Source organism: Streptomyces sp. NBC_01224 (genome assembly GCF_036002945.1).
GTDB lineage: Bacteria > Actinomycetota > Actinomycetes > Streptomycetales > Streptomycetaceae > Streptomyces.
Genome location: NZ_CP108529.1, coordinates 3277920 through 3335590, shown reverse-complemented (window position 1 = coordinate 3335590; position 57671 = coordinate 3277920). Strand labels below are relative to the sequence as shown.

The window sequence follows — 57671 nt, the reverse complement described above, 5'->3', positions numbered from 1 at the left end:
GCTTGCGAAGCCGACCCCCACGGCCACGCCGCCTGGATGATGCGCGCCCTCGCCCACCAAGCCCTGAGCCTCAAGCAGCCCCACCACTGCGTCGACCTCGTCGAAGGCGCCCTCCGCACAGGTCTCGGCCACGTCGACGGCCAGACCGAAGCGCTCCTCCACATCACGCACGCCCGCGCCTACGCCGCGGTCAACGAGAACCCCTTGGCCGCGCGCGCCCTACTCGCCGCCGAGGACGCCCTCCTCCGGGACGACGGCCCCCAACCCAGCTACTCCCGCGTAAGCGGCCCCGCCGCCGGCACCGTAGCCAGCCACACCGCCCGCACCCTGACCGACCTCGCAGACCACATTGGCACCGAGCAGCAGCACCGGGACGCCCTCACCCGCTGGGACCCTGTGAAGTACAAGCGCGTCCACGCCCTCACCCACGCCGACCTCGGCGACAGCCTCGCCGCCCAGGCCCGCGCCGATGAGGCCGTCGCCGCCTGGACCAAGGCCCTCGTCCTCATGGAGGGCATGACCTCCGACCGGACGCGCAAGGCGATCACCTCGATCCGTTCCACCCTGGCGATCTACCAGAGGCGCAAGGTACCCGGCGCCGCCGATCTTGCTCGCCGCGCCCGCGAGGCCCTCGCCTAACATGCCCAACAACCCGCCCGACGAAGGGAACACCGTGACCCAGCAGACCGACGACCAGCCCAAGGCCCTGAAGCCGGCGCTCGAATCCATGACCCTGCTGGTCGCCGCCGTCATCGTCCACGACAAGGCCGCCAACCGCGTCGTCCTCCTCCAGCGCAGCGAAAACGCCAAGTTCGCCCAGGGCCTGTGGGACCTCCCCGTCGGCAAGAGCGAGCCGGGCGAACCCATCACGGAGACTGCAGTCCGCGAGCTCTACGAGGAGACGGGTCTCACGGTGAAGCCCGAGTCCCTCAAGGTCGCCCACATCATCCACGGCGCCTGGGGCGTCGAAGCCCCCAACGGCTTCCTTACCGTCGTCTTCGCCGCCCACGACTGGACCGGCGAACCCGAAAACCGCGAACCTCGCAAGCACTCCCAGGTCCGCTGGGTCGATGCCAACGCCATCCCCGACGCCTTTGTCGACACAACTGCCAGTGCTCTCCATCAGTACCTGCACGGCAGTTCTCAGGTGTCACTTGACGGGTGGCGTTAGTTGCGCACCCTGAGTTTGGGCGCAGGGCCTTCCGTCGACTCCGGCTTGACGGCGACGGGCTGTTTCGGCTATTCGCCCGGGAACATCGTGGCTGGAAAGTAGCAGCTTCCGGTCTCATTTGTGTGACGCTTCTTGCGTCGCAAAAGTTCGTCGAGCGTGAGGCGCCCGTCGAGAACGTAGAAGAAATCGAGCCCCTCCATCGTCAGGAACGGCGTACTCTCTCTGTACGCTTCTCGGGCTCCGCTAGTGAATCCATTTACGCTGATAAAGATTCCAAGCGAATTTTTCCCCTTCCGCCTCACCTTTTCATTGAAGCTGTAGAGGTGGTGGGGCTGGATCGCCTCCTGCCACCACTTGGCTTCAACGATGTAGTCGTCCGTGTCGAAGGTGAGCGAGCCGTCGATTTGCTCGTACTCCAGGCTGTATGACAGGCGCGGTTCCATGTCGAACAGCCTGAAGACGTCATTCAGGAATGGCTCGAAGAGCCTGCCTGCCTTCTGGCGATTATCCATGCGCTCCAGTTCGAGGAAGCGTTCTTTAAGAGCGGCAAGCTTAGCTTCAAAGCCATGCTGGGCCTCCACTACAGCGCGGTACGTGAGAAGCTCATCATCGAACTGCGACTGTTGCTCGTGGGCAACGCGCTGGCGGTCCACCAGCCCCCTGAGATGGTCGACTGCTTCCCTTGCTTCGGCGATCAGTGATTCGGCGCTCTCGTGCCGTTTCAGTGCAGGGAAGCTCGTCAGTTGAGAAACCTCCGCCATCATCCGAAGTGAAAGATCGCGGTATTGGCGCTCATTTGCCATCAACCGGTCCACGAACTCATCTGCGGTGGCCCATTTGTAACCGCTGAAGTCCATGTGGGCCAGCAGTGAAGGGTGGTCCGTGGCCCACAAGCGGATGAATCGTTCGAGGTCACGCTTGTACCAGAAGATCGACTTAAGCGCGCCGGCCAGGGCTCCGTAGGCGGCTGGGCTGATCGGCTGCGCTGGTTTCGGCGTGCTCGTCATCCCTCGTCCGACCTCCCAGTCTCTGTGTGGGCTGCTAACACCTGGTCAGATGATGCTACAGAGGGGAGTCGGGTGCTCACCTGCCTTCGCGTCGGATTGCTGCGTCCTGCGCGGCAGTGAGTCGGATGTCGTACTGCAGCTCACCGGCTACCTCTTCATGTGCCGCACTTGCGGCCGGTACATGGCGTGCGCGGACTTCACGTAGCGGCAGTCAGGCAGCTGCGGCTACGTCCGGGTCCAGCCGTTGGCGAAGTCGCATTGGAGGTCCGTCCAGCGGCGAAGCTCGGCGGGGGTGTAGCTGGGGTAGCCGAGGCGTCCCACGCCCATGACCCACTCGTCCCAGATGCCGTCGGGCTCCGTTAAGCGGTCGGTGTGGTGGGTACCGAGGAGGGCGTCGAGGCGGAGGAGGGCGCCCAGGGCGGCGGGCTGGTCGTAGTGGAGGTCGGTGCGGGGGAGGTAGTGGTCGAGGTAGGCGGTGAGGATCTCGGCGTCGGCGTGGGTGCCGAAGCGGGCCAGGGCGAAGCAGTAGGCGCTGCCGGAGTAGCAGACCTCGCTGGCCAGTAGCAGGTCGCCGACGCGTGCCCGGAACCGTTCGCGGCGGTCGAGGCCGATCAGCCAGGCGGCGGTGAGGCGCGAGCGCCATTCGTACCCGAGGAGGGCTTCCAGTTCCTCGTCGGTGATCGCGGCGGCGTCATTGAGCAGGTGTCGGGTGAAGCGGGTGGTGTGCCACCACCGGGGGCTCAGGAAGCGCCCGCCGTTCAGTACGAGGTAGCGCGGGAGGCCCGAGTACGTCCTCGTCACGTAGCTCTCGATCACATGGCCGTAGCCGATTTCCTCGGGGTGCTGGGACGGCATCGGTCACCTCTCCGGGTACAGGTCGGTACGGTCGATCCAGGTGGGGGCGACGAAGATGTTGTCGCCGGCGGGGGCCTCGGAGGCTTCAAGCAGGGACCAGGTGCGGGACTCTTCGACCAGGTGCTCCCAGGGTGCGGTCCAGTCGAGTTCCCAGTCCAGGCCGGTGTCGGAGACGCCGTACGTGTGGCTGGCATCCACTCGCCAGAACTGGGAGTAGAGGATCACCTGGGCGTGGTCGGCCAGGTTGTTGATGATCTCGGTGAAGTGGGCCGAGGGCCAGCCGGGGGCGTCATCCGCCGCGGTGGCTCGTAGGTGAGCGGTGAGCGGTGGGACGACGGGGGTGCGTGCGCCGAGTTCGGTCAGGGCCCAGCGGATGCCGCCCGGCTCGGTCCAGTCGGGCGGGGTCGCTCGTTCCAGGCATGCGCGGTAGGCGCGGCGCAGGGGCTCGGCCGCACCGTCGATATCCAGGTTCGCCAGCGCCATGGCTGCCCATTCGCGGACGGTCGGGTTGTCGCTGTCCAGCAGTCCGATGAGGGCGGGGCCGCAGCGGGGGTCTCCCACCTTCTCGAAAACCTCGATGGCGGTCAGCTGTCCGAAGCCGCCCAGAGAGGACAGCCCTCGACGATGGTGGGGATGGCGTCGGAGCCGATCCAGATCAGCTCCGCACGGGTGTCGTAGGACTCGCTGGCTTCTCCATCGAGCTGCTGGACGAGGCTTTTGATTCGGGAGGTCATGACGCCGACTGGTCGCGGAGCCAGAAGGTGGGCAGCCACCAGCAGAGCACCGAGCGGTCATCGGGCCACGGGGCGCGGTCCTCGGCTTCCCAGTCCTCGAAGGAGTCGCGCGTCAGGTTGATGGGGCGCCAGGCAGGGTCGAGCGGCTCGTCCTCGGCCGGAGGGCTGACGTACCGCCGGCTGTGCTGGTTGCAGGCACCGAAGTCCTGGTAGTTGCGCTGAGCCTCGATCAGGGAGATCTTGTTCGCTCCGCCGTCCATGGTCGGCCAGCGGAACTGGACCCCGTCGTCCTCCCAGAAACAGACCGGGCAGGTCTCGAAGGAGCCGGGCATGTCGTCGAGCACGCGGTGCCCGCAGCAGGGGCAGGGGTAGCGGTGGGTCACCTGCGCAGTCTTGTTTACGGTCCGGCCGGAGTGCCATGGAATTCCGTGGCTCGGCACATTCGGCCAGTCCGCAGCCAGTCCGCGGAATACCCGTATGCGGCCGTCGGGAGCCCTCGCATGCCAACGAGGAAATCCCAGGTCAGGATCGGGCTTCAGACATTCCGCTTCAACGTGTAGCGGGCGCGATACGGTACGTGGTACGTCACTGATCTGGCAAAAAAGCAGGTCAGAAGGGGCCCGGCTCTTCTGAGTCGGGCCCCTGGGTTTTCCCCCGTTCGATCCATCAGGTCACGAGGTGGGTGAAGTAAGATTCAATCTACGTAAGAATCTATCTACGTTAATTGTTTTCAGGGGTGCGTCGTGGAGTTTCAAGGTCGGGCCGGAGATCTTGAGCTGCTGGCTGAGCAGTACCGGACAGTGGCAGAGGCGGTTGGAGCCACTCGGGGGCGGGCTGTGATCATGACGGGCCGGCGCCGAGTAGGGAAGTCGCGACTGGTCCAGGAGTTCTGCGACCGCTCGGGAGCGCCGTACGTGGTGTTTCAGGCCACCCGTGGGCGCAACCCTGTGACGGAGCGCGCCGACTTTGCCGCGACGCTCGCGCAGTCGCTACTGCCTGGGGCGGAGCTGGTCGCCGGCCTCCAGGCGCAGGACTGGAACCAGGCCCTGCGCTCTCTGGCGCTCGCGGTACCCGATGACTCGCCCAGCATCGCGGTGATCGACGAGGTGCCCTGGCTGGTCGAGCAGGATCAGGAATTCGAGGGCGCACTCCAGACTGTCTGGGACCGTCACTTGTCCTCCAAGCCCGTGCTTCTGCTGCTGGTCGGCAGCGATACATCGGTGATGGAGGCACTGCAGTCGTACGGACGCCCGTTCTTCGGTCGGGCAGCGAAAATGACCGTCCACCCCCTGAACCTGGCCGACGTACAGGCCATGACCGAACTCGACGCCGCAGGGGCCGTCGACGCCCAGTTGATCACTGGCGGATTCCCCGAGATCGTGCAGTCGTGGCGGCCGGGAATGGGGCGTACAGCCTTCTTGCAGGCGTCGGTCGCCAATCCTCTCTCGCCCCTGCTGGTGGCCGGCGAGCTGTCCCTGCTGGGCGAATTCCCCGAGGCTTCGCACTCACGGGCCGTGCTGGAAGCGGTTGGCAGCGGTGAGCGCACGTTCAGTGCAATCGCAGCCCAGGCCGGCGGCGCCAGCGCTCTGCCGTCCGGCACGCTCTCCCCGCTGCTGGCCATGCTGCAGGCCAAGCGAGTCCTGGCTGCTGATCTCCCCCTGTCGGTCAAGCCGGACAGCAAGAACAAGCGCTACCGGATCGCCGACCCGTATCTGCGGTTCTGGCTGGCGTTCCTGGCACGCGCGATCCCACTCATCGAGCGAGGCCGCGGTGACTTGGCACTGGAACGCATCGAGCGGTCATGGACCAGTTGGCGCGGGCGAGCGGTCGAGCCACTGATCCGCGAGTCCTTGCTGCGTCTGATGCCCAATGATGAGTGGCCCGAGACCGAGGCCATCGGCGGTTGGTGGAACCGTCAGAACAACCCCGAGATCGACCTCATCGGTGCAGACCGCGAGCCGGTGGCCCGGCAGGTGTCCTTCGTCGGGTCGGTCAAGTGGCTGGAGACCCAGCCCTTCGGCCGTCATGAGTACGACGCCTTGGTGCGCGACATGCTCGCCGTCCCCGGTACCGCCCCGGATACTCCACTGGTCGCGGTCTCCCGCTGTGGGGTGACCGGTGATCTGCCGCTCACCGCGCACTGGGGGCCGGAGGACCTCGTACGGGCGTGGCAGCCCCGATAGCCGCGAAGTCCGGGATCTCTCACGTCGTGAATGATCCGGCGGAGCCCCGCACAGGAGCATCGTCAGCAATGCGCTCCGACTCGCACCTTGCGAGATGAGCGCAGCGACGAGGTCTACCTCGGCCGGATCGGCCCCACTGCCTCAACACCCGTATCTTGAGGACCGTCGGCACCAGAACGCGCCCTCTATGCGCTCTGGTCACGGCCGGGATCTGAGGTACGGACCCAGGTCTGCCTCCCGCGCCCCCGGTCCCGTGGAAGCGGAGACCGGACGCCCGCAACTCGCGCGCAGTCAGTTCCTCGTCGCCATGACCCGTGCCCGCGGCCTCCTTCCTGGGGAGTGTGGGCCTGCCCGGGAGGGGGCACACTCGGTGTCGATCCGTCGGCAGGCCGTGGCGTGGCGGGGCGATGCCCGCGGCAGTCCCGGCCGTGGTGGTGGCTACGGCGCGGGGATGATGCCTCCGTCCAGCGCGCCGTGGCGGATGCGCCGTGTCAGGGCGAGCTGTTCGCGCAGCAGGCGCTCGTGTTCGTCCAGCTGTGTCATCGTGTCGGCGATCGCCTGCTGGGTTTCTGACGTGCCGTCACCTGCGGGCTGAACAGGTCATGCGCAGGTTCAAGGCCCTGGACCTGGAGATCTCGCCCGAGAGCCCGAACACGAAGAAGAACGCGAAGGTTTGGGAACAGCGCAACGTCGGCCACGAGGGGGCCACCTACCGTTGCGAGTGGCACGGAGAGCGACTGCGGGACCGCGGCCGGGTGCACTTCTCCCTGCCGATCCCCGGGCACGACGACCGGATCCTGGTCGGGATCCTTGTGGGGCATCTGGCCACCTGAAAGGGGACGGTGACCTCTCTCCGTCGTCGGACACGCGGGTGGTGCGTCGGTCCGTGGTGCTCCGCATGGTAGGGGCGGGGTGCGGTGCTGAGATGGCGCCCCGTGCCGGGATGGCGCTGGGAAATCTGATCCCTCGTCACCCGTCATCACCCCTGCTCACCTCCACCGTGCCGGGTTGGCGGGGATGCGGCGGTGCATCACACGGCGCCCAGGGCGCCGCAGCGGAAGATACGGCGGTCCACGGGATTGCCCCGCAGGATCGCCTCGCGCAGATCCTGCAGCTCGCGGCTCAGATCCAACCCCAGCCGCGCGGTCATTTGTGCTCGCGCCGAGGACAGCACCCGCAGCGCATCCGCGCGACGGCCGCACTCGTAGAGCGTGGCCGCGCGGAAGGCCAAGAGCATCTCGTGTTCCGGATAGTCCTCGGTGAGCCGCGCGAGCTCCGCGGCGAGCGACCAGTAGTTACGCAGCTTGAACTCCGCCGCGACACGCAGCAGTTGCGCCGAGATCAGCAGTTCGCCGAAAGCGGTGCCGACACCTCGGCGTGTCCGCTCGGATGCGACGTCCTCCAGCACCGCCCCCCGCCACTCGGCCAGGGCTAACGAGGCGAGTCGTGAAACCTCCTGCGGCTCGGTGCCCCGCTGAGCCCGGTTGACCAGCTGAGTGAAGCGGTGCAGATCCACCAGCTGCGGATCGCCGGTCAGGGTGTACGTCGAACCGCTCCGCACCAGCCGCACCGACCCGTCGCATCCGCCCTGGCGAAGGCTCGCCCGCAGCCGGCAGACATTCACATACAGATCGGCCCGGGACCGCGGTCGTTCGTCCTCGTCCGACAGCAGCTCGATCAGCCGGTCCATCGGGAGTGGCCGGCCCATCTCCAGCAGGAGCAAACCCAGCAGCAGACGCTCGCGGCGGCGACCGATGGCTCTGGGGTGTCCGTCGACGGTCCACTCAACTCTGCCCAGCACTCGAAAATGCGACCCCGTGGCAAGCATGGCGGCAATGATGCTCAGCTCGTCATGTTCCTGGCAAGGTCTTGGCATCCTCCCGACAGGCCTCATCTATCACACTGCTCCCCCGTGCAACCGCGCCAGGGGGTCGAAACTTGCCTTACGTCATTGCCGGTCTGGTGCTCGTCGGAGCCGTCGCCCTGCTCAACCTCGTCCTGCTCATGGTCATCCTGCGCCGCTGGCAGGAGCTCGAAGTCGTACGCCGACGCGCCGACTTCGCGGCCCAGGGGCCGCAACCCGGTGACGGATTCCCGGACTTCACCGCCATCGCGCTCAGCGGCCGGACCCTGACCCAGGACGACTTCCGCTCCGGGGAACTGCTGCTGGGTGTCTTCTCCCACGACTGCCCGTCCTGCACCGACAGCCTCCCCGACTTCGCCGAACGGGCCGACCGGGCCCGGGCAGCAGGCGGCCGGGTCCTGGCCCTGGTGATCGGCGCCGAAGCCGGCGAGAGCAGCCTGACCGCCCAACTCGTGGGGCCGGCGGACGAAGTGGTGCCGGGGCCCGAGGCGTCACCACTGTTCGGCGCCCTGCGCGTCCCTGCCTTCCCCACGATCCTCAGCTACCAGGACGGCGTTGTCGCCGCTCCCTCCGCCGCCGGCCGCGAACCGGTATCGGCGGCCTCCTGAACCCCGGTGCGACCGCGGACCGCGGTCGCACCGCGGAGTACGCACATCCCATCCACACAGGAAGAGGAGAACCATGCGCACACTCAAGGCCGGTGCGGGCCGCCTGATCGAGCGGATTCTGCCCAAGGCCGAAGCCGAGGCCGGCTGCCCGCCGGACTGCTGGACCGAGTGGAGCACCAGCGCCCAGCGGTGCCGCCGCTGCTGCTACACGGGCGCGTGCGGGGTCAGCTGCGGCAGCTGGGACTACTGCTGAACAACCACGGGGCGGGCCGCGTGCGGCTCGCCCCGTGCCCGCCGGCCCAGGACCCATTCTTTCGGAGTCACCCTTGTCCGACCTGCTGCTCGTCTGCCGCCTGACCCTGATCTGCGTGCTGGCCGTGGCCGGCCTCGCCAAGCTGCGCGACCGCCGCCGATTCGCCACGGCACTGGGCGACCTCACCTACCTGCCGGCCGCCGCCCGGCCGGCTCTCGCCCTCCTGGTGCCCGCGGCCGAGCTCATCGCCGCCGTGCTCCTCGCCCTGCCCCGGACGCTCACCGCGGGCCTGGCCGTCGCCGTCGCCCTGTGCGCGGCATTCAGCGCCGTCGCCGTCACCACCATGCGGCGCGGCAGCTCCGCCGGCTGCCCCTGCTTCGGCAGCAGGACCACTGTGCCCATGGGCCCCTGGCATGTCGCCCGCAACGCCACACTCACTGTGCTCGCCCTCCTCGGCGGCGCCATCGCCCTCACCCACGGCACCACCTCCCCCCTCAACGCCCCTGCACTCGCGCTCGCCGTCGCCGTGGCCGTCTATCTCACCGCGTTCGCCGTCTTCACCGACGACCTCGCCTTCTTCTTCTCCGCCCGCACCGGCCAACGCTGAAAGGACGATCACAGAGTGAGCTACGCCATCACCGGCCTCGCCCTTCTCGCCGCGGTCACCCTCGTCAACGCCCTCCTCACCTTTGCGGTCATCAAACGCTGGCGCGCCACGGTGGCCGCCCCCGCCCCGGCCGCCCCCGCCCCGGCCGCCGCGGCCTCGGGGCCGCCGGCCCTTGCCGTACACGAAGGTGACCGCACCCCCGCTTTCACCTTGCACACCCCCCGAGGCGAAGTCAGCGAATCCACCCTGGCCGGGCACCCCGTCCTCATCTGTTTCCTTCGCCCCGACTGCGGGCCCACCAGGGAAAGCCTTCCCGAGATCCATCGGTGGGCCGAGGCGAACACCCCGTCAGGCGCGCATCTCGTCGCCGTCATCAGCGGACGGCCCCCCGAAGCCGGGCCCCTGCTCGAAGCAGTCGGCCCGCTCACCGAACTCACCGCCACCGAACCCCCGAACGGTCCCGTAGCCGGCGCCTTCGGCGTACGCCACCACCCCACCTTCGTCCTCCTCGACGCCGACGGGACCATCGCAGAGACAGGCATCGGCCAAGGTTCCCTGCCCGCGCTCAACCTCCTCACCGCATGAGCGGGCAGTCCACCTCCCGCACGGCCGAATTCCTGCGGGGCCTCACCGCCGTACTCGCCCTCACGCTGCGGTCCTGCCCCGGGGCCCTCGCCGTCCGCATCGCCACCGTCGTCATCGCGGGTACAGCCCCCGTAGCCGCCTCCTGGCTGCTCAAGTACGTGGTCGACAGCCTCACCGCGGATGAATTCCGCGCCTCGGACCTCAACTGGGCCGCGGCCGGTATCGGCCTGCTCACCGTCCTCCTGGCCGCCGCCTCAGCCATCTCCTCCTACGCCGACGGCCGCATCCGCCGCGCCACCTCCACCCGGGCCCAGAGCGACCTGCTCACGGCTGTCAACCGGCTCAGCGGTCTGTCCAAGCTCGAACAGCCCGCCTTCCACGACCGCGTCCAACTCGCCATCCAAAGCGCGCAGGGGGCCGAGCGACTCGTCGGTGCAGCACTCCAGGGCGCCCAGGGAGTCCTCACCCTGGCGGGCTTCCTGGGAAGTCTCCTGCTCATCAGCCCCACCCTGGCCGCCGTCCTCATCGCCGCGGCCGTTCCGGCCCTCTTCGCCCACCTGGCCAACAGCCGGCATCGCGCGGACATGTTCTGGCGCACCAGCAACCTCGCCCGCCGCCAGATCTTCTACCGAGGGCTCCTCACCGACACTCAAGCGGCGAAAGAGATCCGCCTCTACGGCCTCGGCGGCTACTTCGCGCAGCGCATGCGTACCGATCTCGACAGCATCAACCGGCAGGAGGAACGCCTCGACCGCCGCCTCGTCACCTACGAGACGGCCCTCGCTGTCCTCGGAGCCGGCGTCTCCACCGGCGCACTCGTCTGGGGCGTGCACCAGGCCGCCGCCCACGCCCTCACCGCCGGTGACGTGTCCCTCCTCGTCGCCGCCCTCGCCGGCATGCAGACGGCACTCATCGGCCTGGTGGGGTGCATCGCCCAAAGCCACCAGACGGCCCTGCTGTTCAGCCACTACCTTCATGTCACCCAGGTCCGGGACGACCTCCCGGCCCCGGCCGCCCCGATCGCCCCACCGCCCCTGAGCCACGGCCTCGAACTCCGGGACGTCTGGTTCCGCTACTCCGACGACGGACCGTGGATCCTCCGCGGAATCAGCCTGACCATCCCGCACGGCACCAGCCTGGCCATCGTCGGTCTCAACGGGGCCGGCAAGAGCACCCTCGTCAAACTGCTGTGCCGCCTCTACGACCCGCAGCGGGGCAGCATCCACTGGGACGGCATCGACCTCAAGGACTTCCCTGCGGACCAGCTGCGCCGGCGAGTCAGCGTTGTCTTCCAGGACCCGATGGAGTACGACCTCACCGCCGGGGAGAACATCGGCCTCGGTGACCTCGGCTCTCTCCACGACCACGGGCGCATCCACGCCGCCGCCGCCGACGCGGACATCCACACCGCCCTCGCCTGCCTCCCTCAGGGGTACCACACCATGCTCAGCCGGATGTTCTTCCCCGACGACACCGAAGACACCAGCCCCGGCGTCCAGCTGTCGGGCGGCCAGTGGCAGCGCCTCGCGCTCGCCCGGGCCCTGATGCGTTCCGAACGGGATCTCATGATCCTCGACGAACCCAGCACCGGCCTCGACGCGGTCGCCGAACGCCACGTCCACGACCGGCTCACCTCACTGCGCCAGGGCGCGACGAGCATCCTCGTCTCCCACCGCCTCAACACCGTCCGAGCCGCAGATGCCATCGTCGTCATCGCCGACGGAACCGTGCAGGAGGCAGGCACCCACGAACAGCTCATGACCGCCCACGGCACCTATGCCGAGCTCTTCACCACGCAAGCCGAAGGCTACGAGGAGACCGTCCGGTGACCGCCGCAGCCCCGGTGCTCCTCGCCCTCTCAGGACTCCTCGTCCTCGTCGCAGCCCTGTTGCTGGCGCGTGGGCGGCTGGTGGCCGTGACCGTCCGCGGACACAGCATGTCGCCGACCCTCATGCCCGGCGACCGGATCCTCATGCTCCGCGGCAGACGCCGTGCCGCCACGGGCCGGGTGGCCGTCGTCGTCGCACCCCACCCCGAGCACGGCTGGCACTCTCCCACGGGCACCACGCCCGACTCGTGGTACGTCAAACGCATCGTCGCCGTCGCCGGAGAGCCCGTACCGCACTGGGCCGGCCGATGCCCCGGTACCCACGTGCCGCCGGGCATGCTCGTCCTCCTGGGCGAGAAGCCGGGCTCGATGGACTCCAAACAGTGGGGCTACTGCCCCGAGGACAAGCTCATCGGAACTGTCCTGTTCCGCCTGCGGGCCGCTGCGGCTTCCGGTGCACCTTCTTCGCTTCCTTCTTGAGGCCGGGACGTACCGTACTGGGACGGTGCTGGGACGGCCCGCGTCAGAACGACATCGGTGCAGGTGGCAGTTGTGTGCTCGGCACGTCTTTCACGGCACCGTGACTGTTGCTGCCGTACGTCTCCGGCTCCGCTCCTGACTCGCCGGACGGTCCCCAGGAGGCGAGGTTCAGCGGCACAGGGCCCTGTCCACGACACTGTCGACACGCTCCCTGGCTGCCTCGTCGGTCAGCTGAACGGTCACCGCGACGTTGGCGGCGCGGCCGTCGTCGGTGGCCCCGCCCCGGGTTTCGTATCCCGGGAAGCTACCGCCGTGGCCCCAGTAGACGCCGCCGCACGGCAGCGGCATGCTCACGATCCCCAGTCCGTAGCGGGCGCCGGGACCAAAGGTGCTTTCAGCGGGGACGGTGGTGCGCATCTGGGCGAGCTGGGCCGCCGGGAGGAGGCGGCCGGCCAGGAGCGCGGTGAAGAACCGGTTGAGGTCGGAGCCGGTGGAGATCATCTGACCTGCCGCCCAGCCCCAGGAGGGGTCCATTTCCGTGACGTCGCGCAGAGGCGCGCCGACCGAATCCCTGTAGTAGGCCTTGGGATGGGGTTCTCGGATGGTCACGTCACCGGGGGCGGGAAAGTAGGTGTGGCGCAGCCCGATGCGTTTGATGACGCGCTGGTCCATCTCCTCGGCGAGCGGCCGGCCGGTGACCTTCTGGACGATCAGGCCGGCCAGTATGTAGTTCGTGTTGCTGTATTCCCATTTCGTCCCGGGGGCGAAGTCGGCCTTGTGCTGGAGAGCGATGTCGAGGAGCTCGCGGGGTTCGAAGTACCGGACGTCGTCCCCGAGGTAGTTGGTGTAGTTGGGAAGTCCGCTGGTTTGCTGCAGGAGCTGACGGACGGTGATGCGGCGTCCGTCGATCCCCTTTCCGCGTACGAGGCCCGGCAGATAGGTGTCGACCGTGGCGTCGAGGCGGATCTTCCCCTTATCGACCAGTTGCAGCACGACCACCGCGGTGAACACCTTGGTGTTGCTGCCGATCCGCACCTGACCGTCCTTGGGTACTACCGAGCCGGTGGCCAGGTCGCCCACCCCTGCGGTGTAGGTACGGGTGCGGCCCTCACGGTCCTTGACGCTCGCCAGCCCGGCGGGCAGGCCATCGGTGTGCACCAGCGCGCTCAGGCCCTGCTGGACGGTGTCCGGCCTGGCGGCAGCGGACGCCGCGGGCGGCGCCAGGACACCCATCGTCATGACGCCCACGGCCACCGCGGCCGCGGCCGGCACGGCTCTGCGCCGACCGCCCCACCGCCCGGAGGAACGAAACCTCTGCCACGCCTGCTCACGCACGAGCCAACTCCTACGGAATCATTGGGAAACCAGCGGTATATGCCGGGCCCAGCATGTCCGGATGCGACCGCCCGGGGCGATCCTGCTACCCGCCCAGCTCCGGGTGGGGCTAGCCCCCCGGTGCGCTCAGCCGATGGAGAACGGGGGGATGAATACCCTGGCCGCGGTGGCGGCGTCAGGGCTTTCAGCTGCTTCGGGCCATCAGCGAGGCGGCCGTGCTCGTCCTCACCAGCCTGACAACGCACGTTCGTCCCGTCCGACCGGTCAGGAGGGCGCGCCGGCCAGGACTTCCACCTTGCCGGTGTCGAGCGAGTAGTAGGCGCCGACCACGGCAAGGGCGCCCCTTCCCACGAGTGGGGCCAGGTCCTGGTTGGAGCGCAGGTCGGCCGCGGTCAGCTTGACCTGGGCGCGGGCCATGGTCTCGACCGGATCGGCACCGCCTTCCCGGACTGCCTGGTCGTACGCCGGCCGCAGAGCCTTGGCGATCGCCTCCAGGTTGCCGGGCAGCGGATTGCCGTCACGGATGGAGTTGTACGCCGCCTCGACGGCACCGCACCGCTGATGCCCGAGGACCACGACGAGCGGAGTGCCACTCGTCATGGGCCCGTACTCCACGGAACCTGTGACCACCGGGCCGACCGCCTCCCCGCCCGTGCGCATCACGTAAAGGTCACCCAGCCCCGTATCGAAGAGGAGTTCAGGCGGCACCCGGGAGTCGATGCACGAAAGGATCGCCCCGAAAGGCTCCTGCTTCTGGGCTACGAACTGGCGCCGGTTCGGATCCCGGTCGGGATGTCGGAGGTCTCCGCTCACCCAGCGCTTGTTGCCGTCCATCAGTCTCGTGAATGCCGCGGCGGGCGTGGTCGGCCGCGCTTCCGGCGAAGTGCTGGTCGCCAATGGGGTGGCGCTCGTCGATGAGCACCCCGCAAGCGCGACCGAGGCGACCACGAGTCCGCCGGCGAGCAGAGCTCTGCGATCCGGATGTCCCGCTCTGTCCATCGGTCGTTCCCCTCAGTCTGCTGAGATGCGTCCGTACGTCCTGACCCGGGTGATTGTTCAGCGCGGTGGGGGAGCCCGACGGCAGGCGCAAGCGGGCGTGGGCTGCTTTGCCACCGACGGCCCAGAGAACCGGCTCGGGCGGCGGCATGAGCGCCTGATTCGCGAGGCGGGCCTGCAAAGTGTGAGCCGACTCCGGCCCCGGCAAATCCGGCGGGGGCAGAGCCATCGCCGCCCCAGCCCGGGGCGGCGGGGCGTGGCCAGGATGCGGACGGCAATGTCTCGCGAGTTTTCCGAGGCTCGGCCTGAGCCCCTTGCCTGCTTTCGCGCCGGCTTTTACGGCACTGCGGTGTGTGTGCTCATTGCCGGGAACCGGTCAGTCGCGTGGTGGTTCCCGGGGGGCGCGTGGTGGGAGAGGCGGCGGATTCGAATCCCCCCGGCGGGCCGATCGATCCGCCCCTGTGCGCTCGTCCGTTCAGGTGGCTATCCGGCAGGATGCTTGTGTCATATTTCATTCGTATGGGTCACTTGGGTGACCGAACCGGTGGGCCGCCCATCCCTCTCCGGGGGAGCGCGGAACCGTTCTGTTCGCCGACCGTCCCTGTGTGACGGGCCTCGGCATCGTTTGCTCCGGACGGCCGCGATGGGCGCCCCTGTGGAGGACTTGGATCCGACCAGTCGCCCCTGCCAGGTAGCGGCAGGGGCTGGTGCGACAGCCCCCGGCCTCTGCAAGGGAGCGGTGCGCGAGCCATTCGCGCACACCGAGTACCTCGTCATCGAGGCCACAAGCGTGGCCGCGGACTCTGCGACCCGCGTGCGGTTTGCCGCCGTGAACGAGTCGACATCAGCCGCGTGAACGCCTCGGCCTCATTGCGGACAGTGCGATGGCTGTCGGTTCATCACCGCGAGGGCGGCCCGGCTCGTACGGAGCGGCGCCCGCGGCGGGCCGGCCACGGCGTCCGGGGCCGGCGGCCCGCGACACGGCTCATCACGGCTCCGAGCACCCTGCGCGAGGACGGCCGGGCCCGACAGCGGCCCGGTGGTCCAGGTCCTGGCCATGGGGCTTGAGTCGAACTCGGCTCGGAGTCAACTCCCGTATTCGGGAGTTCAGTTCAAACACACGGAGGACGACCATGCCAATCAGTCCGAACCAGGGCTCCACCGGTGGCGGTACCACCGTCACCGTCACGGGAACCAACCTCACGGGCACCACCGCTGTGCTCTTCGGCACCAAGCCGGCGACCGGCGTCACCAACGTCTCGCCCACCCAGGTCACCGCTGTCTCGCCGTCCGGCTCCGGCACGGTCGGCGTGACGGTGACCACCCCGGGCGGAACCAGCAACCCGGTCCCGTTCTTCTATGTCGGCGCCCCGTTCAAGTCCGGTCTGAGCGTGAGCTCGGGCGCCACCGCGGGCGGCAACAACATCGTCATCAGCGGCACCGGCCTGTCCACCGCCACGGGGGTGACATTCGGCGCCAACACCGTCACGCCGACGGTGCTGTCGGACAGCCAGATCAGTGTCGTCGTGCCCGCGGGTGCGGCAGCCGGGCCGGTGGGCGTCAGTGTGACGACCGCCGGAGGCACCAACAACGGTCTGTCGTACACGTACATCGACGTCCCGACCATCACCGGGGTCACTCCGGCTTCCGGACCGGCGTCCGGCGGAACCGCGGTGACCATCACGGGTACCAACCTGACCTCGACGACCCAGGTCACGTTCGGCTCGGTGCCGGCACCGTTCTCGGTCATCAACGCGACGACGGTGTCCGCCGTCACCCCACCCGGCGCCGTCGGTGCGGTCGACGTCGATCTCTCCAACCCTGCGGGTACGGCCACGGACGTCGGCGCCTTCACCTACGTGACAGGCCCCGGCATCTGATCCGTCACGGCTGCGGCACCGGCTGCCGACGCGGAACAGCGCCCGGCGCCGGTACCGCCTCCGGATGCATGACGCCCGTCCCGGCCCGGGATATTCCGCGCCCGGCCGGGCGGGCGACCCACTCGGCACCACTCGCTCAGCGCCGCCCGGCCAGGAGGTCCGGGCGGCGCCCCGAACACCACATTCCGATCTCCGCATCCCGTCCACAACGTCCCGATCACATCCCGCAGATCACGTCACCCGACAGGAGAACGGCTTTGGAGAGCTCCGACAGCGCGACGCCCCGCGCTACGCGACCGTCGACGGCCGCGGCGGCCCCCGTAATCACCGCGAGCGGCCCTTTCTCGGGGCTCGCCGGAACGGTCGTCACACTGACCGGCACCGGATTCACCGGCGCGACCGCGGTCACCTTCGGCGGTACTCCCTCCGCTTCGTTCACCGTGGTGTCCGCGACCGCGATCGCCACGGTCGCCCCGGCCGGTGCGGGCACCGGACAGATCGCGGTGACCACGCCCGATGGAACCAGCAACGGCATTGGCTTCACCTACACGATCGCGACGCCCGCGATCAGTTCCGTCGTCCCCAACCAGGGTTCGGTCGAGGGCGGGAACACGGTCACATTGACGGGAACCGACTTCACCGGGGCCACCGCGGTTCATTTCGGTACCGTGGCCGCCGCGTTCCTTGCCGTCTCCGCGACGCAGGCCACCGCGGTCGCCCCCGCCGCGCCCGTCGGCACCGTCAACGTCACGATCACCACTCCGGGCGGCACCAGTGCCGGGATCCCCTATACGTATGTCGCCGCTCCGGTGCTGAGCAGTGTGACTCCGGCCCAGGGGCCACTCGTGGGCGGGAACAGCATCACCTTGTCCGGGACCGGCTTCACCGGAACGACCTCCGTTCGCTTCGGGGCGAACGCGGCGAGTTCGTTCACCGTCGTCTCGGCGACCCAACTGACGGCCGTCGTCCCCACCGGCGGCCCGGGTCCGGTTGCCGTCACGGTCACCACGCCCGCTGGTACCAGCACCCAGGCCGTCTCCTACTACTACCTCGCCGCACCGGTGATCAGCGGCGTCACCTCCGGGTCCGGGCCTGTGGGCGGTGGCATGCCCGTGACGCTGACCGGTGTGAATTTCCTCCAGGCCACGGTGGTTCGCTTCGGTGCGACGGCGGCGACCCCATACACCATCTTCTCGTCCACGGAGATCAGAACGGTATCGCCGCCCGGTGCCGCCGGCACGGTCCCGGTCACCGTCACCACGCCCGGTGGCACGAGCAACGGTGCGGCCTACGTATATCTGGGTGCCCCGGTCGTCAGTGGTCTGGTACCCAACCAGGGGCCGTTGGCAGGCGGAAACACATTGACTCTCACCGGCGTCGGACTGACGTATGCCACCGCAGTACTGTTCGGGGCCGTGCCGGTCGGCTTCACCGTGGTCTCCGACACCCAGATGACAACCACGGCACCGCCCGGCGTGGCGGGCGCGGTCACCGTCAGGGTCGTCACCCCCGGTGGCACCAGTGTCGGCGTTCCTTACACCCGACTTGGCCCACCCGGCGTCTGAGCGGTCCGGGACGCAACTTGAGGAGAGATGCCGGCCGGTGTGGGCGGGGAAGCGGCTCGACGGGCAGGCCGGTCGGCTCGGCGAACGGTTCGGTGGGTTTCCGAGGGAGCCCGACCCGTGGACAATCGCGGCCATGAGTGAAGAGTCGATACGGAACTACCTGGCCGCGGTCGAGAGCCGACTGGCGGCCGACGGCTGCGCCCCGCGCTGGGAGGACTGGGCCGGGGTCCCTGTGCTCGTCGGGCGGCGGGCGGACTTCCGGATGCGGTGGGCGGCCACCAATCTGCATCTGTTCACCGTGGCCGCCGCCGTGCCCGAGGTCACCGTGCCGGTCATCGACGCGTTCACCACGCAGGTGCTCGCGTATGCCAAGAAGAACAAGGGCGGCCTGCCCGTGGGGATGCAGACCGGCGTCGCGTCCTTCCCCGTCCTGGTCAGCGACCGGATCGATCCGGCCGCCATGGCGTGGGCGGAGGAGAAACAGCGCAATCGGTTCGCCTGCTTCGCGCGGCCGGTCGTCGTCGACAGCGCGCAGGGCTACGTGGGCATGTACCGGGGGAAGCCGGCCCTGGGGCGGGCCTACGCCTCGCATCTGATCGAGAAGGGTGCCCGCTACTTCCAACCGCAGGGCTGAACCGCCGGGTTCAGGGGCGTTTCAGCCGGCGCTGTGCCGTGGGGTGTTCTCGAGCCGGTTCGCCGTGTGGCGGGGATCAAGTGCGGTCTCATGCGCCGTGCGGCGGCTCCACGCGGCCCAGCCACCCGGTCAGAAGCACCTCCAGTTGTGCCGCTTCCTCCGCTGACAGGGCGTCCAGGAGGCGGCGTTCGTTGCGCATGTGCTCGGCGAAGGCCTGGTCGATCAGCTTCCGTCCCGCGTGGGTGAGTGCGACCACCCGGCCCCGGCCGTCGCCGGCCGAGCGGCGGCGGGTGACGAGGCCGTCCCGTTCCAGGCGGTCGATCCGCTTGGTCATCGCCCCCGTGGTGACCATGGTGTGCACCGCCAGCTCCCCCGGGGCCCGTTCGTACGACTCTCCCGCACGGCGCAGCGCGGCCAGCACGTCGAACTCGCCCTCGCTCAGGCCGAACCGCCGGTAGACCACGCAGAGTTGCTCCGTGAGCATTCCGGCCAGGCGGTGGAGCCGGCCGATCACCCCCTGGGGGCTCACGTCGATGTCAGGTCGCTCCCGGGCCCACTCGGCCTGGATGCGGGCGATGTGGTCGAGGGGCGGGGGAATGGGCGGGGTGGTGTCGGGCTGCATGGGTTCACTGTAGCTTCCTTGGAAGGCATAATAACTTCCATGGAAGCTACTTTGCGATGGACCCTGATCACGGCGATCGCACCCGTCGCCTGGGGTACCAACTACTTCGTCACCCACGCCGTTCTGCCCGCCGATCACCCCCTGTACGGGGCCGCGATCAGGGCCCTGCCGGCCGGGCTGCTGCTTCTGGCCGTACGCCGGGAACGGCCGCGCGGTGCCTGGTGGTGGAAGTCCCTGGTGCTCGGAGCCCTCAACATGGGCGGGTTCTTCGCCCTGATCTACGTAGCCGCTCAGCTGCTCCCGACCAGCACCGCCTCGACGGTCATGGCGACCTCACCGCTGGTGATGATGCTGATCGCCTGGGCGTTGCTCGCCGAGCGCCCACGCCTGCTGCCGCTGGCCGGTGCCGCCGTCGGTCTCGGCGGGGTGTGTCTCATGCTGCTCACCGGGACGGCATCGATCGACCTGCGCGGAGTGCTCGCCTCCGTCGCCGCGATGCTCATGTCGTCCCTCGGCTATGTCCTGGTCAAGCGGTGGGGCGCCGAGGTCGACGTGCTCGCCTCCACCGCCTGGCAACTGATCGCGGGAGGGCTTCTGCTGCTGCCCCTCGCCGCCCTCGTGGAGGGCGCGCCACCCGCACTCGACGTCCCGGCCGCCCTCGGATTCGGCTACGTCACCGTCGTGGCGACCGCGCTCGCCTTCGCCGCCTGGTTCGCGGGCCTGCGCCATCTGCCCGCCGCCACGGTCGGCCTGGTCGGACTGCTCAATCCGGTGACGGGCGTGCTGCTCGGCACGGTGATCGCCGGTGAGTCGCTCACTCTCCGGCAGCTCTGCGGACTGGCGCTGGTGCTGGCCGGGATCCTCCTCGGGCGACCGGTGGGCGGGCGGAAGGTGCGACGCGCTCCGGCGGTCGGCGAGGCATCCGGCCGGGCAGCCGCCCCTAGGGCTGCACGACCTCCAACTCCCGTACCCCCACCGGCTTCTCCGCGTTCTCCGAAGTGACCGTCAGCCGCACCTGACGGGCCGTCGCCCCCGACCGGTACGGCTGCCAGTCAGTGCCGTTCACCGATGTCTCCAGGCGGTAGGAGGAGAAGCGCGCGTCCGTCCACTCCGGCTCGACCGAGGTCACCGGGGCCGCGCGCCCCAAGTCCACCGTCAGCGCGCCCGTCGCGCCGTCCGGGGACCAGGACGTGGCCGGGCTGCCGTCCACCGCGGCGGCGGCGTACAGGCCGCGGGTCTCGGAGGTCGCCGTCGCCGGGCGGCAGCGGGCCGCGTCCGTCGTCCGGGCGAGGTCGGGGCGGCGGGTGGCGAGGGCGAGCGTGCCGGTGAGGAGGCGGGGGCCGGTGGGGGTGTGAACGGTGAAGGGGGCGCCGGAGATCAACCGGACCGTCGTCGTCAGGGGACCGATCGCGATGTCGTACGTACGGCCCCGGTAGCGCAGCCCCGTCAGAGTGACGCCCTTTCCCAGCTGCGGCGGCAGCAGAGGATCGAGGCGCACCCCGTCCTCCCGCAGCCGAAGACCCGTCAGACCGTGCGAGAAGACCTGGAGGAATCCGCCCTTCCCGGTGAGGAAGTCCTGTGCGGGGGAGCCCGACAGCGGGTCCTGCGCGCCCGCTTTCGCGCCCCGGGCCTCGCTGAACAGGGCGTACGGGCCGCGCATGAACGGGCGCACGGCGCGCTGGAGATAGGTGTACGTCGCGCAGCCGGCCTCCCCGATCGTGGCGGCGACGATCGCATGGACCGAGTCCGTCATCGCCGGGCCGTCCGGGTCGGTGCGGGCTGCGTAGTAGTCGAGCGTGGACGCCCGGGCGCCCGGCTCCATCGGCCACTCGAGCGGGTAGATCAGCAGCACCGTGTCGGCCTGTTTGATCGTCGAGCCGTTGTAGCCCGCGTACTGGAGGAAGAGTTTCCGCTTCGGGTCGTACGGGATGCGCAGACCGTCCGCGACCCGCGTCCACTCGGCCGGTGCCGGGTGCCCGAGCAGTTGCGCCGCGCGGGTGGCATTGCGCAGGGCCGTGGCCGCGACCGCGTTGGTGAAGACCCCGTCGGTGACGCCGTTGCTGTACTCGTCGGGGCCCGCGACGTCCTTCACCGAGTAGCTGCCGTCTCCGTTCGCGATGGCCCGCGAGGCCCAGAAGTCGGCGATCCCCTGAAGCAGCGGCCAGCCGTGCCCGGCCAGCCAGTCGCGGTCCCCGGTCGCCAGGTAGTACTGCCAGACCGCGAGCGAGATGTCGCCCTGGAGGTGGTTCTGGGTGAGGCAGTGCGGGGGGTCCCAGCTCTGGCACTCGGTCCAGAGGTTGCCCTTGCTCGCGCTCGTCCACGGGTAGAACAGCCCCCGGAATCCCAGCTTCTGGGCGTTGGTACGGGCAGCTCCGCGCGTGCGGTAGCGGTACTCGACGACGGAGCGGGCCAGTTCGGGGTGGGTGGCGAGCAGCGCCGGGTACATCCAGGTCTCGGCGTCCCAGAACACCAGGCCCGCGTAGTTGTCACTGGTCAGACCGGTCGGAGCGATGCTGTCGCGGGACCCGGTCCGGGTGGAGGCGAGCAGTCCGTACTGCGCCGACCGCAGCCACTTCTGCAGCTCGGGACTGTCCGGCACGGAGATGTCGGCCGCCCAGGCCTGTCGCCAGGCGGCGGCATTCCCGGCGAGGACACCGGACCAGCCGCGCCGGGCCGCGCGCCGGGACGCCTCGCCGGCGGCTGTGCGCGGGGCGGACGAGGTGAGCGCGGTGTCCACTCCGACGTACTTCTCGAAGGTGTACGTGCGCCCGTTGCGCACCCGGACCGTGCTGCGTACCCGGTCGGTGCCGCGTACCTGCGCCGACGTCGATCCGCCGGTGCGCATCGTCTGGACGATCGCGCCCGCCGTCCCGGTGCCCCGCGTGCGGAACGTTCCGTCGTCTTTGAGCGTGATCCGGCGTGCGCCCCGCGGGTCGAGGCGGCCGGTGACGGTCGCCGTACCGCTCCAGTGCGGTGTCATGCGCAGCCGCACGGCGCCGGTGTGCACATCGGACCGGTCGGCGAGCACCTCGTACGTCAGGTCCGTCGTGCGCCCGTCGGCCGTGGTCCAGCGCAGCGACGTACGTACCAGGCCGCAGCGCAGGAACACCGTCTGGTGGTAGTGCGAGACCCGGCCCGCAGGCGTGGCCGAACCGTAGGTCTCGTTGCCGACGCGTACATCGAGCGTCGTCCAGCTCGGCAGCGCGGCGATCACCTCGCGGCCGGCCGCGAGGTTCTTGTCGCGCCCGAACAGGCCGGAGACGAAGGCGCCGTCGTAGCGCGGAGTGAACAGCGGCCAGCCCGTCTTCCCGCCCGAGGCGGCATAGCCGGCGCCCGGGGCGGGCACTCGATGGGCCAGATATCCGTTTCCGACATAGGGGTCGTAACCGGCGGCCTCACCGAACCGGTGGGAGGTCGGCGCCCAGGCGGGGTCGGTGTCCCGGCCGCAGGCCGTGGACGAGGGCGGGAGGGGAGCGGCGGCGTACGAGAGGGGCGGCAGCGGTGCGATCAGGGCGCCCGCGACCAGAGACGTCAGGGACGTGAGGAGACAGAGGCGCGAGAGGCTCACCGTATGAAGGTATGGACGCGCGCGCCGAGCGGCGGCGCACGGCGCGCGGCGCGCGGGTGAACGGCCGCCGGCCCGTCAGCCGGCGAGGCCCGTTTTGAGGCCTGCGCCGCACAGGGGTACGACGATGCTCCGGTCCGTCCAGCCGCCGACCGCAGCCCAGCAGGCGACGCCTGTCGTCTCCACGTAGAACCCGCGTGCGGCCAGATCCAGCTGTGCCGTGCGGATCTGATCCTCGGTCACCGTGAGGAAGGTGCCACCCGATTCCCGTACCGCGGCCAGGATGGCCCGGGCGCGCGGTGGGCGGGGGATGGCGATGCCCTCGGCGAGGGTGGGGGCGGCCGCGCCGGCCGGGTCGTCGAGCAGTCCGTCCGCTTCCGCGCGGAAGGCGGCGGCCAACGGTGACACGGCCTCGGCCTGTACGGCGATCAGCGCCGGGCGTTCGTCGATCAGCCCCTGGGCGTGGAGTTCGGCGGTGGCCAGGGCCGCGCCGAGGAGGAGCGTGCCGTTGCCGACCGGTACGGCGATGGCGTCCGGGAGGCGGCCGCCGAGGTCCTCCCACATCTCGTATACGTAGGTCTTCGTGCCATGCAGGAAGTACGGGTTGAAGACATGCGAGGCGTAGAAGGTGCCCGGGGTGTCGGCGGCGGTACGGGCGGCCAGCGCGGTTGCCTCACGGTCGCCGGGGACGATCTCCAGGCGGGCGCCATGGGCCCGGATCTGCTCGGTCTTCTTCGGGGACGTGCCCTCGGGGACGTACACCGTGCAGGGGAGCGAGGCGCGGGCGCAGTACGCGGCGACGGCCGTGCCCGCGTTGCCGCTGCTGTCCGCGATGACGCGCTCGGGCGAGAGGCGGCGGGCCAGTTCGGCGAGCATCACGGCGCCGCGGTCCTTGAAGGAGAGCGTCGGCATCAGGAAGTCGAGCTTGGCCGTGACCGTGCCGGTGAGCGGGACGAGCGGGGTGCGGCCCTCGCCGAGGGTGGTCGTGGGCGCGGCGAGGGGCAGCGCCTCTTCGTAACGCCACAGTGAATTGACGCGCCCGGTCAGGGAATTGAGCGAGAGCGGCCCGGCGACCTCGAAGTCGAGGTCCCAGGGGCCGCGGCAGACCGGGCAGCACCAGGTGAGGTCGGTGGTTTCGGCGCGGGTGCCGTCCTGCGGACAGAGATACGTGGCCATGCCCGTCAGCATGTCAGGCGTGTGGCGGCTCAGTGGCGAAGGTACGGCATGAGGTGGCCCCCGGAGTGTGGACACAGGAGTCCATGCTGCGGTGAGAGTTCAGCTGTCCTGTGGTGGTGCTGTTCGAATTCCATCGGGGAGGTGTGTGGGGGGCGGCCGCCCCCCACACGTTGCGCCGGCGCCGGTCGGGGCCGGGCCGGAGGGGGCGAGGTCTCTCCGGCGGTCGGCGGCGGGATATGCGCGAGGTCGCGATGAATCATCACTTCGGGTGAAACTCTGGCCTGTGCTTGCGATCCACAACCGACGGTTGCCAGGCTGTTGCAGACTGTCAACCTGTTGGGAGTGGCCTGTGACTTTCGGTGAGCAGCCCGCCTATCTGCGCGTTGCGAGCGATCTGAGAGAGAAGATCGTCAGCGGTTCGCTGCCGCCGCATGCGCGCCTGCCGTCGCAGGCCCGTATCCGTGAGGAGTACGGAGTCTCGGACACCGTCGCGCTGGAGGCGCGCAAGGTGCTCATGGCCGAGGGCCTGGTCGAGGGACGTTCCGGCTCCGGTACGTATGTGCGTGAGCGCCCGGTCCCGCGCCGGATCGCCCGCTCCGGCTACCGGACCGGGGCCGGGGCCAGCCCATTCCGCCAGGAGCAGACGGCGGAGGGGGCGCGCGGGACCTGGGAGTCCCGCAGTGAGCAGGAGGGCGCGAGCGTCGAGATCGCCGAGCGCCTCGGCATCGAACCCGGCGACCGGGTGATGCGTACGAGATACACCTTCCGGGAGGCCGGGGAGCCGATGATGCTTTCCACGTCCTGGGAACCCCTCGCCGTGACGGGGCGTACGCCGGTGATGCTGCCGGAGGAAGGCCCGTTGGGCGGCTGCGGGGTGGTCGAGCGGATGGCCGCGATCGACGTCGTCGTCGATAACGTGGCCGAGCAGGTCGGCGCGCGCCCGGGGCTGGCGGAGGAACTCCTGGCGCTCGGCGGCGTACCGGGCCATGTGGTGATGGTGATCGAGCGTACGTATTACGCATCGGGTCGCCCGGTCGAGACGGCGGACGTGGTGGTACCCGCCGATCGCTTCCGGATCGCCTACCACCTTCCGGTCAGGTGACCGATATCCGGCGGGTGCCGTCCGGCGTCGGTGACGACAAGTCAACGCCCTGTCAGGTCCCGTAACCGAGGCGGCAGTCACCGGCTGCAATGACTTGTCATGTCCCGCTCCTTTCAGGCCGATGCCGGCGGTGTGGACGGCGACGGACCGGGGGCGCAACCGCCGAAGGGGGCGCATCCAACCGGGTGCGCCCCCTTCCTCGTGGCCGGATCGGTATCTCTTTGTGTAATTACGTATCCGTTGAGTGAAGGTCAGGCGTAGGCTCCGGCATATGCGTACTGCGGTTTCCTGGGGATCCTTAGAGACGTGCATGCCGTTCGAGGGAGGGGCGCAATGCTGGGGAGGGGCGCGATGAGCGACAACGGTGCCGAGCTCCCTTGGCTGGTGATACGGCAGGACGACAACGGCAATCGCTACCGCGTCGGCAGGTATGCCACACGGAGTGAGGCCCAGAAGACCGCCGACAAGCTCGACGCCCACGGTCACAAGCAGCTCTATTGGGTGGAGCGCGCCGGGCAGAGTGCCCGGCCGTAGAGCGGCCGCAAGGAGTGAGGCGCAAGCGTTACGCTCCGGCTCATGAACGATCGTGTGGTGGTGGCCGGAGCCGTCTACGACCGGGGCCGCCTGCTGGCCGCCCGCCGTAGCGCCCCGCCCGAGCTGGCCGGCCGGTGGGAGCTGCCCGGCGGGAAGCTGGAGCCGGGAGAGAGCGGCGAGCAGGCGCTCGTACGGGAGCTCCGCGAGGAGCTCGGCGTGGAGACGGAGCCGCTGGAGCGCATCCCCGGTGAGTGGCCGCTGAAGCCCGGGTACGTGCTCCGGGTGTGGACGGCCCGTCTGGTGTCCGGGGTGCCCGCACCGCTCCAGGACCATGACGAACTGCGCTGGCTCGGGCCCGGTGAGAGCGACGCGGTCGACTGGCTGGACCAGGACCTGCCCGCGGTCGCGGAGGCGATGCGCCGCCTGCCGGACGATGCGCCCCGCTGACACGGAACGCTGCGGCGAGCGCTGTCGGCATGGTGTCAGGCGTGGATTCCGGTGGCGCGCGCCGATTGCCCCGTGCGCCCCTCTCGCTCTGTACGTCTGTTCGTGCGCGCGGCCGTACACCCGTACGCCCCACGTGTCGATCCTGGCGATAGTCCGCCCTGGATATCGGGTATGTCCTGATTAACCCCCGTAAACAGGACGTTCCCGTTGCTGGTCTTGGGAAGTGATCGGCGTGATCGACACCGAAGGCGACTGCGCCGAGTGGACCTTTCCGGCTGTGCCGGGCGCCGTGCGTTCCGCGCGGCATGCCGTCCATGAGGCGTTGCGCGGCTGGGGGCTCGACGCTGCCGTCGGGGATATGACAGTTCTGCTGGTCAGTGAGTTGGTGACCAACTCCATGCAGTACACATCGGGCCCCATCGGCGTACGGCTGGTGCGCCCTCATCTCAACGGTCATGCTCCCGCCGCCCGTCCCGGACTGCTCGTGGAAGTCTCCGATCCGCTTCCGGATCCGCCCACCGAACGTATGGCGGGACCCGATGACGAGGGCGGCAGAGGGCTGCAGCTGGTGGCCTGTTCTGCTCGCCGCTGGGGGACCAGACGCGGAAAGACCGGCAAGACCGTGTGGTTCGAGCTGGCCCTGCCTGGTTAGGAGTGGGGTGGGACGCACAGCGATCACCAGAGGTCGGGCAGAACCTGGCTGAAAGGGACTGAGACCGTGCTGTGATCGTGAACGCCGTGTCGGTAGGGGCCTCAGTGCTGAATACTGCGGGCAGGACCGGTCCGGTGTGTGAGCTGGAGGGGACGGTCGCGTGAGCGAAATACCTGGGACAGCGGGCGACATTGTGTGGCAGAGCAGCCCGCCTGGCTCGATCTATGACTACATCAGGGTCGCCTCCTTCTCGATCGGCCCCGACGGCCTGATCGAGCAGTGGAGCCGGCGGGCCGCCGGCCTCTTCGGCGTTCCCGCGGACAAAGCGGTAGGCATGGATCCGGTCGAGGCGTTCATGCCCGCCGAACTGCGCAGGGACGGCCACCGCCGGGTCGGCGAGATCCTCGACGGCAAGGAGTGGACGGGACTCGTCCCCTTCCGGATACCGGGCGAGGACCCCGTGCACGGGCTCGCCGAGATCTATGTGATGCCGAGCGAGACGGGGACCGGGGAACGTGCCGCGCTCTGCATCGTCGTGGACGTCCGCGCGCTGCGCCGCATCGAGACGGACCTTGCTGCGTCACAGGCCATATTCGGCCAATCTCCCTTCGGCTTCGTGCTGTTCGGTACGGACCTCACGGTGATACGGGCCAACCAGCGCTTCGCCACCGTCTTCGGCGGCCAGGCCGCCGACCACCGCGGTCGTACGGTCGACGACTACCTCTCCCGTCCCGAGGCCGACCGGCTCACCGCCACGCTGGAGCGCGTTCTGGATACCGGCGCGTCCGTCACCGATCTCCAGCTCGTCGGCACCGCGCCCGGCGACAGCGACAACCGCCACTGGTCCATGAACCTCTACCGCGTGCACAGCGGATCGGGCCGCCCCATCGGCATCGCCGGACTGGCCACCGATGTGACCCGACGGCACATCGCTGCCCGCGATGCCGCCAGCGCCCGCCGCAACCTCGCCCTGCTCAACGAGGCCAGTGCCCGTATCGGCAACTCCCTCGACCTGGAGACCACCGCCCGCGAACTCCTCGATGTCGCCGTGCCCGGCTTCTGCGACCTTGCCTCCGTCGACCTCTACCAAGGGCTGCTCACCGGCGACGACGCGCCGCCCGGCAGCTGGGATTCGCTCCGTCAGGAGTCCGTCGGCGGCTCCGCCGAACTGCGCCGTGTCGCCCTTGCCAGCGCCGTGTCGGACGCGCTGCCCGCCACCGCAGCGGACACCGCCGCACCCGGCACGGACACCGGCCCGCCCGCGCTCGGCGCCGTGCACCGCTTCTCGTACAACTCGCCCTGTGCCATTGCCCTGCGCACCCGTCAGGTCGAGGATGTGCCCGGCGACGACCGGGGCTTCGTCCAGTCCACGCTCGCCGTACCGATGGTCGCCCACGACACGGTGGTCGGTCTCGTCCAGTTCTCCCGTACGAAGGGCAGCGAACCCTTCGGCGAGAGAGACCGCGCACTGGCCACCGAACTCGCCGCGCGTGCCGCGGTCTGTATCGACAACGCCCGCCTCTACCGACGCGAGCACGAGCGCGCACTGATCCTCCAGCGCAGCCTCCTGCCGCCCGGCGACCCCGTGGCCGCAGGCCTGGACATCGCCTGCCGCTACCTCCCCGGCAACACGGCCACCGAGGTGGGCGGCGACTGGTTCGACGTGATCGAACTCCCCGGCCACCGGACCGCCCTCGTCGTCGGCGACGTCATGGGCCGTGGCCTGCGGGCCGCCGTGGCCATGGGCGAACTGCGCACCGCCGTACGGACCCTGGCCCTCCTGGACCTGGAACCCGCCGAAGTGCTGTCCGCACTCGACGAGGTCGCCCGCGGGCTCGGCACCCCCGGCGGCGGCACCTCCTCATCCGACGGTTTCGGCGGCGGCGCCCAGTGGCCCTCGAGGGCCGCTCACAAGTCCCGGGAGGCAGATCTCTCCGAGGTCTACCTGGCGACCTGCGTCTACGCGGTCTACGACCCGGTCACCCGGCGGTGCACCTTCGCCAACGCCGGCCATCTCCCCCCTGCCGTGGTCGAGCCGGGCGAACCGGCCATGCTGCTCGACGTCCCGCCCGGGATGCCGCTCGGCGTCGGCGGCGAACCCTTCGAGGAGGTCGAGGTCGAGCTGAAGGAGGGCGCCCTGCTCGCCCTCTACACGGACGGCCTCGTCGAGTCCCGCGACCATCCGCTCGACGAAGGGCTGGATGCCCTGCGCGGTGCGCTCGTCGAACCGGAACGACCGCTCGAAGACGTCTGCGACCACGTACTGACCACCCTCGACACCCGGCACGGCGAGGACGACATCGCCCTGCTCATGGCCCGCATCCGGGGGCTGCCGGCCGACGCCGTCGGCGACTGGCGGCTGCCCCGCGAACCCCGCTCCGTCGGCCGCGCCCGTGAACTGGCCCGTGGCCGGCTGCTCGCCTGGGGGCTCGAGGAGCTGGTGGACACCACCGAACTACTGGTCAGCGAACTGGTAACCAACGCCCTGCGGTACGGGGAGGGCGAGATCCGGCTCAGGCTGCTGCGCGACCGTACGCTCGTGTGCGAGGTATGGGACGCGGGTCTCGTCCAGCCGCGGCGGCGGCGGGCACGCGACACCGATGAGGGCGGGCGTGGGCTGCAGCTGGTCGGGCTGCTGAGTGTGGCCTGGGGGTCGAGGCGCACACCGCGCGGCAAGACCGTCTGGTTCGAACTGGCGCTGCCCGACGGGGAGCCGGCCGCCGAGCGCACGGTCGAGCAGCTGCTGAGCATGTTCTGAGCGGATCAGGAGGCCGCCGAGGGCTCTTGCCCGCCATGGGCTCGCCGGCGGCTCCGCCCCGTCATCAGCCCGCCGGGACCGCGGTCACGAGGCCGTCTTCAGCGCGGCGAGACGGGCCTCGACCTCGGCGCTGTCGCCCAGGCCGTCCAACTGCTCGAACTGGGCGTCCAGGGACGAAGCGGCGAGTTCCTGCTTGCCCAGCGCCTTCGCCTCCTCGCGCCGTACCTTGTCCTCGAAACGACTGAGTTCGCTGGTCGGGTCGAGCACATCGATGTTCTTGACGGAGTCCATCATCCGGTTCTGCGCCTGGGCGGACTTGGCGCGTGCGACGAGCTCGTCACGCTTGGACTTCAGCTCCGTCAGCTTGGTCTTCATCTGGTCCAGGCCGGACTTGAGCTTGTCCACCACCTCGGTCTGCGAGGCGATGGTCGGCTCCGCGGTCTTCGCCTCCTTCTCCGACCGGAGCTGACGGCCGAGCGCGACCTTGGCCAGGTTGTCGAACTTGTCCGCCTCCGCGCCCGCCCCGCCCGCCCGCAGCTCATCGGCCTTGCGACTGGCGGCGAGCGCCTTGCCGCCCCACTCCTTGGCCGCGTCCACGTCCTCCTGGTGATCCTGTTCCATCAGCCGCAGATTGCCGATGGTCGCGGCGACAGCCTGCTCGGCCTCCGAGATGTTGGCCGTGTAGTCGCGGATCAGCTGGTCCAGCATCTTCTGCGGATCCTCCGCCTGATCCAGCAACGCGTTGATGTTGGCCTTCGCCAGCTGGGTGACGCGGCCGAGGACGGTCTGCTTGGTCATGGCGCCTCTCCTGTGTGTGAATGCGTATGAATGAAGCCGTGAGCCGGTGTCGTCCGTGCTGTCGGCTCAGAAGCGGCCACCGCCGCCCCGCCGGCCGCGCGTGCCCCCGCCGCCGAAACTGCCCGGCCCGCCGCCCCCTCCGTAACCCCCGCCGAAGCCTCCTGCGTAACCCCCGCCGCGGCCGCCCCCGCCGCCCAGGAGTCCGCCGAGGATGATCCCGCCGAGCACCGCCCCGCCGACCCCGCCGCCCCCTCCCTGCATACCGCCCGGACCGCTTCGGCCCCCGTACGACCGCACATCCTGTTCGGCCAGGCTCAGGGCCTGCCCGGCCAGGGAATCCGCCTGCTGCGCCTGGGCCAGCGCGCCCTGGGGATCGCCGGTCCCGGCCAGTTCACGGGACCGGTCGAGCCGCCGCTGGGCCTCCGCGAGGCGGGTCCGGGCCTGGCTGCCCACGGCTCCGCGGTTGGTGGTGATGTAGTCGGCTGCGGCGGCGATCGCCGAACGCGCGGTGAGTGTCGCCTGGTCGAGAAGGGAGCGGGCCCGCCGGTCGCCCTGCTCCTGCTCGCGGGCGCCGGCCAGCGCCTCGTCGAGCGCCGCATCGGCCTCCTCCACCCTGCGCAGTGCGTCGATGGGGTCGTACGGACCGGCCTGCATCTCCCCCTTCACGTCACCGAGCACCGACTGCGCGCGCGCGATCCGGCCCCGTAGGTCCGCCGTCGACACACCCTCCGCGGTGCCTTCGAGCAGCCCGCCCGCATCGGCCAGGTCGGTTTCCGTCTCGGTGAGTGCGGCAGGCAGTCTGCCCGCTGCCTCCGCGAGTTCCCGGCTCCGCCGGTCCACGGCATCGACGAGAGTGGTCGCCTGGTCGACAGCGCCCTCGGTGGCCCGTACATACACCGCCGCTGCGGCGTTGTTCCCGCTGTCCACCGACTGCCGGGCCTGGTTGAGACCGGACGTGGCGAAGACGAGCCGGTCCTTGGCCTGTTCGACGGCGCCCGCGACCGGCGCCGAGGCCGACTCCGCGTACCGGCTGCGCATCGCTGTCAGAGCGGCCTCGGCAGCGGAGACGTGGCCGGCGAGAGCGCGGAAAGCGGTCTCGGCCGTGGCCAGGGCCTGCGGAGCGTTGCGTTCCAGGGCGCGCAGCCGGTCGAAGTCCTCGGACACGGCGTCGAGGCGGGCGTTGGCGTCCGCGCAGCGGCTGATGATCTCGTCCAGCATCCGGCGCCGCGTCGCATCGTCCTCGGGAAAGGCGTCGTCCAGCTGCTGGCGCAACCGGAACGTGGCCGTCAGCTCGCCCTTCGCGTAGGTGACGGCCTCGGTGAACGGGGCTGCGGCCTCTTCACCGAACTGGGCGGTGGCAAAACCCAGTTCCTCCTCACTGGTGCGGACGGCGTCGTCGGTGTCCACCAGCAACTCCTTCGCACGGGCATCGAGTTCCGGCAACGGAGTCGGTGGCCGGGGTGGCGGGCCCGATGCGGCGGAGCCCGGACCCCAGCCGGTCGCACCGGGCGTGGTGCGGGTCGTGGCCCGCCTCCTGCGCCGGGTGTACGCATAGCCGGCGACCACTGCCGCCCCGCCGACGACGACCACCGGCAGAATCAGGTCCGCGGCACTCGTCCCGCCGGAATTCCCGGTTCCGGGATCGGCGACGCCAGGCCTGATCGTCGGGGTGGGCACGGCCTTGTCGGCCAGCACGGCGGAGTACCCGTTCGCGGCGCCGATCGCCGCGCCGGCCCAGTCGTGCTCCCTGAGCGCGGGCTCGATCGCCGTGCTCGCCACGTCCTGGAGCTGGGCATCGGTGAGGCGTGAGCCCTGTTCGACGGTGTACGCGTACTGCCGGTCGTGGGTGGCGACGGCGAGCAGGACGTCCTCGCGGCCGAGGCCGTTGCGGTTGGCCGTCTCATCGGCCCAGCTCTGCGCGGACCGGCCGGAGAAGTCCCGTACGTAGACCACGAAGAGCTGGATGCGGCGGTCGGCGTACAGCCGGTCGAGCGCGGCCGTGACCTGGTCCCTGCGGTCCCCGAGCGCCCCCACCTTGTCGGTGATCTGGCCGTCCTTGGACAGGGTGACGGGATCGTCGGCGCGAGCGGTCGGCGCGGCGGGAAGGGCCAGCCAGCACACCGTCAACAGCACGGCGAGAAGGGCCCGGCCCGGTATGGATATCCGGGTACGGCTCACGAGCGGCATCACATTTGTGAGGCTATGTCCCCCCTCTGTCACCCGCGACCGGGCGATCGGACCCGGAGCCGGGAACGATGGCGTTCATACTGCGACGGCACACCGACATCAGGCATTCAGGGGGACGGACGTGCGGACGCGGATGAAGCGCATGACTCAGGCCGTACGGAACCGGGCGGCCCGGTTCCGCTGGAGTGGGCTGTGGGGGACCTGGCTGAGACGGATCGCTCTCGGAGCGGTCCTGCTGATCTCGGTACCGGTCCTCACCGCCGGGATCGCCCTGCGGCTCAACTATTCAGGTGACCCGGGCGACGGCACCCGCACCCGTGGCCGCGACGCCATCTGGCTCGGCCACGCCTGGGTCGACGGGCGCAAGGACGACGCAGACCTCGCCGCGTTCGCCGCCCGGATCAAGGGAACCGGTATCAAGGACCTGTACGTCCACGCCGGGCCGCTGGAGCACGACGGCACCCTGCCCGCCGCCCGCTACTCCCGGGCGCGGTGGCTGCTCGACGCCGTACACCGCACCCTGCCCGGCATCCGGGTCCAGGCCTGGCTGGGCGACAAGCTCGCCACCGAAGGGCCCGACGGGTTGCGTCTGGAGCGGGCCGCGTCCCGAAGCGCTGTCGTCGCATCGGCGCGGCAGATCCTGGACGCCGGGTTCGGCGGCGTCCATTTCGACCTGGAGCCGCTGCACTCCGGCGACGGCCACTACCTCTCGCTCCTCGACGACCTGCGCGGGCTCACACGGGCTCGCAGGGTTCCCCTGTCGGTCGCCGCCCACCAGATGGACCCGCTGCCGGCGGCGCACAGGGTGGTGGGGGCGCTCAGTGGCCGCCAGAAGTGGTGGTCGCAGAAGTTCTTCGGGCAGGTCGCACGCCGGGTCGACCAGATCGCCGTCATGTCGTACGACACCTGGATGCCGCTGGAGGGCATGTTCGGCGGTTACGTTGCCGAGCAGACCGCGCTCGCCCTGGAGGTGACGCCCCCGCAGACCGATCTGCTGATAGGGCTGCCGTTCTTCCACGAGAACGACCTCGGACACCACGAGTCGGCGGAGACGGTCGCGGCCGCGGTCCGGGGCACCAGACTCGGGCTGGGGCGCACGGACCGCGGCCGGGAACGGTTCGGGGTCGCGCTCTACGTCGACTTCGCGGCGCGGGACGGCGACTGGGCGGCGTACCGGAAGGGCTGGAACTGACCTCCGCGCACGCCGCCACAGGGCAGATCAGATGGAGAAACGCTCCTTGGAGAGCAGCGGACGCACCTTCGACTGGAACCCACCGGTCCGGAACGGCCGCTGCAGCAGGCCCGGGCGGATCGCCTGGGCCAGCGCCGCGGCGATCATGCCCTGGTCGAGAGCGAGCATGTAGTCACTGACCCGCCCGGTGCCCACGTTGACGGAGTCCCGGAATCCGTATCCGGCATGGTAGGCACCGAAGTCGCGGTCGAGCGCACGCAGGTTGGCGATCGCCTCGTCGGGTGCGTAGGGCAGCGCGAGGAAGGAGGCGTGCGGGGTGACCACTCCGTTGGTGAAAGCCGAGGGGGGCGGCAGCGGCTCACCGTCCGTGGTGTAGGTACGGTCGGTGTTGGAGGCGTATCCGTCCACCTGCATGCCGATCGCGTCGACGCCGTATTCCTGGTACCCGCCCTCGGGGATGTTGGCGGGGGAGAAGCCCCAGTACCCGTACTCCGCTTCCTTCATGCCGTGTTCGATCTGGCTGCGGACGTAGCGCCGGTGTGTGAGGCCCCAGGACCGCGGCGACCACTCCGGCTCCGGCACGAACAGCGGCACCATCAGGGCCTCGAACATCGACCCGCCCCAGGTGGGGACGATCTTCCGGCCGCGGTGGGTGTAGTGCCCCTGCCAGACGCGTACGCCGTCCATGACGACGTAGCTGCCCTGCGGGTGCTGTTCCTGCCCGTGCTCGGGGAGCATCGTGCGCAGCAGGTGCCAGTAGTGGTCGGTGGGCAGCGAGCCGTCCGCGATGCCCAGGTAACTTGCCATGCGCGGCTCGGTGTTGAGCGCGCCGTAGTGATGGCCGGTGGGCTCCTCGGTGTCGGTCCAGAACCCGCCGCGCAGCTGGCCGGGGCCGGCGACGGGGTCGGCCGGGTCGTACGGCGTGTAGTAGTACGACCAGTCGGCGGTGGCCAGGATGCGGGCGATGCGGGGGCGCAGGGCGGGCGAGGCGTCGGCGGCGATGCGCAGACCGGTGATCAGCCAGGCGTTGTCGACGGAGGAGAGGAACGGGCGCACCGGGTCGCCGCTGCCGGGCCACTCGGTCAGGACCGAACCGTCGTGCGCGTCGTACCAGTTGAGCCAGAAGCCGTGGTGGCGCTCCAGCTTCTCGACCGCCCCGACAGTGTGCTCCAGCCTGCGTTTCATCGTGGCATCGCTGATCACGCCGAGCCCGGCCGCGGCGACGGTCGACCAGAGGCCGCAGCCGATGTTGGTGGGGGACGTCTGGCGCGACTGGACAGGGGCGGTGCCGCTGACGTCGATCTTGTCGACGGCGAGACCGAAGTCGGTCGTCATCGCCTCGATCGAGCGGTAGGTGTCGCGGAACCAGCGCAGGAGCAGTGGTGAGTCCGAGCCGCGCACGGATTGCGCGGCGCCTGCTGAAGGCGCGGATACGGCTCCGAGGGACAGGGCGGCAGCCCCTGTTCCCGCGGCGGTGAGAAACGTACGACGGTGCATCAGAACCCCTCGAAGAAGAGCCACCGACTGTGGGCGGTGGGCGGATTTCGTTCGTCGGTCGTGATTGAGGGCGCGGGGCGCCGTGCCGTGCGTGCGGTACCCGCGCGGGCGCCGCACGTGGGCGGGGCTGGATACGTGCGGCGCCCACGCGGGCGAAGGGCCTGTCCGGGGGATCGGGGCCGGACAGGGCCCGGCTGTACGGGAACCAGCGTCCGTCAGGTACCGCCGGTTCCCGTACGGGCGGGAGCGGTCAGGTCGCTCCCGGTCGGGGGGCCGACGTCAGTCGGCGATGCGCGGCAGTGCGCGCGTGCGGCCCATCTCGCCCAGCCAGACGGCGGACGGCTTGGGCAGGCGCTCGAAGGTCTCCGGGTTCCAGCCGATCAGACCGAAGGTCGGCTTGTAGGAGCCCCACTCGTAGTTGTCGAGTGCGCTCCAGGCCAGGTAGCCCTGGATGTTCAGGCCGTCCTCCAGCGCGGACGCGACCTGGTTCAGCGCGCCGGTGTAGTAGTCGATCCGGCGGCTGTCGTCGTCGGTGGCGATGCCGTTCTCGGTCACGATCAGCGGCACGTCGTTGCCCAGCACCTCGGCGGTGTGGCGCAGCGCGTAGCCGACCGCGGAGGGGTAGTACTCCCACTGCGTGAGGGTGCGCTCTGCGTCGTCGGGCGTCGGGATGGGGCCCTCGGGGCCGATCTTGGTCCGGGTGTAGGACTGCACCCCGATCCAGTCGTCGCCGCGCGCGGCCTCGATGAAGACGTCCTCGCGGGGGTGGCGGTAGGCCGCGGTGACCTCCTCGGCACCGGGCAGGGCCTGGTAGACCTGGTTGGCGATGGTCCAGCCGACCTTGATGTCCGGGTTGATCGCGCGGACCTGCTTGACGGCCGCGTGGTGCGCGGCGATGACGGCCTGGGTGGTCTCGTCGTCCGGGGTCGGCAGTCCGGCGGGCGGGAAGCTGTTGTCGCCCCGCTTGGCCTGGCCCGCCATCACGGCGATCATGTTCGGCTCATTGATGGTGCAGACGTGGCTGACGCCCTCGCCGATCACCGGTGCGCAGGCCGCGACGTAGCGGGCGAAGAGCTCGACCGCGCCGTCGGCGGTCCAGCCGCCGCGCGCCTCGAACCACTGCGGCACGGTGAAGTGGTGCAGGGTGATCATGGGGCGCAGGCCGCGCTCGACGGCGCCCTCGACCATGCGGCGGTAGTGGGCGAGTTCGGCCCGGGAGAATCGCCCCTCGGCCGGTTCGATCCGCGCCCACTCGATGGAGAACCGGTAGTCGGTGAAGCCCAGACCGGCCAGCGTGTCCATGTCCTCGTGCCAGCGGTGGTAGCTGTCGCAGGCGTCCAGGCTGGGCTCCTGGATGTGGGTGCCCGCGGCGTGCTCCTTGACCCACCAGTCGCTGTTGGTGTTGTTGCCCTCGATCTGGTGGGCGGCCGTGGAGGCGCCCCACAGGAAGCCTTCGGGGAACGGGACCTGGGTGTGAGTCATCGCAAACTGTCTTTCTGGTGATGAAGGGGTGTGGCCGGCGGGGTGTGGGGCACGGCCTCGTACGTTTCGGTGGGGCGGCCGGGACGCGCCGGCCTGTCCAGGGGGACGGCTACTTCATGCCGGCCGTCGCGATGCCCTGGGTGAAGTGCCGCTGGAGCGCGATGAAGACGACCAGGACCGGCAGGACGATCAGGAAGGACCCGGCCATCAGCATGCCGTTGGACCCGCCCGCCTTGTTGGGGTCGGTGGCGAAGGTGGCCAGGGCGACCGGGAGCGTGTACTTGTCGGGGTCGTTGGTCGCGATGAGCGGCCAGACGAAGTTGTTCCAGGAGCCCAGGAACGTGAAGATCGAAAGCGTCGCCAGTGCGGGCTTCACCAGGGGCATCACGATCCGCCAGAAGATGTACCACTCACCGGCGCCGTCCATCCGGGCCGCTTCCAGCAGCTCGTCCGGGATCGACTGCATGAACTGCCGCATCAGGAAGACACCGAAGGCTCCGGCGGCGAACGGCAGCACCAGACCGGCGTACGAGTCGATCAGGTGCAGCTTGCTCATCAGCACGAAGAGCGGCAGCAGCATCAGGTTGCCGGGCACCATCAGGGCGCCGAGAACGAGGCCGAAGATCTTGTTGCGTCCGGCGAAGTTCAGCTTGGCCAGGGCGTACCCGAGCATCGAGCAGAACACCAGGTTCGAGACGGTGACCAGCACCGCCACGATGACCGAGTTCATGAAGTACAGCGGCAGATCCAGCTTGTCGAGCAGGTTCCGGAAGTTCTCCAGGGTCCACTCGGTCGGGATCCACACGGGCGGGCTGGCCGTCAGCTCCGCTTGCGTCTTGAAGGCCGAGAGCGCCATCCACAGGAACGGCGCCGACATGATCAGCAGACCGACCGAGAGCAGGACGTAGACGAGGAGACGCTTCGGATTGCGGGGCTTCTTCGCCTCGGACGGCCGAGTGTCCCCGGGCTTCTTCGACGGCGCCGTCGAGACGGCGCCCGGTGCACTGGTGGCGCTCATTTCGTGTTGTCCTTCAGCAGTCGGAGCTGCAGCACCGTGATGCCCATGATCACTACGAAGAGGACATACGCCATGGCACTCGCATAGCCCATGTGGAAGAAGTTGAAGCCCTCGCGGTACATGTTCAGCGAGACCGTGAGCGTGGAGTCCGAGGGACCGCCCTGGGTCATCACGAACGGCTCCTCGAAGACATTGAGGTAGCCGATGGTCGTGATCACCGTGGCGTAGAGCAGTGTGGGCCGCAGCAAGGGCACGGTGATGCCCTTGAACTCCTGCCAGACACCGGCACCGTCCAGCCGCGCGGCCTCCCGTACCTCGGTGGGAATGGCCTGCAGACCGGCGATGAAGAGCACCATGACCGTGCCGAGGTTGCGCCAGACCGCCATGGCGATCATCGAGGGCATGGCGAGCGTCTCGGAGCCCAGGAAGTCGGGAGAGGTGAGGCCCACTTCGGAGAAGAGCCCCGCGACCAGCCCGTCGCTCGGGTCGAGCACGAACCGCCAGACCACGGCGACCGCGACGATGGTCGTGACCACCGGGGCGTAGAAGCCGACGCGGAAGAAGGTCCGCGCCCGGTCGATGCCGTTGTTCAGCAGTACGGCGACGACCAGCCCGAGGAAGATCGTCAGGGGGACGCCGATCACCACGAAGTACGCCGTGTTGAAAAGCGACTTGAGGAACTTGTCGTCGCTGAACAGATTGACGTAGTTCTCGAAGCCGATGAAGTTCGCGTCCATCGGGTGCGTCACATTGCGCAGCCCGAAGTCGGTGAAGCTCATCACCAGCGTCGCGAGGATCGGGAGCGCCATGAAGACGAGGAAGAGGACGAGGAAGGGAGTGGAGAACAGCCAGCCGGCCAGGTTCTGCACGCCCATCGAGGACTTCTTGCCACCCCGGCGACCTGCGGGCCCGGTGGCCGGGGACTCGGAAGCCCCCGGCCCGGCCTGCACCTTGGCCGGCTGAGCGGCCTTTGAGGTCATGGTGCGCATGACTCCTACTTCACGAGGCCTTCGATTTCGGACTGGGCCGTCTTGAGAGCGTCCTCGGCGGACGCCTTGCCCTGGGTGACCTTGGCGATGGCCTGGTCGACCTTGTCGGTGATCTCCGTCCAGTTGGACAGCGACGGGGAGGACTTGGCGGTGTCCATCTGCTTCTTGAAGACCTGGAGGTTGGCGTCGTCGGCGAGGTCACCGGAGGTCCAGGCGGCGGTGTTGGCCGGCAGGTCCTTGGTGCGCTTGTACCAGTCGGCCTGGCCCTCGGTGTCGGTCAGGTACTTGATGAACTCCGTGGCGGCCGCCTTGTGCTCACTGTCCTTGGAGATCACCAGGGAGGAGCCGCCGGCCATGGAGACGGAGGACTTGTCGGCGGGCACATTGGCCACCGCCCACTTGCCCTTGATCTGCGGCTGGCCCTCGTTCAGCAGGGTGACGTGCCAGGGGCCGCCGAAGAACATCGGGACGCGGCCGTTGCCGAAGTCCTTCACCACGTCGTAGCCGGGCTGCACGGACTTGTTGGAGAGCCCCTTGTCGAAGTACGAGCCGTACTCCTTGAGCGCCTTGACGGCCTCGGGGCTGTCGATGACGGCCTCGCCCTTGTCGTTGACGATCTCGCCGCCGGCCGAGTACAGGAAGGAGTAGAAGTTCTGCACCGTGTCCAGGCCGCTGGGCTGGATGGACAGGCCCCACTTGGTTCCGGCCTTCTTCTGGTAGGCCGAGGCGAGGTCCTGCATCTCCTTCCAGTCGGTCGGAGCCTTGGTGATGCCGGCCTTCTCGGCCAGGTCGGTGCGGTAGTAGAGGACGCGGGTGTCGACGTACCACGGGACGCCGTACGCCTGACCGTCCACCTCGCCCTGCTGCCAGCCGGACTTGAAGAAGTCCTTCTCATTGAACGTCTTGGTGTCGACCGGCTCCAGAACGCCGAGCTCGGCGAACTCGCCCATGTAGCTGCCGCCCATCTGAGCCACGTCCGGCAGGGTGCCGGCGGCGGCCGCGGAGACCAGCTTCTGGTGGGCGACGTCCCAGCCGACCGGGGTCACCTTGACGGTGATGTTCGGGTTGGCCTTCTCGTAGACCTTGGCCACATCTGCGAGCTTCTCGCCCTCGGCCCCCATGGCCCAGACGGTGATCGTCTGCTTCTTGTCCGCGGCGACGTCGTCGCCACCGGAACTGCCGCACGCGGTGATACCGAAAGTGAGCGCGGCTGCGACTGCGATACCGATCGAGGCGTTTCTGGCGGTGCGGGGCATGGAGGGCTCCTCCTCGAGCAATCCGAATGTATGCGCTGCCTGTAAGCGCATACATCACTCTGCGGCAGAGATTCAGGAATCCGCAAGAGGGTGCTAGGTCACACTCGTGCAACGTGCTGGACATCTGAATGTTCAACTTGGCACGGTAAGCGCGACGTTTGTGGAATTGGGAACGATGTGACCTATTTCGCGGTGTTGATCCGCGTGCTCAAGGGTCTGCACCGGCATGGGTGGGGGCGATATTGTCGTGATCATGGCTCCGTTCGAACATGACTTCCCCTTCGATCCGGCTTACGGGCGCACGCTCGACGACCTGCTGCTCACCCCCGCTCCCGCCGCCCCGGACGACTTCGACGCCTTCTGGCGGGCCCGGTACGAGGAGGTCCGCAAGGTCGCCACGGAGCCGGAGATCGGCCCGCTGGAGGACGAGCGCGACGGTGTACGGATTCACGGCGTGACGTTCACGTCGGTGGGCGGGGTGCGGCTCGGGGGCTGGGTCGCGCTGCCCGCCGAGGGGAGCACGGAGCACGGATTCGTCATCGGGCACGGTTACGGAGGCCGGCAGGAGCCGGGCCCCGACGTGCCGCTGCCGTTGCCCCGGGCGGCGGCGATCCTGCCGTGCGTACGGGGCATGGGTACGCGTGGCCTGCGTCCGGGCATCCCGGACGTGGCCGACGGCCATGTGCTGCACGGCATCGAGTCGCGCGACAGCTATGTCATCGGCGACTGCGTGGCGGACCTGTGGTGCGCGGCGTCGGCGCTGCACGAGCTGGTGCCGGAACTGGCGCCGGGGGAGAGCGGCCTTCGGCTCGGATACCTCGGAGAGAGCTTCGGTGGCGGGCTCGGTGCGCTGGCTCTGCCCTGGGACGACCGGTTCGGGGCCGCGCAGCTGACCGTGCCGACCTTCGGCAACCATCCGTTGCGGCTCACGCTGCCGTGTCTGGGCAGCGGGGAGGCGGTGCGGGGCTATCACCGGGAGCACCCCGAGGTCACCGAGGTGCTGCGGTACTTCGACGCCGCCACGGCCGCGACGCGGCTGGAGCTGCCCACGCTGGTGGCTGCGGCGCTCTTCGACCCCTCGGTGCCGCCGCCGGGGCAGTTCGCCGTGCACAACGCGCTGGCCGGTGAGCACGAGCTGTTGGTGCTGAGCGCGGGGCACTTCGAGCACGAGGGGCTGGCGGCGGAGACGGAGGGGCTGCGAGCGGCCCGTCGGGACTTCTTCGGGGCGCGGCTGGGGCGGTGACGTGGGGGCGGGGCGGTGACCGACGGCGCCCGGCGGGTGCTTCGTCCTCAATCGCCGGACGGGCTTGATCTGCCCGCGCTTGCGTGTGGCGTCCCCGTCAGCCGCAGCCGCAGCTCGCGCGGTGGATCACCGACACCGGGAGCATGAGCGACACCGGCTCGCGCCCGCTGTCGCCCAGGCGCTGCACCAGCAGCTCGACGGCCTGCGCGCCGAGCTGTCGTATGGGCTGCCGTACCGTCGTCAGCGGCGGGCGTACGAGCCGGCTCAGCGGAATCCCGTCGAACCCGGTCACGGCGATGTCCTCGGGGACCCGGACCCCGCGCCGCTCCAGTGCGCGCAGTGCGCCCACGGCCATCTGGTCATTGGCGAACAGCATCGCCTGCGGCCGCTCCCCGTCCCGGTCGAGCAGGACTTCCGTGACCCGGAGGCCCTCGGCCTGGGTCATCATCGTGGCCCGCACGGCCGGGGCGTCCGGCACCGGAAGCCCCGCGTCGCGGCACGCCTCCTGGAAGCCCACGAACCGGGCCTCGGCGTCCGGAGACTTCGCCTCCCCGCCGATGAAGGCGAGGCGGCGCAGCCCGTGGTCCTCGATCAGGTGCCGAGTGAGCGCGCGCTGCCCGTCGGCGTTGGCGACGACGATGTGGTCGAGATGATCGATGCCGCGCGGGCCCGCCAGCATGACCACCGGCAGCCGTCGCGAGATCACTTCGAGGTCGGCGGTCGGGACGGTGCCGGCCAGGACCGCGAAGCCGTCCACCCGGCCTGCCACGTTCGCGACGAGACTCTCCGGACCGCCCTTGAGCGAGGCGGCGATCAGCAGGGCGTAGCCGTGCTGTCGGGCCGCGCGCTCCATGCCCCGGATGATCTGGTCGGAGTAGAGCATGAAGGCGTGGTCGTCGTCCTCGTCGGTCGCCGCCGCCTCGTTCTCGGTGTCCGGGTCCGAGTAGTCGGGGAAGCAGAGGCCGAGCACACCGGTGGTGCGGCTGGCGAGTCCGCGCGCGCTGCCGCTCGGTACGTAGCCCAGTTCGCGGGCCGCCTCCAGGACCCGCTCGCGGGTCTGGGCGCGTACCGAATCGGGGGTGCGGTAGACCCGCGAGACCGTGGCAATGGAGACGCCCGACCGCTCGGCGACGTCGTACACCGTTGGGGCGCTCACTCGACCGACCGTCCGCTTCTTCTTCCGTACCCAAGCACCTGCTGTTGCACGTACCACCCTCTTTTGAAAGCGCATTCACCCTAGATCGCGGGCCGTGTGACGAGCAAGACCGTCCCCGGTCCCTGGCCGGAAAATAGACAGGCAACCTTGCAAGATGGTCTGTGCATCTTTACGTTGGAGGCATGCCGGAACCGACCGAAGCCACCCCCGCCGACCTTCACGCCGAGCAGCTGGCGACGCAGCTCACCGCCGTGGTCAGCCGGCTGATCCGGCGGCTGCGCACCACCTCGTCGGAGAGCCTGCTCACGCCGACGCAGCGCTCGGTGCTCGCCAGACTGGAGAGTGAGGGCCCGGCCACCACGGCCGCGCTGGCCCGTGCCGAGTACGTGCGTCCGCAGTCCATGCGGCTGACTCTCGGCGCACTGGAGAGCCAGGGGCTCGTCGAGCGGGCACCCGATCCGGCCGACGGCCGGAAGTCGGTGATGTCGATGACAGAGGCCGGACTCGCGACGCTCGCCGCGGTCCGGGCCGCCAAGCACAACTGGCTCGCCGAGGCCATCGCCGTCGAGCTCGACGGGGCCGAACGCCGCACGGTCGCCGAGGCCGCCGATCTGCTCGACCGACTGGTCGGGAAGTGACCTGCGCATCCGCAACTGAACCGTTCCCCCCATTTACAGGAGCACCACCATGACCGCCACCACTCTGGACCCGAAGACCGCCCTGGTCGTCGTCGACCTGCAGAAGGGCATCGTGGGACTGCCCACCGTCCACCCCACCGCCGACATCGTCGCGAACTCCGCGACCCTCGCCGACGCCTTCCGCGCCAAGGGCCTCCCGGTCGTCCTGGTCCGCGTCACCGGCGGCGCCCCCGGCCGCACCGAGACGCCCAGGCACTCCGGCACGCCCGCCGACGACTGGGCCGAGATCGTCTCCGAGCTCGGCCCGCGCGAGGGCGACATCGTCGTCACCAAGCAGCAGTGGGGAGCCTTCTACGGCACCGACCTCGACCTCCAGCTGCGCCGCCGCGGCGTCACCCAGGTCGTCGTCACGGGCGTGGCGACCAGCATCGGCGTCGAGTCCACCGCCCGTTCCGCCCACGAGCACGGCTACCACGTGACCGTAGTCACGGACGCGGTCACCGACATGGACGCCGACGCCCACCGCAACAGCGTCGAGAGGATCTTCCCGCGCCTCGGTGAGACGGACACCACCGAGGCGATCGTCAAGCTGCTCGGCTGAGAGGGATCAGGGAGTTTCCCGTCGCCGGATCTTGTTCCCCAGCCACACCAGCGGGTCGTACTTGTGGTCCACGGCCCGTTCCTTCAGGGGGATCAGCGCATTGTCAGTGATCTTGATGTGTTCGGGGCACACCTCCGTACAGCACTTCGTGATGTTGCAGTAGCCCAGCCCGTGCTCCTCCTGGGCCGTCGCCTTCCGGTCGAGTCCCGACTCGGCGGCGGCGTCCAGGGGGTGCATGTCCAGCTCGGCGATCCGCATCAGGAAGCGCGGTCCGGCGAACGCCGTCTTGTTCTCCTCGTGGTCGCGCACCACATGGCAGGTGTCCTGGCACAGGAAGCACTCGATGCACTTGCGGAACTCCTGCGAGCGGTCCACGTCGACCTGCTGCATCCGGTAGTCGCCCGCCTTCATCCCCTGTGGGGGTACGAAGGCGGGCACTTCCCGTGCCTTGGCGTAGTTGAACGCCACATCCGTCACCAGATCGCGGACGACCGGGAAGGCCCGCAGCGGGGTGACGGTGATCGTCTCCTCGCGGCCGAACACCGACATGCGTGTCATGCACATCAGCCGCGGCCTGCCGTTGATCTCCGCGCTGCACGAACCGCACTTGCCCGCCTTGCAGTTCCAGCGCACCGCCAGATCGCCCGCCTGGGTGGACTGGATCCGGTGGATGATGTCGAGGACGACCTCGCCGTCGTTCACCTCGACCTCGAAGTCCTCCAGGTCACCGCCGTCCGGGTCCCCGCGCCACACCCTGAACTGCGCGTTGTAGCTGCTCACTTGTACAGCTCCTCTTCGGCCAGGTACTTGACCAGCTCCTCCTTCTCGAAGAGGGAGAGCAGATCCGGACGGATGGGTTCGGTCGCCTTCCGTACGAGTTCGATCCGGCCGCTCGACGCACCTTGGGCAGCCTCGTCGGCCAGCCGGCACAACAGATTGGCCGGGCGCCAGGAGCGTTCCATCGTCGGGCAGTCCTCGCGGGTGTGACCGCCGCGGCTCTCCGTACGCTCCAGCGCGGCCCGGGCGATGCACTCGCTGACCAGCAGCATGTTCCGCAGGTCCAGGGCGAGGTGCCAGCCGGGGTTGAACTGCCGGTGCCCCTCGACACCCGCGCGCTGTGCCCGTAGCCGCAGCGTGGCCAGTTTCTCCAGGGCCTGTTCCATCTCGGGCGCCCGCCGGATGATGCCGACCAGGTCGTTCATGGTCTGCTGGAGTTCCTGGTGGAGGGTGTACGGATTCTCCGCGGGTTCCCCGGCCGTGTCCGGCTCCCCGGCGCTGAACGGACGCAGGGCCTCCGTCGCTGCCGCGTCGATCTGCTCGTTGTCCACCACCGGCGGGGTACCGATGGCGTCCGCGTACTCGGCGGCGTGCATCCCGGCCCGCCGCCCGAAGACCAGCAAGTCGGAGAGGGAGTTCCCGCCGAGCCGGTTGGAGCCGTGCATGCCGCCCGCGACCTCGCCCGCCGCGTACAGACCGGGCACGGCCACCGCGGCCGCGGTGTCGGAGTCGACGGCGATCCCGCCCATCACGTAGTGACAGGTCGGGCCGACCTCCATCGCCTCCGCCGTGATGTCGACATCCGCCAGCTCCTTGAACTGGTGGTACATCGAAGGCAGCCGCCGCCGGATCGTGTCCGCGGGCATCCGGGTCGACACATCCAGGAACACCCCGCCGTGCGGCGAGCCGCGGCCCGCCTTCACCTCGGAGTTGATGGCGCGGGCGACCTCGTCGCGCGGCAGCAGCTCGGGCGGGCGGCGGTTGTGGTCCGGGTCCTCGTACCAGCGGTCGCCCTCCTCCTCCGACTGTGCGTACTTTTCCTTGAACACATCGGGGACGTAGTCGAACATGAACCGCTTGCCCTCGGAGTTGCGCAGTACCCCGCCGTCGCCGCGCACCGATTCGGTGACGAGGATTCCCTTCACCGACGGGGGCCAGACCATGCCGGTCGGGTGGAACTGCACGAACTCCATGTTCAGCAGGGGCGCGCCCGCCAGTAGCGCGAGGGCGTGGCCGTCGCCGGTGTACTCCCAGGAGTTCGACGTCACCTTGAAGGACTTGCCGATGCCGCCGGTAGCGAGGACGACCGCGGGGGCTTCGAGCACGAAGAAGCGGCCGGACTCGCGCTCGTAGCAGAAGGTGCCGGACACCCTCCCCCCGAGCCTTCGGCCGGGGGGGACCCCCACCTCGCTTCGCTCGCCGTCCGTCAGGACCCGGGTCACCGTGCACTCCTGGAACACCTTCAACCGGGCTTCGTAGTCGCCGTGTTCGCGGTGGTCCTCCTGTTGCAGCGAGACGATCTTCTGCTGGAGGGTGCGGATCAGTTCGAGGCCGGTACGGTCCCCGACATGGGCGAGCCGTGGGTACTCGTGGCCGCCGAAGTTGCGCTGGGAGATCTTTCCGTCCGGCGTACGGTCGAAGAGCGCCCCCCAGGTCTCCAGCTCCCAGACCCGGTCGGGCGCCTCCTTGGCGTGCAGCTCCGCCATCCGCCACTGGTTGAGGAACTTTCCACCGCGCATGGTGTCGCGGAAGTGCACCTGCCAGTTGTCCCCGGAGTTCACATTGCCCATGGAGGCGGCGATTCCGCCTTCCGCCATGACCGTGTGTGCCTTGCCGAAGAGCGATTTGCAGATGACCGCGGTACGGGCCCCGCGCTCCCGCGCCTCGATGGCGGCGCGCAGCCCGGCGCCTCCGGCACCGACCACGACGACGTCCCACTGTTGCCGTTCGAGCTCTGTCATTCAGAAAAACCTCGGATCGTCGAAGGCGCCGGAGGCGACGAGATAGACGTAGAAGTCGGCGAGTGCCACGCTGATCAGCGAGGCCCAGGCGAGCAGCATGTGCCGGGCGTTGAGCCGGCCCACCCAGCCCCAGAGCCGGTAGCGCACGGGGTGCTTAGAGAAATGCCGCAGCCGGCCGCCGATGATGTGGCGGCAGGAGTGGCAGGACAGCGTGTACGCCCAGATCAGTGTGATGTTGGCCAGGAAGATCAGGGAGCCGAGGCCCATGTGGCCCCAGGCGTAGTGCTCGTCGCGGAAGGAGAGCACGGTGTCGTACGTGAGGATCCCGGCGACCGGCACCGCGGCGTAGAAGAAGTACCGGTGGATGTTCTGCATGATCAGCGGGAAGCGGGTCTCGCCGCTGTATTTCGTGTGCGGCTCGGCGACCGCGCAGGCCGGGGGCGATGCCCAGAAGCCCCGGTAGTAGGCCTTGCGGTAGTAGTAGCAGGTCAGCCGGAAGCCGAGCGGGAAGATCAGGATCAGCAGTGCAGGGGAGAGGCCCCACCAGCTGCCGAAGAGGTCCCAGTTCGGGCCGTGCCGCATGGGGGCGCAGTTCTCCGCCAGACAGGGCGAGTAGAACGGCGACACATAGGGGGCGGCGTAGTAGTCGGCGTTCGAGAAGGCCCGCCATGTCGAGTAGACGATGAAGGCGAGCAGCCCGCCGGCCGTCAGAGCCGGCGCCAGCCACCAGCGGTCGGTCCGCAGATGGCGGGCGGCGATGGCGGCCCGGGAGGCGTGGTGGACGCCTGCCGCCCGTGGCGCCGCCGTAATCGGTCGAGGTGGTTCCGTACCTGGTTCCGTACCGGTGGCCAAGGAACTCTCCTAGGGGGCGTGCCGGCCCCGGACGCCCAGACCTTCGTCGTCCGAGTCCGTCCACAGGGTGGCGTCGTACGGCGCTTCGCTGATCGTGATGACGCCGTCGACGGGTTCGGTGCGACCGGCGGCTCCGAGCGGCGCCGGCCCGGCTTCCGCCTCGCGCAGCCGCGCAAGGCCCCGCTCCAGCCGGCCGACGGTGCGGACCAGGTCGTCGAGGCAGTGCTGAACCGCCGTCAATTCTTCGTGCAGTGACATGACTTGCTCTCACTTCCGCGGTCGCGGGTGGTCATGTTCGTGCGCCTGAGAGTGTCGCGCGTCACACCCCGGTTGTGAAGAGTGCGGGCCTTCCCGGTCTCGCGGGGTGTTCCGCCGCACGGGTGAGGTTCGGGGGCGCTGACGCCGTGTCTGCGCCGCCTCTCGCGGAGGGGCGCCTTCAGTGGACGGACGGAACCAGTGTGATCAACTGCATATGCCACCAGAAACGCACAATCCTGCCCATCCGCGTGCGGGTGGGCAGGGCCGGCCCCGGAGGTATCAGCCATGTCCCACGTCGGCGTCCCGCGGGGGACGGCCCGAAAGCGCCGCTCGCTCGCGCTCCTCACGACGGGTGTGCTGACGCTCCCCGTGCTGGCCGGCTGCAGCTCCGACGACGACGGCAGCGGCTCCACCGGGGCCGTCGCTCCCCAGGACATCGCGGTCGCGGCCCGGAACCTGGTCGCCACAGGGGGCGCGGTCAACTGGGCGATCGACGCCGTGCCCACCACCCTCAACGCCTTCCAGGCCGACGCGAACAGCTCCACGACCCGCATCACGGGCGCCCTGCTGCCGACGCTCTTCCCGCTGGACGCCAAGGGCAGGCCGCAGCTCGACCCGGACTATCTGCAGTCCGCGAAGGTGGTCGAGCGCGAGCCCAGGCAGGTGGTGCTCTACCGGATCAACCCGCAGGCGGTGTGGAGCGACGGCCGGGACATCGGGGCGCCCGACTTCGTGGCCCAGTGGCGGGCGCTGAACGGCAAGGACTCGGCGTTCTGGACCGCCCGCAACGCCGGCTACGAGCGGATCGAGAAGATCGAGCGCGGCGCCGACGACCAGGAGGTCCGGGTCACGTTCGCCAAGCCGTACGCGGACTGGCGCTCGCTCTTCTCCCCGCTGTACCCGAAGGAGGTGACCGGCTCCCCCGACGCCTTCAACGACGGCGCGCGGACCACCCTCAAGGCCACCGCGGGACCGTTCCGGCTGGGCAGCGTGGACACGGCGAAGGGCGAGGTCACCCTGGTCCGCAATCCGCGCTGGTGGGGCGGCCGGGCCAAGCTCGACTCGCTGGTCTTCCGGGCCGTCAAGCCGCAGGACCGCACCGAGGCCCTGACCGAGGGGAAGGTCGACGTCGCCGACATCGACGCCGCGGCGGCGCACCGGATCGTGCAGGCGGCCGGCGACAGGGGCGGCAACGGGCAGCCGCTCGCCCAGGGCCCCGGTTCCGGTTCCGGGACCGGCCCGGCCGCCGCACTGCGCTCCTGGGCCGAGGCACACGGCTCGGACGAAGAGGCGGCGGCGGCCGCCCAGGCAGCCAGGGAGAAGAACCGGGCAGCCGCCGAGGCGTACGCCGCCGAGCAGGGCAAGCTGCGCGCGTATGCGGTCCGCAAGTCGCTGGAGCCCGCCTACACCCAGCTCGCACTGAACGGCGAGTCCGGGCCGCTCGCCGACGACCGGGTACGCAGGGCGGTCGCCCGGGCCCTGAACCGCCAGGAGCTGGTCGACACCGTACTCAAACCGCTCGGCCTGCCCGCCACACCGCTCGGCAGCCACCTGGCCCTGGCCGGACAGCCGGCGTACAAGGACAACAGCAGCGCACTCGGCGGCCAGGACACCAAGGAGGCGCAGGCGCTGCTGGCCGACGCGGGCTGGACGCGGGAGGGCGCGGTCAAGAAGCCGGGCGGCGCCAAGGCGGGCAGCGAGGTCGAGAAGAAGGGCGCGAAGGAGAAGGACGCCACCGCCGGGAAGGACGACAAGGCGGCCTCGTCCGAGAAGCCCGGCAAGACCGGCAGCGGCGACGGCAAGGCCGACAACGCCGCTGCTGAGCGCGAGCAGGCCGCCGACGATGTACAGGCCGTCGTCGGCGACGACAACAAGCCCGGCGACAGCGACGGAGCCGGCAACGCCCCCCAGGTCCTCGCCCCCGCCACCGCCGCGGCGTTCCACAGCGCCGCTCTGCTGCGCCAGGCCGGATACCTGGCCGGGACCAGCACCACCGAAGACGCCGCCCAGGACCGGCGGCCGGGCGGCGCCGCCGGTGCGTACGCCCCCGCAGGCACCGCGGCCCCCGCCCAGGCCCCCGAAGCGCGCCGCGGCCCGCTCGGCAAGGACGGCAAGGCGCTGAGCCTGCGCTTTGTTCTGCCGGCCGGTCCCGGGTCGGAGCCGCTGCGTGCCGTCGGGGACAAGATCGCGGCGATGCTCGATTCGATCGGCATCGGTACGGCCATCACCAAGGTCTCCGACGACAGCTACTTCCAGGACCACATCGCTTCCGGCGACTACGACCTGGCGCTCTACTCCTGGCCCGCCACCGCCTACCCGGCGACCGACGACCGCCCGATCTTCGCCAAGCCGGTGCCGGCCACCGACGGCTCCCTGCTGGTCGAGCAGAACTACACCCGCGTCGGCACGGACCACATCGACCAGCTCTTCGAGCAGGCGGTCTCGGAGCTCGACGAGGGGACCGCCCGGGATCTGATGAAACAGGCGGACGCCCGGATCTGGGCCGCCGCAGGATCGATTCCGCTTTATCAGCGTCCACAGCTCGTGGCGACCGACAGAAAGCTGGCGAACGTCGGCGCCTTCGGCTTCGGCGCACCCCACTACCAGGACATCGGTTTCAAGAAGCCGCAGCCCGCCGGAGCTCCGGCAAACAAGAAGAAGTAGCAGGTCAGAACGGATCCGGAAGCTCAGAACTGGCTCAAGTCCCTTGCCCGCCGGGACCCCGGCGGGCAAGCTCGTGTCCCGACCGGACCCGAGCTGCTCGCCCCCACACGCCCCCCACGGGACCTTGCGGAGCCCCCACGGATCCCCCTCACGGATCCCTCCGCATCACCCTCCTCCTGCCACGCACACCCACCTGGCACGGCTCCGATACTGAGGTAATACCGGCCGAATATCGGTTGAAGAGTGGCTTAAGACCGGTCTCGCGGATCGGGCCGGGAAGCCCGGGACGCGCCAGCCCCGTACCATGGGGGGTAGCCGTGGCGCGTCCGCCCGGCGGGCGTACGAGGACCCGAGAGCGACTGAGACGCCTGATCCCACGATCCGAGAGAAGCGCAAGCCACCCATGCCCACGCGCCACGACATCCGTAACGTAGCCATCGTCGCCCACGTCGACCACGGCAAGACCACCCTGGTCGACGCCATGCTCAGGCAGGCCGGCGCCTTCGCCGCGCACGCCGCCGAGCACCTCGACGAACGCATGATGGACTCGAACGACCTGGAGCGTGAGAAGGGCATCACGATCCTCGCCAAGAACACGGCGGTGAAGTATCACCCCAAGGACGGCGGGGACCCGATCACGATCAACATCATCGACACCCCCGGCCACGCCGACTTCGGCGGCGAGGTCGAGCGCGGTCTGTCGATGGTGGACGCGGTCGTGCTGCTCGTCGATGCCTCCGAGGGCCCGCTCCCGCAGACCCGCTTCGTGCTGCGCAAGGCGCTCTCCGCGAAGATGCCGGTCATCCTCTGCATCAACAAGACGGACCGTCCCGACTCCCGGATCGCCGAGGTCGTCGACGAGACGTACGACCTGTTCCTGGACCTGGACGCGGACGAGGACCAGATCGAGTTCCCGATCGTCTACGCCTGCGCCCGTGACGGCGTCGCCTCGCTGACCAAGCCGCAGGACGGCACCGTCCCGCAGGACAGCGAGAACCTGGAGCCGTTCTTCTCCACGATCCTGTCGCACGTCCCGGCCCCGGAGTACGACGACGAGGCGCCGCTGCAGGCCCACGTCACCAACCTGGACGCCGACAACTTCCTCGGCCGTATCGCGCTCTGCCGCGTCGAGCAGGGCGAGCTGCGCAAGGGCCAGACCGTCACCTGGATCAAGCGCGACGGCACGATGTCCAGCGTCCGTATCACCGAGCTGATGATGACCGAGGCGCTCACCCGCAAGCCGGCCGAGAAGGCGGGCCCGGGCGACATCTGCGCCATCGCCGGTATCCCGGACATCATGATCGGCGAGACCCTGGCCGACCCCGAGAACCCGATCGCGCTGCCGCTGATCACGGTCGACGAGCCGGCCATCTCGATGACCATCGGTACCAACACCTCGCCGCTCGTCGGCAAGGGCGGCAAGGGCCACAAGGTCACTGCCCGCCAGGTGAAGGACCGCCTCGACCGCGAGCTGATCGGTAACGTCTCGCTCCGCGTCCTGGACACCGAGCGCCCTGACGCCTGGGAGGTCCAGGGCCGCGGTGAGCTCGCCCTGGCCATCCTCGTCGAGCAGATGCGCCGTGAGGGCTTCGAGCTCACGGTCGGCAAGCCGGAGGTCGTCACCAAGCAGGTCGACGGCAAGACGCACGAGCCGATCGAGCGCATGACGATCGACTCCCCCGAGGAGCACCTCGGTGCGATCACCCAGCTGATGGCGACCCGCAAGGGCCGCATGGAGACGATGACGAACCACGGTTCGGGCTGGGTCCGCATGGAGTGGATCGTCCCGTCCCGCGGCCTCATCGGCTTCCGTACGGAGTTCCTGACGCAGACCCGCGGTACGGGCATCGCGCACTCCATCTTCGAGGGCCACGAGCCGTGGTTCGGCGAGCTGCGCACCCGTCACAACGGCTCGCTGGTCGCGGACCGTTCGGGTTCGGTGACGCCGTTCGCCATGGTCAACCTGCAGGAGCGCGGTGTCATCTTCACCGAGGCCGGCACCGAGGTCTACGAGGGCATGATCGTCGGCGAGAACTCCCGCGCCGACGACATGGACGTGAACATCACCAAGGAGAAGAAGCTCACCAACATGCGTGCGGCTTCCGCGGACACCACGGAGAACGTGGTCCCGGCCCGCAAGCTCTCCCTGGAGCAGTCCCTCGAGTTCTGCCGCGAGGACGAGTGCATCGAGGTGACCCCGGAGACCGTGCGTATCCGCAAGGTCGTCCTGGACCAGAAGGAGCGTGGCCGCGCCGCTTCGCGCGCCAAGCGCTGACCAGCGCATCTCCTGCAGCAGGACGGCCCGTTGCCTCAACTCGGTTGAGGCAACGGGCCGTTGCCTTATTGAGCCACGAAGCTCCACTGCACCAAACCGAGGCTCAAGATTTGCTCAATCCTCATGTGTTTGTGTACGCACAGCGATAACTTCTCCGCGTTGCCGATCCTCGAGGGCCGGCTGATGTGGGGAGGGATTGCATCTCGACTCTTGCGCGACGGAAGGCGGCTCTGACCAGTGCCGCAGCAGCCTCGACGCTACTTGCGCTCTTCGGGGCCGGGGCCGCGAGTGTGGGTGTGACTCCTGGGACCACCATGTATGCCAAAGCGAAGTCCGGGAAGCGGACACTGCGCTCGGGCATGGCTGGAGTGGCCCGGACGGCGGTAGGCCGGGCGCAGGCTGGAATGCCATCGTCACCTGGCATCAGGGCAAGGTGACGAAGGACCGGCAGGCGCTGCGGCTGCACGCGCTCAGGTTCCTGAGGCCTGGCCTCGCCCGGCAGTGGGCGAGGCCAGGCTGCTGCATGTCGCGACCGAGGAGTGGGACGCCTCGGCGTCATCGGAATCCCTCGCCGTCAAATCCATTTCGGGTGGCATGTGTCCGGAAAGCGGTCATCACTCTCCGGGGGTTGCGTTAACAGTCCGTTTCGGGCGTGTCTGTCTGGGCTCGCTTTGTCCGGATTTCGGTCAACCGTGCCCTGTCGATGTTGTCAAACCGAGACCCTTTAAGTGTGGTTTACGGCCCGGCCGTACTTAATAGTTGGCTCCATTGAGCTCGGGTCAATGGGTCACGCACTGTGGGGAGTGCCGACTCACGAGCACACTCAGGGCACTGAAACGATCACCGTCAGGGGTGTCGGTGTATCACTCCAGTGCCCTTCTTGTAGTCAAAAGTGGACTCATGAGGAGGAAACCCATGCGTGGTGCCAAGAGCGCCAAGTGGGTCGCGGGAGCGGCCGTCATCGCCCTGGCCGCGACCGCCTGTGGTGGTAGCGACAAGGGCAGCGACAATGGCATGAACTCGGGCAAGGCGGACCCGAACGGGATCCTGACCGCCCAGCTCAGCGAGCCGCAGAACCCGCTGCAGCCGGCGAACGCCAAGGAGAGCCAGGGCAGCCGTGTCCTGGGCGCCATCTTCTCCGGCCTCGTCAGCTACGAGCCCGGCACCGGCAAGCTCACGTACGTCAACGCCGAGTCCGTGACGCCCAACGCGGACTCGTCCGTGTGGACCGTCAAGCTCAAGCCGGGCTGGAAGTTCCACGACGGCACCACGGTCACCTCCAAGTCCTACGTGGACTCCTGGAACTGGTCGGCCAACGTCAAGAACAACCAGACCAACTCCAGCTGGTTCCAGGACATCAAGGGCTACGCCGATGTCCACCCGGACAAGGGTGACCCGAAGAAGACCGAGATGGAAGGTCTGAAGGTCGTTGACGACAACACCTTCACGATTTCCCTGTCCGGTCCGGTCTCGTACTTCGCGTACAAGCTGGGCTACGACGTCTGGGCGCCGCTGCCCGAGTCCTTCTTCAAGGACCCGAAGGCCGCCGGTCAGAAGCCGATCGGCAACGGTCCCTACAAGTTCGTCTCGTGGGACCACAACAAGATGATCAAGGTTCGGAAGTTCGACGGTTACCAGGGCCCGAACAAGGCCAAGAACGGTGGCATCGACTTCAAGAACTACACCACCGCCGAGGCCGCCTACTCGGCCCTGCGCTCGGACCAGCTCGACTGGATCGAGCAGGTCCCCGTGACCGCGCTGAAGAACTACAAGCAGGACCTCGGTGACCGAGCGATCGACCAGGAGTACTCCGCGGTCCAGTCGATCGTCCCGGCGTTCTACACCAAGCAGTTCAAGAACATCAACCCCAAGGTCATCCAGGGCCTGTCGATGGCGATCGACCGTGACACGATCACGAAGACCGTCCTCAACGGCACCCGTTCCCCGGCCGACTCGTACGTCGCCCGCGGTGTGCTCGGCTACAAGCCCGGCGCCCTCGGCGACATCGTGAAGTACGACCCGGCCAAGGCCAAGGCCCTCATCACGGAGGGTGGCGGCGTCCCGGGCAACAAGATCTCGATCCAGTTCAACGCGGACCAGCCGCACAAGGCATGGGTCGACGCGGTCTGCAACAGCATCCGCCAGGCCACGGGCGTCGAGTGCGTCGGTGACTCCAAGCCGGACTTCGCGACCGACCTGAACGCCCGTGACGGCAAGAAGGTCAAGTCCATGTACCGCGGTGGCTGGGTGCTCGACTACCCGGTCAACTCGAACTTCATGCGCGACCTGTACGGCACGACGGCCGCCGGTAACACCAGTGGCTACTCCAACAAGGCATTCGACGAGCTGGCCTCCAAGGCCGACAAGGCGAAGACCCTCGACGAGACCGTGAAGATGTACCAGGAGGCTGAGCAGCTCCTGGCGAAGGACATGCCGGCGATCCCGCTCTGGTTCTACAAGGTCAACTCGGGTCAGTCCAAGAACGTATACGGCAAGATCGTTTACGGCCAGGACGGCGACCCCATCTTCACCGACGTTCAGGTGAAGTCGAAGAAGTAAGTTTCGGGACCTGCCGGCCGGTGCCGCCCTCCGGAACGGATGGCGGCACCGGCTCGCAGGCGTTGGCCCGGCAATCTCCCCACAACCCCGCGGTGGAGACCATGTGTAGGCCATCGCCGACCCCTCACGGCATGGAGGCATGATGGGGCGTTACGTCGCTAGGCGACTGCTCCAGATGATCCCGGTGTTCATCGGGACTACTCTGTTGATTTTCCTTATGGTCCACATCCTTCCCGGTGATCCCATCCGGGCGATGTGGGGTGACAAGGCGGCCGACCCCGCGCAGGTCGCGGAGCTGCGTCACAAGTTCGGGCTGGACCAGTCCCTTCCCATGCAGTACATCAACTACATGAAGGACCTGTTCCACCTGGACTTCGGCGAGACCTTCGGCGGTCGTCCCGTCTGGGACGAGATGTCGAGGGCCTTCCCTGTCACGATCCGTCTCACAGCCGTTGCGATGGTCATCGAGATGATCGTCGGTCTCGGCCTCGGCGCGTGGGCCGGACTCAAGGCGGGCAAGGCACCGGACACCGGCGTGCTGATCTTCACGCTGGTCGTCATCTCGATCCCCGTGTTCATCCTCGGCTACGTGGCCCGGTTCATTTTCGCGGACACACTGCATTGGGTCGCGCCAAACGTCGAAGACTCGATGGATATCACGCAGTTGTTCCTGCCCGGCTTCGTCCTGGCCATGCTCTCCATGGCATACGTCGCCCGACTGACGCGTACGACCTTCGCCGAGAACCTGCGCGCGGACTACATGCGCACGGCGCTCGCGAAGGGGCTGCCGCGGCGTCGCATCGTCGGGGTGCACCTGCTGCGCAACTCGCTGATCCCGGTGGTCACGTTCCTCGGTACGGACGTCGGCGGCTTCATCGGCGGCGCGGTCGTCACCGAGGGCATCTTCAATGTCCAGGGTGTCGGCAATCTGCTCTACCGGGCGCTCCAGCAGCGTGAAGGCTCCACCATCGTCGGTGTCGTCACCGTATTCGTACTGATCATTCTCGTGATCAACCTGATTGTCGACCTGCTCTACGCGGTCCTGGACCCGAGGATCCGGTATGCCTGACGTGACCAAGGATCAGAGCATCAAGGATGCCGGAGCGGACGTGGCCGTGACGGTCGACGAGACGCCGGCCAGCCCCGCCGGGGAATCCACCGGCAAGCCCCGTGGTCTGTGGGGTGACGCCTGGTTCGACCTGCGCCACCGCCCCATGTTCTGGATATCGGCGAGCCTGCTGGTCCTGCTGCTGGTGATCGCGATCTTCCCCGGCCTGTTCACCGGCACCGACCCGCGGGCCGGCGATCTCACCAACCACTACCTGCAGAAGCCCGATTTGGGGCACTTCTTCCAGGCGGACTGGTTCGGCTACGACGTTCAGGGCCGCTCGATCTACGCTCGGGTGATCTACGGAACCCGCGCCTCGATCCTCGTCGGCGTCGGCGTCACCGTGGCGATCACCATCGTCGGCGGTCTGCTGGGTCTGCTCTCCGGCTACTTCGGCGGCTGGCTCGACGCGATCATCTCCCGCATCACGGACATCTTCTTCGGTCTGCCCTTCCTGCTCGGCACGATGGTCGTCCTGAACGCCTTCGCCGAGCGCAAGGTGTACGTCGTGATCGCGGCCCTCGCCTTCCTGGGCTGGACCTCGATCTGCCGTGTGATGCGTGCATCGGTGATCACCGCGAAGCAGGCGGACTATGTGACGGCGGCACGCGCTCTCGGCGCGGGGACCGGCCGGATGCTGTTCCGCCATGTCCTGCCCAACGCCCTCGCGCCGACCATCGTGGTCGCCACTATCGCTCTCGGTGGCTTCATCTCGGCCGAGGCGACGCTGTCCTACCTGGGCCTGGGTCTCGCCGACCCGACCATCTCGTGGGGCATCGACATCGCGTCGGGCAGCGAAGAGATCCGTAACAACGTGCATGTGCTGCTGTTCCCGGCAGGAATGCTCAGCCTCACGGTCTTCGCGTTCATCATGCTCGGCGACGCGGTGCGCGATGCACTCGACCCGAAGCTGCGCTGAGGAGGGCGTATGACCATCATGGACAAGACAGCAGACATCCCGGCGCCCCGTGCCGGGGGGTCGGACGACAGCCCGCTCCTCGAAGTGCGCGACCTGCACGTGGAGTTCCACACCCGTGACGGAGTCGCCAAGGCCGTCAACGGTGTGAACTACAGCGTCGAGTCGGGCGAGACCCTGGCCGTGCTCGGCGAGTCCGGTTCCGGCAAGTCCGTGACCGCTCAGGCGATCATGGGCATTCTCGACATGCCGCCCGGCAAGATTCCGCAGGGCCAGATCCTGTACCGCGGCCAGGACATGCTCACCATGAGCTACGAGGAGCGGCGGAAGATCCGCGGCCAGAAGATCGCGATGATCTTCCAGGACGCGCTCTCCTCGCTCAACCCCGTGCTCTCGGTCGGCTACCAGCTCAGCGAGATGTTCCGTGTCCACCAGGGACTCTCCAAGAAGCAGGCGAAGGCCAAGGCCATCGAGCTGATGGAGCGGGTCAAGATCCCCGCAGCCAAGCAGCGGGTCAATGACTACCCGCACCAGTTCTCCGGCGGTATGCGTCAGCGCATCATGATCGCCATGGCGCTGGCCCTGGAACCGGACCTGATCATCGCGGACGAGCCGACCACCGCGCTCGACGTGACGGTCCAGGCCCAGGTCATGGACCTGCTCAAGGAGCTGCAGACCGAGTTCAACATGGGTCTGATCCTGATCACCCACGACCTCGGCGTCGTCGCCGATGTCGCGGACAAGATCGCGGTCATGTACGCGGGCCGGATCGTCGAGACGGCGCCGGTGCACGAGCTCTACAA

52 protein-coding genes (2 of these 52 cut by a window edge) are annotated in these 57671 nt (G+C 69.0%); 29 read left to right on the top strand and 23 right to left on the bottom strand.

Annotated elements, in window-relative coordinates; genetic code table 11:
• Positions 1-639, top strand: partial view of a tetratricopeptide repeat protein gene (locus OG609_RS14325; RefSeq protein ID WP_327273167.1) — the 3' portion only. 717 nt of this gene lie to the left of the window's left edge; only the last 639 of its 1356 coding nucleotides appear in the window; its start codon lies beyond the left edge, outside the window; its stop codon occupies positions 637-639.
• A gap of 1 nt (position 640) precedes the next feature.
• Complete coding sequence (locus OG609_RS14320) at positions 641-1171, top strand: NUDIX domain-containing protein (RefSeq protein ID WP_327273166.1); 531 nt, start codon at positions 641-643, stop codon at positions 1169-1171.
• Between the two features lie 68 nt (positions 1172-1239).
• On the opposite strand, the gene OG609_RS14315 is transcribed toward OG609_RS14320, so the two are convergent.
• The 5 genes from OG609_RS14315 to OG609_RS14295 all read right to left on the bottom strand — a co-directional run bounded on the left by OG609_RS14315 (position 1240) and on the right by OG609_RS14295 (position 4150).
• Complete coding sequence (locus OG609_RS14315; protein ID WP_327273165.1) at positions 1240-2178, bottom strand: restriction endonuclease; 939 nt, start codon at positions 2176-2178, stop codon at positions 1240-1242.
• A gap of 225 nt (positions 2179-2403) precedes the next feature.
• Positions 2404-3033, bottom strand: a complete 630-nt coding sequence (locus OG609_RS14310) for a DUF6000 family protein (protein ID WP_327273164.1) — start codon at positions 3031-3033, stop codon at positions 2404-2406.
• Positions 3034-3036: 3 nt separating this feature from the next.
• Positions 3037-3594: a HEAT repeat domain-containing protein gene (locus OG609_RS14305; RefSeq protein WP_327273163.1), complete on the bottom strand. Its 558-nt coding sequence runs from the start codon at positions 3592-3594 to the stop codon at positions 3037-3039.
• Between the two features lie 23 nt (positions 3595-3617).
• The gene (locus OG609_RS14300; RefSeq protein ID WP_327273162.1) at positions 3618-3767 is read right to left on the bottom strand and encodes a hypothetical protein; all 150 of its coding nucleotides are present in this window, start codon (positions 3765-3767) and stop codon (positions 3618-3620) included.
• Positions 3764-4150 carry a CPCC family cysteine-rich protein gene (locus OG609_RS14295; RefSeq protein WP_327273161.1) on the bottom strand — a complete coding sequence of 129 codons (387 nt, stop codon included), beginning with the start codon at positions 4148-4150 and terminating at the stop codon, positions 3764-3766. Before OG609_RS14295 ends, OG609_RS14300 begins: the two co-directional genes overlap by 4 nt.
• A 360-nt stretch (positions 4151-4510) precedes the next feature.
• Between OG609_RS14295 and OG609_RS14290 the strand changes: the two genes are divergently transcribed.
• Together OG609_RS14290 and OG609_RS14285 are read left to right on the top strand one after the other, a co-directional pair.
• The gene (locus tag OG609_RS14290; RefSeq protein WP_327273160.1) at positions 4511-5950 is read left to right on the top strand and encodes an ATP-binding protein; all 1440 of its coding nucleotides are present in this window, start codon (positions 4511-4513) and stop codon (positions 5948-5950) included.
• Positions 5951-6552: 602 nt separating this feature from the next.
• Positions 6553-6783, top strand: coding sequence for a hypothetical protein (locus OG609_RS14285; RefSeq protein ID WP_327273159.1), 231 nt, complete (start codon positions 6553-6555; stop codon positions 6781-6783).
• A gap of 197 nt (positions 6784-6980) precedes the next feature.
• Here OG609_RS14285 and OG609_RS14280 read toward each other — a convergent pair whose 3' ends face one another.
• Entirely contained in the window at positions 6981-7778 is a 798-nt protein-coding gene (locus OG609_RS14280) for an AfsR/SARP family transcriptional regulator (RefSeq protein WP_327273158.1), read from the bottom strand.
• Positions 7779-7888: 110 nt separating this feature from the next.
• Between OG609_RS14280 and OG609_RS14275 the strand changes: the two genes are divergently transcribed.
• The 6 genes from OG609_RS14275 to OG609_RS14250 all read left to right on the top strand — a co-directional run bounded on the left by OG609_RS14275 (position 7889) and on the right by OG609_RS14250 (position 12175).
• Positions 7889-8422, top strand: coding sequence for a redoxin domain-containing protein (locus OG609_RS14275; protein WP_327273157.1), 534 nt, complete (start codon positions 7889-7891; stop codon positions 8420-8422).
• Between the two features lie 73 nt (positions 8423-8495).
• Positions 8496-8675, top strand: a complete 180-nt coding sequence (locus OG609_RS14270; protein ID WP_327273156.1) for a hypothetical protein — start codon at positions 8496-8498, stop codon at positions 8673-8675.
• 73 nt (positions 8676-8748) lie between these two features.
• On the top strand, positions 8749-9282 hold the full coding sequence (locus OG609_RS14265; RefSeq protein ID WP_327273155.1) for a MauE/DoxX family redox-associated membrane protein: 534 nt from the start codon (positions 8749-8751) through the stop codon (positions 9280-9282).
• 15 nt (positions 9283-9297) lie between these two features.
• Positions 9298-9867 (top strand): TlpA family protein disulfide reductase, encoded by a 570-nt coding sequence (locus tag OG609_RS14260; RefSeq protein WP_327273154.1) that lies wholly within the window; start codon positions 9298-9300, stop codon positions 9865-9867.
• Positions 9864-11696, top strand: a complete 1833-nt coding sequence (locus OG609_RS14255; protein WP_327273153.1) for an ABC transporter ATP-binding protein — start codon at positions 9864-9866, stop codon at positions 11694-11696. Before OG609_RS14260 ends, OG609_RS14255 begins: the two co-directional genes overlap by 4 nt.
• Positions 11693-12175 carry a S26 family signal peptidase gene (locus OG609_RS14250; RefSeq protein WP_327273152.1) on the top strand — a complete coding sequence of 161 codons (483 nt, stop codon included), beginning with the start codon at positions 11693-11695 and terminating at the stop codon, positions 12173-12175. Before OG609_RS14255 ends, OG609_RS14250 begins: the two co-directional genes overlap by 4 nt.
• 168 nt (positions 12176-12343) lie before the next feature.
• Here OG609_RS14250 and OG609_RS14245 read toward each other — a convergent pair whose 3' ends face one another.
• Both OG609_RS14245 and OG609_RS14240 read right to left on the bottom strand, forming a co-directional pair.
• Positions 12344-13510: a serine hydrolase domain-containing protein gene (locus OG609_RS14245; RefSeq protein WP_442817965.1), complete on the bottom strand. Its 1167-nt coding sequence runs from the start codon at positions 13508-13510 to the stop codon at positions 12344-12346.
• Between the two features lie 264 nt (positions 13511-13774).
• The gene (locus tag OG609_RS14240; protein WP_327273151.1) at positions 13775-14509 is read right to left on the bottom strand and encodes a carbonic anhydrase; all 735 of its coding nucleotides are present in this window, start codon (positions 14507-14509) and stop codon (positions 13775-13777) included.
• 1130 nt (positions 14510-15639) lie between these two features.
• Here OG609_RS14240 and OG609_RS14235 point away from each other — a divergent pair.
• From OG609_RS14235 to OG609_RS14225, 3 genes are all read left to right on the top strand, one after another.
• Positions 15640-16386 carry an IPT/TIG domain-containing protein gene (locus tag OG609_RS14235; RefSeq protein ID WP_327273150.1) on the top strand — a complete coding sequence of 249 codons (747 nt, stop codon included), beginning with the start codon at positions 15640-15642 and terminating at the stop codon, positions 16384-16386.
• A gap of 257 nt (positions 16387-16643) precedes the next feature.
• The gene (locus OG609_RS14230; RefSeq protein WP_327273149.1) at positions 16644-17951 is read left to right on the top strand and encodes an IPT/TIG domain-containing protein; all 1308 of its coding nucleotides are present in this window, start codon (positions 16644-16646) and stop codon (positions 17949-17951) included.
• A gap of 133 nt (positions 17952-18084) precedes the next feature.
• Positions 18085-18585, top strand: coding sequence for a levansucrase (locus OG609_RS14225; RefSeq protein WP_327273148.1), 501 nt, complete (start codon positions 18085-18087; stop codon positions 18583-18585).
• An 88-nt stretch (positions 18586-18673) separates the two neighbouring features.
• Here OG609_RS14225 and OG609_RS14220 read toward each other — a convergent pair whose 3' ends face one another.
• Positions 18674-19207, bottom strand: a complete 534-nt coding sequence (locus tag OG609_RS14220; protein ID WP_327273147.1) for a MarR family winged helix-turn-helix transcriptional regulator — start codon at positions 19205-19207, stop codon at positions 18674-18676.
• 39 nt (positions 19208-19246) lie between these two features.
• On the opposite strand from OG609_RS14220, the gene OG609_RS14215 reads away from it, so the two are divergent.
• Positions 19247-20209 (top strand): DMT family transporter, encoded by a 963-nt coding sequence (locus OG609_RS14215; protein ID WP_327273146.1) that lies wholly within the window; start codon positions 19247-19249, stop codon positions 20207-20209.
• Here the strand turns inward: OG609_RS14215 and OG609_RS14210 are convergent.
• Entirely contained in the window at positions 20148-22775 is a 2628-nt protein-coding gene (locus OG609_RS14210; RefSeq protein WP_327273145.1) for a discoidin domain-containing protein, read from the bottom strand. The genes OG609_RS14215 and OG609_RS14210 overlap by 62 nt on opposite strands.
• A gap of 75 nt (positions 22776-22850) precedes the next feature.
• Positions 22851-23948, bottom strand: coding sequence for a threonine synthase (locus tag OG609_RS14205; RefSeq protein WP_327273144.1), 1098 nt, complete (start codon positions 23946-23948; stop codon positions 22851-22853).
• A 349-nt stretch (positions 23949-24297) separates the two neighbouring features.
• Here OG609_RS14205 and OG609_RS14200 point away from each other — a divergent pair, with 349 nt between their 5' ends.
• The 5 genes from OG609_RS14200 (at position 24298) to OG609_RS14180 (ending at position 29441) form a co-directional block, all read left to right on the top strand.
• Positions 24298-25050 (top strand): GntR family transcriptional regulator, encoded by a 753-nt coding sequence (locus OG609_RS14200; protein ID WP_327273143.1) that lies wholly within the window; start codon positions 24298-24300, stop codon positions 25048-25050.
• A gap of 351 nt (positions 25051-25401) precedes the next feature.
• On the top strand, positions 25402-25584 hold the full coding sequence (locus OG609_RS14195; protein ID WP_327273142.1) for an SPOR domain-containing protein: 183 nt from the start codon (positions 25402-25404) through the stop codon (positions 25582-25584).
• 42 nt (positions 25585-25626) lie between these two features.
• Positions 25627-26031, top strand: a complete 405-nt coding sequence (locus OG609_RS14190; RefSeq protein WP_327273141.1) for a (deoxy)nucleoside triphosphate pyrophosphohydrolase — start codon at positions 25627-25629, stop codon at positions 26029-26031.
• 223 nt (positions 26032-26254) lie between these two features.
• Positions 26255-26683 (top strand): ATP-binding protein, encoded by a 429-nt coding sequence (locus OG609_RS14185; RefSeq protein ID WP_327273140.1) that lies wholly within the window; start codon positions 26255-26257, stop codon positions 26681-26683.
• A 193-nt stretch (positions 26684-26876) separates the two neighbouring features.
• Positions 26877-29441, top strand: coding sequence for a SpoIIE family protein phosphatase (locus OG609_RS14180; protein ID WP_327278045.1), 2565 nt, complete (start codon positions 26877-26879; stop codon positions 29439-29441).
• An 84-nt stretch (positions 29442-29525) separates the two neighbouring features.
• Here the strand turns inward: OG609_RS14180 and OG609_RS14175 are convergent, their stop codons facing one another.
• Both OG609_RS14175 and OG609_RS14170 read right to left on the bottom strand, forming a co-directional pair.
• The gene (locus OG609_RS14175) at positions 29526-30239 is read right to left on the bottom strand and encodes a PspA/IM30 family protein (protein WP_327273139.1); all 714 of its coding nucleotides are present in this window, start codon (positions 30237-30239) and stop codon (positions 29526-29528) included.
• A gap of 66 nt (positions 30240-30305) precedes the next feature.
• Positions 30306-32417 (bottom strand): TPM domain-containing protein, encoded by a 2112-nt coding sequence (locus OG609_RS14170; protein WP_327273138.1) that lies wholly within the window; start codon positions 32415-32417, stop codon positions 30306-30308.
• 151 nt (positions 32418-32568) lie between these two features.
• On the opposite strand from OG609_RS14170, the gene OG609_RS14165 reads away from it, so the two are divergent.
• A complete protein-coding gene (locus OG609_RS14165) occupies positions 32569-33618 on the top strand; it encodes a hypothetical protein (RefSeq protein ID WP_327273137.1) in 1050 nt (349 codons plus the stop codon).
• A 27-nt stretch (positions 33619-33645) separates the two neighbouring features.
• Here the strand turns inward: OG609_RS14165 and OG609_RS14160 are convergent, their stop codons facing one another.
• The 5 genes from OG609_RS14160 to OG609_RS14140 form a co-directional block, all read right to left on the bottom strand.
• A complete protein-coding gene (locus tag OG609_RS14160) occupies positions 33646-35115 on the bottom strand; it encodes a glucoamylase family protein (RefSeq protein WP_327273136.1) in 1470 nt (489 codons plus the stop codon).
• 279 nt (positions 35116-35394) lie between these two features.
• Entirely contained in the window at positions 35395-36597 is a 1203-nt protein-coding gene (locus tag OG609_RS14155) for a glycoside hydrolase family 1 protein (RefSeq protein WP_327273135.1), read from the bottom strand.
• Positions 36598-36706: 109 nt separating this feature from the next.
• Positions 36707-37615: a carbohydrate ABC transporter permease gene (locus OG609_RS14150; RefSeq protein ID WP_327273134.1), complete on the bottom strand. Its 909-nt coding sequence runs from the start codon at positions 37613-37615 to the stop codon at positions 36707-36709.
• Entirely contained in the window at positions 37612-38604 is a 993-nt protein-coding gene (locus OG609_RS14145) for a carbohydrate ABC transporter permease (protein ID WP_327273133.1), read from the bottom strand. Before OG609_RS14145 ends, OG609_RS14150 begins: the two co-directional genes overlap by 4 nt.
• A 5-nt stretch (positions 38605-38609) precedes the next feature.
• Positions 38610-39860 (bottom strand): sugar ABC transporter substrate-binding protein, encoded by a 1251-nt coding sequence (locus tag OG609_RS14140; protein ID WP_327273132.1) that lies wholly within the window; start codon positions 39858-39860, stop codon positions 38610-38612.
• 253 nt (positions 39861-40113) lie between these two features.
• Here OG609_RS14140 and OG609_RS14135 point away from each other — a divergent pair, with 253 nt between their 5' ends.
• Complete coding sequence (locus OG609_RS14135; RefSeq protein WP_327273131.1) at positions 40114-41103, top strand: acetylxylan esterase; 990 nt, start codon at positions 40114-40116, stop codon at positions 41101-41103.
• Between the two features lie 97 nt (positions 41104-41200).
• Here the strand turns inward: OG609_RS14135 and OG609_RS14130 are convergent, their stop codons facing one another.
• On the bottom strand, positions 41201-42259 hold the full coding sequence (locus OG609_RS14130) for a LacI family DNA-binding transcriptional regulator (RefSeq protein ID WP_327273130.1): 1059 nt from the start codon (positions 42257-42259) through the stop codon (positions 41201-41203).
• 182 nt (positions 42260-42441) lie between these two features.
• On the opposite strand from OG609_RS14130, the gene OG609_RS14125 reads away from it, so the two are divergent.
• Positions 42442-42897 carry a MarR family winged helix-turn-helix transcriptional regulator gene (locus OG609_RS14125; RefSeq protein ID WP_327273129.1) on the top strand — a complete coding sequence of 152 codons (456 nt, stop codon included), beginning with the start codon at positions 42442-42444 and terminating at the stop codon, positions 42895-42897.
• Positions 42898-42946: 49 nt separating this feature from the next.
• Positions 42947-43498 carry an isochorismatase family protein gene (locus tag OG609_RS14120; RefSeq protein ID WP_327273128.1) on the top strand — a complete coding sequence of 184 codons (552 nt, stop codon included), beginning with the start codon at positions 42947-42949 and terminating at the stop codon, positions 43496-43498.
• 6 nt (positions 43499-43504) lie between these two features.
• On the opposite strand, the gene OG609_RS14115 is transcribed toward OG609_RS14120, so the two are convergent.
• From OG609_RS14115 to OG609_RS14100, 4 genes are read right to left on the bottom strand one after another with little or no spacing between them, the layout of a single operon-like run.
• On the bottom strand, positions 43505-44278 hold the full coding sequence (locus OG609_RS14115) for a succinate dehydrogenase/fumarate reductase iron-sulfur subunit (protein WP_327273127.1): 774 nt from the start codon (positions 44276-44278) through the stop codon (positions 43505-43507).
• Positions 44275-46236, bottom strand: a complete 1962-nt coding sequence (locus OG609_RS14110) for a fumarate reductase/succinate dehydrogenase flavoprotein subunit (protein ID WP_327273126.1) — start codon at positions 46234-46236, stop codon at positions 44275-44277. Before OG609_RS14110 ends, OG609_RS14115 begins: the two co-directional genes overlap by 4 nt.
• A complete protein-coding gene (locus OG609_RS14105) occupies positions 46237-47088 on the bottom strand; it encodes a hypothetical protein (RefSeq protein WP_382896665.1) in 852 nt (283 codons plus the stop codon).
• 9 nt (positions 47089-47097) lie between these two features.
• A complete protein-coding gene (locus OG609_RS14100; RefSeq protein WP_327273125.1) occupies positions 47098-47346 on the bottom strand; it encodes a hypothetical protein in 249 nt (82 codons plus the stop codon).
• 285 nt (positions 47347-47631) lie between these two features.
• Between OG609_RS14100 and OG609_RS14095 the strand changes: the two genes are divergently transcribed.
• The 6 genes from OG609_RS14095 to OG609_RS14070 form a co-directional block, all read left to right on the top strand.
• Positions 47632-50010 carry an ABC transporter family substrate-binding protein gene (locus OG609_RS14095; RefSeq protein WP_327273124.1) on the top strand — a complete coding sequence of 793 codons (2379 nt, stop codon included), beginning with the start codon at positions 47632-47634 and terminating at the stop codon, positions 50008-50010.
• Positions 50011-50413: 403 nt separating this feature from the next.
• Positions 50414-52285, top strand: a complete 1872-nt coding sequence (gene typA, locus OG609_RS14090) for a translational GTPase TypA (protein WP_327273123.1) — start codon at positions 50414-50416, stop codon at positions 52283-52285.
• Positions 52286-53200: 915 nt separating this feature from the next.
• Positions 53201-54844: a peptide ABC transporter substrate-binding protein gene (locus OG609_RS14085; protein WP_327273122.1), complete on the top strand. Its 1644-nt coding sequence runs from the start codon at positions 53201-53203 to the stop codon at positions 54842-54844.
• A gap of 142 nt (positions 54845-54986) precedes the next feature.
• The gene (locus tag OG609_RS14080) at positions 54987-55913 is read left to right on the top strand and encodes an ABC transporter permease (protein ID WP_327273121.1); all 927 of its coding nucleotides are present in this window, start codon (positions 54987-54989) and stop codon (positions 55911-55913) included.
• Positions 55906-56871 (top strand): ABC transporter permease, encoded by a 966-nt coding sequence (locus tag OG609_RS14075; RefSeq protein WP_327273120.1) that lies wholly within the window; start codon positions 55906-55908, stop codon positions 56869-56871. Before OG609_RS14080 ends, OG609_RS14075 begins: the two co-directional genes overlap by 8 nt.
• A gap of 9 nt (positions 56872-56880) precedes the next feature.
• On the top strand, positions 56881-57671 hold the 5' portion of the coding sequence (locus OG609_RS14070; protein ID WP_327273119.1) for an ABC transporter ATP-binding protein. It continues 268 nt past the right edge of the window; the window shows 791 of its 1059 coding nt (coding positions 1-791); it begins with the start codon at positions 56881-56883; the stop codon falls past the right edge of the window.

What these genes read in the sequence shown, in the direction of transcription:
- OG609_RS14320 (WP_327273166.1), top strand. Translation starts at nt 641, where the DNA reads ATGCCCAACAACCCGCCCGACGAAGGGAACACCGTGACCCAGCAGACC.
- OG609_RS14315 (WP_327273165.1), bottom strand. Translation starts at nt 2,178, where the DNA reads ATGACGAGCACGCCGAAACCAGCGCAGCCGATCAGCCCAGCCGCCTAC.
- OG609_RS14310 (WP_327273164.1), bottom strand. Translation starts at nt 3,033, where the DNA reads ATGCCGTCCCAGCACCCCGAGGAAATCGGCTACGGCCATGTGATCGAG.
- OG609_RS14300 (WP_327273162.1), bottom strand. Translation starts at nt 3,767, where the DNA reads ATGACCTCCCGAATCAAAAGCCTCGTCCAGCAGCTCGATGGAGAAGCC.
- OG609_RS14285 (WP_327273159.1), top strand. Translation starts at nt 6,553, where the DNA reads ATGCGCAGGTTCAAGGCCCTGGACCTGGAGATCTCGCCCGAGAGCCCG.
- OG609_RS14280 (WP_327273158.1), bottom strand. Translation starts at nt 7,778, where the DNA reads ATGCTTGCCACGGGGTCGCATTTTCGAGTGCTGGGCAGAGTTGAGTGG.
- OG609_RS14270 (WP_327273156.1), top strand. Translation starts at nt 8,496, where the DNA reads ATGCGCACACTCAAGGCCGGTGCGGGCCGCCTGATCGAGCGGATTCTG.
- OG609_RS14255 (WP_327273153.1), top strand. Translation starts at nt 9,864, where the DNA reads ATGAGCGGGCAGTCCACCTCCCGCACGGCCGAATTCCTGCGGGGCCTC.
- OG609_RS14240 (WP_327273151.1), bottom strand. Translation starts at nt 14,509, where the DNA reads ATGGACAGAGCGGGACATCCGGATCGCAGAGCTCTGCTCGCCGGCGGA.
- OG609_RS14235 (WP_327273150.1), top strand. Translation starts at nt 15,640, where the DNA reads ATGCCAATCAGTCCGAACCAGGGCTCCACCGGTGGCGGTACCACCGTC.
- OG609_RS14225 (WP_327273148.1), top strand. Translation starts at nt 18,085, where the DNA reads ATGAGTGAAGAGTCGATACGGAACTACCTGGCCGCGGTCGAGAGCCGA.
- OG609_RS14220 (WP_327273147.1), bottom strand. Translation starts at nt 19,207, where the DNA reads ATGCAGCCCGACACCACCCCGCCCATTCCCCCGCCCCTCGACCACATC.
- OG609_RS14215 (WP_327273146.1), top strand. Translation starts at nt 19,247, where the DNA reads ATGGAAGCTACTTTGCGATGGACCCTGATCACGGCGATCGCACCCGTC.
- OG609_RS14205 (WP_327273144.1), bottom strand. Translation starts at nt 23,948, where the DNA reads ATGGCCACGTATCTCTGTCCGCAGGACGGCACCCGCGCCGAAACCACC.
- OG609_RS14195 (WP_327273142.1), top strand. Translation starts at nt 25,402, where the DNA reads ATGAGCGACAACGGTGCCGAGCTCCCTTGGCTGGTGATACGGCAGGAC.
- OG609_RS14190 (WP_327273141.1), top strand. Translation starts at nt 25,627, where the DNA reads ATGAACGATCGTGTGGTGGTGGCCGGAGCCGTCTACGACCGGGGCCGC.
- OG609_RS14175 (WP_327273139.1), bottom strand. Translation starts at nt 30,239, where the DNA reads ATGACCAAGCAGACCGTCCTCGGCCGCGTCACCCAGCTGGCGAAGGCC.
- OG609_RS14165 (WP_327273137.1), top strand. Translation starts at nt 32,569, where the DNA reads ATGACTCAGGCCGTACGGAACCGGGCGGCCCGGTTCCGCTGGAGTGGG.
- OG609_RS14160 (WP_327273136.1), bottom strand. Translation starts at nt 35,115, where the DNA reads ATGCACCGTCGTACGTTTCTCACCGCCGCGGGAACAGGGGCTGCCGCC.
- OG609_RS14155 (WP_327273135.1), bottom strand. Translation starts at nt 36,597, where the DNA reads ATGACTCACACCCAGGTCCCGTTCCCCGAAGGCTTCCTGTGGGGCGCC.
- OG609_RS14150 (WP_327273134.1), bottom strand. Translation starts at nt 37,615, where the DNA reads ATGAGCGCCACCAGTGCACCGGGCGCCGTCTCGACGGCGCCGTCGAAG.
- OG609_RS14145 (WP_327273133.1), bottom strand. Translation starts at nt 38,604, where the DNA reads ATGCGCACCATGACCTCAAAGGCCGCTCAGCCGGCCAAGGTGCAGGCC.
- OG609_RS14140 (WP_327273132.1), bottom strand. Translation starts at nt 39,860, where the DNA reads ATGCCCCGCACCGCCAGAAACGCCTCGATCGGTATCGCAGTCGCAGCC.
- OG609_RS14135 (WP_327273131.1), top strand. Translation starts at nt 40,114, where the DNA reads ATGGCTCCGTTCGAACATGACTTCCCCTTCGATCCGGCTTACGGGCGC.
- OG609_RS14125 (WP_327273129.1), top strand. Translation starts at nt 42,442, where the DNA reads ATGCCGGAACCGACCGAAGCCACCCCCGCCGACCTTCACGCCGAGCAG.
- OG609_RS14120 (WP_327273128.1), top strand. Translation starts at nt 42,947, where the DNA reads ATGACCGCCACCACTCTGGACCCGAAGACCGCCCTGGTCGTCGTCGAC.
- OG609_RS14110 (WP_327273126.1), bottom strand. Translation starts at nt 46,236, where the DNA reads ATGACAGAGCTCGAACGGCAACAGTGGGACGTCGTCGTGGTCGGTGCC.
- OG609_RS14100 (WP_327273125.1), bottom strand. Translation starts at nt 47,346, where the DNA reads ATGTCACTGCACGAAGAATTGACGGCGGTTCAGCACTGCCTCGACGAC.
- OG609_RS14095 (WP_327273124.1), top strand. Translation starts at nt 47,632, where the DNA reads ATGTCCCACGTCGGCGTCCCGCGGGGGACGGCCCGAAAGCGCCGCTCG.
- typA (WP_327273123.1), top strand. Translation starts at nt 50,414, where the DNA reads ATGCCCACGCGCCACGACATCCGTAACGTAGCCATCGTCGCCCACGTC.
- OG609_RS14085 (WP_327273122.1), top strand. Translation starts at nt 53,201, where the DNA reads ATGCGTGGTGCCAAGAGCGCCAAGTGGGTCGCGGGAGCGGCCGTCATC.
- OG609_RS14080 (WP_327273121.1), top strand. Translation starts at nt 54,987, where the DNA reads ATGGGGCGTTACGTCGCTAGGCGACTGCTCCAGATGATCCCGGTGTTC.
- OG609_RS14075 (WP_327273120.1), top strand. Translation starts at nt 55,906, where the DNA reads ATGCCTGACGTGACCAAGGATCAGAGCATCAAGGATGCCGGAGCGGAC.